Genomic DNA, 57,671 nt, shown 5'->3' with positions numbered 1-57,671 from the left:
CAAATAGAACATGCATAAGCGTGACTGACCGATACCTCCACCGATAGAGAGTGGAAGGGTATCATCCAATAATCTCTTATGGAAATAGAGTTCCAGTCTTTGTTCTTGATTTTCTTGTTTTACTTGGCGCAAAAGAGCTTCTTTATCCACACGGATACCCATGGAAGACAATTCAATGGAACGTTGTAGTACATCGTCCCATAATAACAGGTCACCGTTCAGGCCGGGTAAGTCGTTCAGCCCTTTGCTGGTATAGTCGTCATAGTCCGGAGCACGTCCGTCATGTTTTTTACCATCACTCAGTTTGCAACCGATACCAATGATAAATACGGCTCCATACTTTTTACAGATGGCATGTTCACGGCATTTAGGTTCCATATCCGGATATAACTGGCGTAATTCTTCAGAGTGGATGAAGTGTAACTTTTGTGGCAGGCAAGGTTTGATCTGCGGATACATTTCGTATACCATATATTCCGTACGGATCATGGCGGCATAGATACGGTTGACAATCTCCTTAAGGAAGTCTGCATTGCGGTCCTCGGCAGTAATTACCCGTTCCCAGTCCCACTGGTCTACATAAAGTGAATGTAGGTTACCCAGTTCTTCGTCCGAACGAATTGCGTTCATATCCGTATAGATACCATAACCCGGTTCAATGTGATAATCTGCCAAAGTAAGTCGTTTCCATTTAGCAAGTGAGTGGACTACTTCAGCTTGTGCATCGCCCAAGTCTTTGATAGGAAATGAGACAGGACGCTCGATGCCGTTCAAGTCATCATTGATACCCATTCCTTTGAGCACGAAGAGTGGGGCTGTGACACGTCGCAGACGCAGTTCTGAAGAAAGATTCAACTGGAAGAACTCTTTAATTTGTTTGATACCCAGTTCTGTCTGTTTCAGGTCAAGCAAGGGTTTATAATTCTGAGGTTTTATTAGGTAACTCATAGGTTTATTGATTGTTATTTGTCGGCAAAGATATGAATAATATCTATATCTGTACGAATAATAGGCTGAAATGTTATCAAATTGATCGTTTTATATAGCATAAGAGTTGCAAAATAATATTTGCGGATATGACGTTCGGTAGATAGATACTACAAAAAATGGTGAATCATTAGGAAAATGCGAAGTTTTTTTATACTTTTGTCGTCGCATAAAACAATGCTCCTGTAGTTCAACGAATAGAATGTAGGTTTCCGGTACCTAAGATAAGGGTTTGATTCCCTTCGGGAGTACAAAGATATAGCTGATAATTATTTAATTATCAGCTATTGTTGTTTTAAGGGGCGGTTAATGTAAGAACCGGACTAACGCTTCCCATGACTCACATAGAGCTTGCATGGAAGGAAAGAGTAAATCGGCTCCGGAGTTTAACAGTACCTGCCCATCCAACGGACCGGTATTAACAGCAATGGTGAATATTCCGGCTTTGTGTCCGGCCTCTACTCCCAAAGGGGCATTTTCAATAACAATGGCTTCATAAGGCTTTAATCCTCCCTTTTCCAGTGCTATCAGATAGGGTTCCGGATTCGGTTTTCCGTATTTGACGTCGAAAGCAGTTACCATCAGTTCTTGTCGGAACATTCCCGGAAAATTGTGTTCAAGTCTGTCTAATAATGAAGCTTGTCCGGATCCGGTGACTACAGTCGGAATGATACCTTCAGATTTAATTTTTTGTAGTAATTCCCAGGCACCCGGCATACGTTCGGCTTGGGGATGCTTGTTGAACTCAATGCTCTTTTCATGATAAATACTCTCTATCTCTTCCGGCGTGGCGTCGCGTCCCAGTTGACGCTGACATACGATGTTGATGGTTCCCGCTCCGGTGCGGCCTTCGTGCAAATAAGCTTCTTCTTTACTCAAATGAAGTCCGTGAGCTTCCATCGTTTTGTGCCATGCTTCGGCGTGATAAGGCATGGAGTTGAAAAGTACGCCGTCCATATCGAAAAGTGCGGATTTCAACTGAATGGATTGATAATGATTTTGTTGGAGATATTGCGTAATTGCTTCCTGAAACATGATATATACCTATTGATTTGGAGTGCAAAGATACGATTATTTTGGTGAATCGAACAGAATATGTATTTTGCAAAATCTATAAAGTGATATGATTGCATGAGAAAACTATTTTTTCCTTTACTGTCGTTATGCTTGCTGACTACTGCTTGCAAAGATTCTGTTTCCAGTCCTACAATCGAAATGGAAGGGCTTTATATCAATGACGGAGAGATGGATTATGCCCGGCAAATGGAGGCATTACCCCCTCTAAAAGTAGATGATGAACTTGAAATTTCGCTGAAACTGGATGGAAACGGAGAAGAACTAAATACGTTTCTGGTGAAGGAAGAGACTTTGGGCAGTGAGGTAAACGCTGTGGCGATTGATTTTAATGAATTGCCGGAAGAAGCTCTCAGTGATGATAAGGAGTTTACGGATAAGGATAATGGTAAATTAGGTTTTAAAGATGGAGTCTCTCAGACTAAAGTGGGGCTGCGGGCAAAGGTGCAGCAAGTCACCGAGGATGGAGTGAAGCTTAAGTTTTACCTTTTTTCCAAGCCCGTCAATTGCGAGGGAGCTAAGTATGAACTGGAAATTAAAACTTCCGAGAATCAAACAGATTAATTGGATGACCCGATATATAAAAAGAGCGATGCTGTTGGAAGCATCGCTCTTTTTATATATCGGTAATCTTATAGCTTTTTACAGTTTCGCCCGGATTGCTTTTGATTCTTCTTCATATCCCGGCTTGTTCAGCAAAGCAAACATATTCTTTTTGTATGCTTCCACACCCGGCTGATTGAATGGGTTTACGCCCAGCAGATAACCACTGATACCACATGCTTTTTCGAAGAAATAGAGTAACTGTCCGATGCTGTATTCACTCAGTTCAGGAATGACGATACGCATGTTAGGAACACCACCGTCTACATGAGCCAATTGAGTTCCCAGTTCGGCCATCTTATTCACTTCGTCTACACGTTTGCCTGCCAGGAAGTTTAAACCGTCCAGGTTAGCTTCGTCCGAAGGAACTTCTAACTTATGGTTCACTTTGTCTACCGAGATCACTGTTTCAAAGATGGTTCGTTCACCTTCCTGAATCCACTGACCCATCGAGTGCAGGTCTGTAGAGAAGTCTACTGCTGCCGGGAAGATACCTTTGTTGTCTTTTCCTTCAGATTCTCCGTAAAGCTGCTTCCACCATTCACTCACGTAGTGCAGTTTCGGACAGAAGTTTACAAGAATTTCTATCTTCTTTCCACTTTTATACAGTTCATTGCGGGTAGCGGCATAGATTGCTGCGGGATTTTCCGCAAAAGGAACCTCGGCTCCACAAGTTTTTTCCATATCGGCGGCACCTGCTACCAGTTTTTCAATGTCGAATCCGGCTACTGCAATAGGCAGCAAACCTACCGGAGTCAGTACAGAAAAACGTCCTCCGACATTGTCAGGGATAATGAATGATTTGTATCCTTCTTTATCTGCGGTGACGCGGGCTGCGCCTTTCTTTGCATCTGTAACGGCAACGATTACTTTTTTGGCCATCTCTTTGCCGCGTTGGTCTTCGCATTGCTTCTTCAGCAAGCGGAACGCCAAAGCTGTCTCTGTAGTCGTACCGGATTTGGAGATATTGATCACACCGAATTTCTTGTCTTTCAGGAATTCTGTCAGTTCATACAGATAATCTTCACCGATATTATGGCCGGCATAGATGATGACCGGAGCTGTTTTCTTTTCCTGCAACCAGGTGAAGCTGTTTGACAATGCCTCGATCACCGCACGGGCGCCCAGGTAACTTCCGCCGATACCGGCTACGATCACTACTTCACAGTTGTCTCTCAATACTTGTGCAGTAGCCTTCAGGTCAGCCAGATGCTCTTTGCTGATAGAAGAGGGTAAATGCAACCACCCCAGAAAGTCATTACCTTTACCTGTGCCGTTTTCCAGCGCTTCCTGTGCGGCTTTAACCTGAGCTTCATAGGCAGAAACCGATTCTTTGGAGATGAATCCAAAAGTCTTTTCAATGTTCAAACTAATCATATCTTTTTTATTTTTACGTTATTAACTATCTAAACGAGTCAGTCAACAGTTTAATTTCAATCATCGGAGATATGCGTTCGTATAAGATGTTGTATACAGCATCGAGTATCGGCATATTTACATGATGATGTTTATTGATTTCCTTAATACATTTTGTTCCGTAATATCCTTCCGCTATCATTTCCATTTCTATCTGGGCACTCTTTACGGAGTATCCCTTCCCGATCATGGTACCGAACGTGCGGTTACGGCTGAAGTTAGAATAGCCTGTTACCAATAAATCACCCAAATAAACAGATTCGTCCACGTTTCTGTTTATGGGATGCACCGTATTTAAGAAACGGTTCATTTCTTGAATGGCATTTGATATCAATACAGCCTGGAAATTATCTCCGTATTTCAGACCGCTGCAAATACCTGCTGCGATGGCATATACGTTTTTCAGTACGGAACTGTATTCAATCCCTATCACATCGTCGCTGACAGACGTTTTGATGAAGCTGCTGCCCAGTCTACGGGCAAAAACACGTGCCTTATCCTTGTCCGGGCAAGCGATGGTGAGATAGGAGAGACGTTCCAGTGCCACTTCCTCAGCATGACAGGGACCAGCCAATACAGCGATGTTTTCGGGAGGAACACCATATTCTTTATTAAAGTATTCCGAAACAATCAGATTGTCATCGGGAACAATACCTTTGATAGCGGTAATAATGAACTTGTCTCTGATCCGTGTTTTCAGCTTTTTCAGGTGAGCTTTCAGATATGGAGAAGGAGTGACGAAAATAAGCGTATCAGATTCTTTCACTACATCGTTGATGTTAGAGCTGAAATTGATGCGCTTCATGTCGAACTTTACGCCTGTCAGATAGGCTGGATTATGTCCGAGTCGTTTAAAATCGGCAATGCGGTCGTCGCGCCTCATGTACCAATTGATAGACTCTTCTTGAGCCAGACACATCTTTGCGATGGCTGTAGCCCAGCTTCCTCCGCCCATTATCGCTATCTTACCGGGTAATTTCATTTCTATAAATTAAGAATTAAAAATGAAGAATGAAGAATGGTGCATGAAAGATAGGGAGACAAATGTTCCGGTTCTTCATCACCATTCTTCATTCTTGATTTATTTAATTTTCTGTATCCACTCGGCTACATCGTTTACTGACGGATTAGTCAGTTCCAATTTGTATTTCTTATTGATGCCACAAATATCCTGATGTAATTTCTGCGGATTTACATCTTTCATATCGGCTACCAGGTTGTATCCGGCTTTTTGAATTGCAGGCACCCAGTCTTCGGCAATGCCTAACTCCATGAATTTGGCGGCACTATCTTTCGGTACGACTTTTTCCGGACGCATCTGCGGGAAGAACAATACTTCCTGGATAGTTGATTGTCCGGTCATCAACATAGTAAGGCGGTCCATGCCGATACCCATACCCGAAGTAGGAGGCATGCCGTATTCCAATGCACGGACAAAGTCTTTGTCGATAATCATTGCTTCGTCATCTCCTTTTTCACTTAGCTTCATCTGATCTTCAAAGCGTTCCAACTGGTCGATCGGATCGTTTAACTCAGAATATGCATTACACAATTCTTTACCGTTTACCATCAATTCGAAACGTTCTGTCAGTTCAGGGTTGGTACGGTGCTTTTTGGTCAGCGGAGACATTTCGATCGGATAGTCAGTGATGAAAGTCGGCTGGATATAAGTTCCTTCACAGAACTCACCGAATATTTCATCGATCAGTTTACCTTTACCCATCGTTTCGTCGATTTCCATATTCAGTTTCTGGCATACTTCGCGGATTTGCGCTTCGTTCATACCTGTCAAGTCGTAACCGGTATGTTCCTTAATGGCATCCAGCATGGTGACGCGTCTGTACGGAGCCTTGAAGTTGATGATATTGTCTCCTACTTTTACTTCAGTAGTACCATTTACGTCCAGACAGATCTTTTCAATCATCTTTTCGGTAAATTCCATCATCCAGTTATAGTCTTTGTAGGCTACATATATCTCCATGCAAGTAAATTCTGGATTGTGCGTACGGTCCATACCCTCGTTACGGAAGTTTTTACCGATTTCATATACTCCCTCAAAGCCACCGACAATCAGACGTTTCAGATACAACTCGCTGGCAATACGCATATAGAGTGGGATGTCCAAAGCATTGTGATGGGTCATGAACGGGCGTGCGGCAGCTCCTCCGGCGATGGCCTGGAGAATAGGAGTTTCTACTTCCATGTAGCCTTTCGAATTGAAATATTCACGCATAGAACTGTACACCTTGCTGCGTTTCATGAATATATCTTTGATACCTTCGTTTACGGCCAGGTCGACATAACGCTGACGGTAACGGAGTTCAGGATCTTCGAAAGAGTCGTAAGCCACGCCGTCTTTGTATTTTACGATAGGCAGTGGTTTGATCGATTTGGCAAGTACAGTCAGTTTCTGTGCATGAATACTGATTTCGCCCATCTGTGTGCGGAATACGAAGCCTTCGATTCCGATGAAGTCGCCTAAGTCGAGCAGGCGTTTGAACACAGTGTTGTACATTTCCTTGTCTTCTCCCGGGCAGATGTCATCACGGGTGATATATACCTGGATGCGGCCTTTAGAGTCCTGCAATTCAATGAAAGAGGCTTTACCCATTATGCGGCGGCTCATCATGCGACCGGCTACGGATACCTGGCGGGGTGTCTCGTCATCTTTGAATTCGGCTTTAATATCAGTTGAGAAAGCATTGGTTACATACTCTGCTGCGGGATAGGGTTCGATGCCCATCGCGCGAAGTTCATTCAGACTGTTACGTCGGATGATTTCCTGTTCACTTAGTTCTAATATGTTCATTTCGTTAGATATTAACTCAATTTTGGAGGCAAAAATACGAAACTTTTCTTAGAAATACGGCATTGTAACTCTTATTCTTTATTCTTCACCTTTAATTCTAAATAGATTTGTATCTTTGCACCCTCAAAATAATAGGTATGACAGGACAAAAGACGCCCACTGCGCTGGGCACCGAAAAGATTGGAAAACTCTTGATGCAGTATGCCATTCCGGCTATTATCGCTATGACCGCATCTTCTCTTTACAACATGGTAGACAGCATTTTTATTGGTCACGGAGTGGGTCCGATGGCTATTTCCGGACTTGCTCTGACTTTTCCACTGATGAATCTTGCCGCTGCTTTCGGTTCCTTGGTCGGAGTGGGAGCCGCTACGCTGATTTCGGTCAAACTGGGACAAAAAGATTACGATACGGCGCAACGGGTATTGGGCAATGTGCTGGTACTGAATATCATTATCGGGCTTGCTTTCACCGTATTAACCCTTATTTTTCTTGATCCTATTCTTTACTTCTTTGGAGGCAGTGACGAAACGGTGGGCTATGCCCGTGACTATATGAAAGTGATTCTTTATGGGAATGTCATCACCCATATTTATCTGGGGCTGAATGCGGTACTTCGTTCAGCAGGTCATCCGCAGAAGGCGATGGTTGCTACCATTGCGACAGTGGTTATCAATACCATTCTCGATCCTTTGTTTATTTATGGTTTTGGTTGGGGCATCCAGGGAGCGGCCATTGCTACGATTACGGCACAAGTGATTGCCCTTGCCTGGCAGTTCAGGCTCTTTGGCAATAAGGAGGAATTACTCCATTTCCACCGAGGAATTTTCCGGTTGAAGCGAAAAATTGTTCTCGATTCGCTGGCTATAGGTATGTCTCCTTTCCTGATGAATCTTGCATCGTGTTTCATTGTGATTCTGATAAATCAGGGTTTGAAACGGTATGGGGGGGATCTTGCCATCGGGGCATTTGGCATTGTCAACCGTCTGGTATTTCTATTCCTTATGATTGTGATGGGACTGAACCAGGGTATGCAGCCGATTGCCGGATACAATTATGGGGCAAAGTTATATCCCCGTGTCACTCGTGTGCTGAAACTGACCATCTATGGTGCGACCATTGTCACCACTACCGGTTTTCTGATGGGAATGTTTATTCCCGACCTGGCAGTGTCCGTCTTCACATCGCACGAAGAGCTGATTCGCCAATCTGCCGAAGGCCTCCGCATTGTGGTACTCTTTTTCCCGATTGTCGGCTTTCAGATGGTCACTTCCAATTTCTTCCAGAGTATCGGGATGGCAAGTAAAGCTATTTTCCTTTCCATTACCCGCCAGGTACTCATCCTGATTCCCTGTCTGTTGATTCTTCCGCGTTTTTGGGGGCAGACGGGTGTCTGGATCAGTATGCCGGTTTCCGACCTGATAGCCAGCCTGATATCCGCTACCATGTTGTGGTGGCAGTTCCGCCAGTTCCGTAAAGCTGCTGCCCGGGTATAGGATTCTTCGGTCTGCGCTAAACAAATCATTGCCTGCATTTGTCTTTTATCTGTAACGATCTGAAAGCAATGTAGCAGCCATGAAAAAGTATGTAAGTTTCTTGTTGGTTTTATTTGTCAGTCTGTTTCTTTTCCTGCCCGTGCATGCGCAGCAGCGCAAATCAGTAGCTGTGGTGCTAAGTGGGGGAGGAGCGAAGGGAGTAGCCCATATCGGTGCCCTCAAAGTGATCGAGGAAGCAGGTATTCCTATCGATTATATCGTAGGTACCAGCATGGGGTCTATCATTGGCGGGCTTTATTCCATCGGATATACCCCCTGTCAGCTTGATAGTATGGTCAATCACCAGAATTGGTCTTTTCTGTTGAGTGACCGTATCAGTTGGGAAGATCAAACGATGACTGAACGGAAGAATTCTGAAACTTATATTCTTTCTGTCCCTTTGAAAAAGGATTTGAAGGCGAATGTGTTCGGAGGGGTCATTAAGGGGCAGAACCTGGGTAATCTTTTCTCCGAACTGACTGTAGGCTATCACGATTCCATTAACTTCAATAAGCTGCCTATTCCGTTTGCTTGTGTCTCCGAGAACATTGTGAACGGTGAAGAAGTAGTGTTTCACAATGGTGTATTGGCTACCGCTATGCGTGCCAGTATGGCTATTCCCGGCGTATTCACACCCGTTCGTATGGGCGACGAGATACTGGTTGACGGAGGGATGAAAAACAACTTTCCCACGAACATAGCCCGGGCTATGGGAGCCGATGTGATTATTGGTGTCGATGTACAGAATGATCTCCGGACTGCAGATGAACTGAATAATCTTGGTGAGATATTCAACCAGATCATCAATCTGACCGGCCAAACCCGATATGAAGAGAATATTAAATTGGCAACGGTGTATATTAAAGTGGACGTAAAAGGTTATTCTGCCGCAAGTTTCAACATTCCCGCACTCGACACATTGATGCACCGTGGCGAAGAGGCAGCCCGCGCGCAGTGGACTGCTTTGCGCAGACTGAAGAAAGAGATCGGTCTACCCGAAGATTACGTTGCTCCCCGACACGGTCCGTTTACTTCTTTATGGTCCGAGAAAGATATATTTGTGAAAGAGATCACCTTTGACGGTATCGAAGACAGTGACAAGAAATGGATTATGCACCGCTGTCACCTGAAGGAGAACAGCCGGATGCGCATGGAGCAACTTTATGAAGCACTTGCTACGTTGCGCGGAAGCCAGGCTTATTCCAATGTCAGTTACAAACTGACTGATACCGACCAGGGATATCTGCTACACTTTATTTTGGAAGAGAAGTACGAGCGTAATCTCAATCTGGGGATCCGTTTCGACTCGGAAGAGATCGCTTCATTGCTGTTGAATGTGAGCACCCGTCTTAATACGCGTATTCCATCGTGGCTTTCACTGACCGGACGTCTTGGAAAACGCTATCTGGCCCGGGTTGACTATACATTGGCACCGATGCAGATGCGAAATTTCAATCTCGCTTATCAGTTTGAGTATAACGATATTAATATCTACGATCACGGGAAACGTGCTTATAACACTACTTATAAATACCATTCCGGTGAGTTGGGGTTTTCGGATGTGTGGTATCGTAACCTTCGTTTTGGAGCCGGACTGCGTTTTGAGTTCTTCAAGTATAAGGACTTTCTATATAATGCGGGCGGGCAACAGTTGAAGGTGAAACCCCAACACTTCTTCAGCTATTATGCCCAACTGCATTATAATACATACAATAAGGGATATTTTCCCTCGAAAGGGACCGATCTTCAGGGGAATTATTCACTTTATACCGATAACCTGACACAGTATAAAGATCATGCTCCCTTTTCTGCTTTGACCGCCTCGTGGGCCAGTGTCTTTTCGGTTACCGACCGTTTTGCTTTGATTCCTTCTTTGTATGGACGTATTCTTATAGGCAAAGATATCCCTTATCCCTATCTGAATGCCATCGGTGGAGATAATTTCGGTCATTACTTGCCCCAGCAACTTCCTTTTGCCGGGATCACCAATCTGGAGATAGTCGATAATTCTGTTATCGTAGCCGGTTTGAAGGTGCGCCAGCGTATCGGGGGGAAGAATTATGTCACTCTTACCGGGAATGTGGCGTTGCGGGAAGATAACTTTTTTGATATCCTGAGTGGTAAGCCGGTTTGGGGAGGCAGCTTGGGATATGGCTACGATAGCTTGTTCGGTCCGTTAGAGGCCTCTTTCGGCTATTCAAGCAGGGCACACGATGTAGGATTCTATGTGAATCTGGGATATGTCTTTTAGATTTCGACACCTGTACTTCGTGAGGCAGTACATCCTCCGGGTGTTCAAAGCCATTGCTTGTGATGGAACTCCGGAAAATAAATCAATGCAAAGCCTTCTCATGCGAAAAATGGTTCTTCTTCAAATTTGGTGGTAAATTCTTTATTTCTTTATTTTCAAGTTGATAATTGTCCTTTTTGCTTGCTTTAATAGGAATAAATAGACACCGGCTGAATAAGATAACTCAAGTTTCGGAAGTGAATTTGCGCCGTCTGAACCGGTATCTTCATCCTTATCTCTTTTTTCAATTAACATTGTTAACGCCTTTTGCAGTTTGTCAGGTTCTTATGCGCAAATAATAAGTCTTTTGCATTTAAAGAACTTGTTATTCACATCCAAAGAACAAGCTTTAACTCTGTGTTAAAACAAAGTTTTTGAGGACAGAAATCTTACTTTTTAAAGATATTGATTTTCAGATGGTTTATTCTAAAACTCGCTTCTTCACCTCATGGATGAACTCTTCGGTGGAAAGCCGGGATACTTGCTTTTTTGTCAACTATAAACGAGGGCTTACACTTCCGAAAACGGAATTAGATTCCATTCTTGTTCAACCGGAAATGGTGCAATCTACATCCGGTCCCGTGTACACGTGCCCATGAGCACGCGTACACGGTACTGGGTAAAGATACCTATACGAATGATTAAATGCTGATAATTAAGGAATTAAATATGCAATAGAATAAAGAAACGATTCATGTGAACTGGTTAAATGAAAGAAAAAGAACCGCTGTCCTCCGGGGGGTAGAGTGGCAGCGGTTCGGCGAGTCAACTGGTTTTGGTGGGTCGGATTTAGATTCAAAGTCAATTATAAAAGAGAATTTATTATGAAAAATTAAAGTTCTATAGTCCGTCTTCAATTTTAGGCGTTTTGTAATAACGACTAAGTTTGCACATCTGATCGATTCGGGATATATATCTGGAAGCGATGTATGCCTGGCTTGGTGTACGTTTCAGGGATAAATATTTCACTTTGTGGATTTCCAAAAGAATCTCGGCCAGAAACTCAATCATGTCTGCACGTTCGATATGTGAAGGTGAAGTGAAACACCCTAAATATTCCTGATCCCGGGTAGAAAGGGTATAATGCAGGGTCTTTTTGCCTCGTTGGAAAATATAGTCCACCCGATACCAACCGTTGGCGTTGGTTCGGCGCCAGTGAAAATACAAGATTCTGATATTTAAATGTTTGCCCATAGTACAAACGTGTTAATCGGGCAGGGGAAGAATGAACGGCCCTGCTGACCCGTTTGAACTATTTGACATTCGATGCCGAAACAAGGAAAGAAATATGCTAACCCATTACGAAGTTAGACACGGGGGCAGAGCCGTCTTTATCCAGAAACTGTAGGTATATAAAATTATACACCTACAGTTAGTGTAAAAACAAAGGTTATTTATTTCCTTTGTTTCTGCCTTATAAATATCAAATAGTTCACCACAAAGATGGTGATTATTTCTGAAATAGCATAGCAAACGGACGAAAAATGTTCAATGAAACACTTTTATCAGGAGGATTGTTTACTGAACGCCGTTAGTATAGGGAGATTTAACGAAAAGAGAGCGGATCTGTGTTTACCCGCTTGCGTTATGTAAATTCAATGCAGAACAAGGAAAAAATATATGCCGACCCATTTTAAACATTCATCAGGACATGGACAGGCAGCCGGCCACCTTCGTGCGAATAAAGAACCTACTATATTATAATAGATTAGTGAAATGCCATTGCGTCATATATTTCAATTCCCACCGGCTGGCTTGCATATATACTTTCTGTAAATAGGAGTTGATCCTGTATCAGGTTTGACATTTCTTTCTCAAAAGACGATTACATTTTTTGGGGGGAGGCCGATCACATCTTTATTTCTCCCCGGATTCTGCTCAGTGACTGTGGCGTTATCCACAGATAGGAAGCTATGTGTTTCAAAGGTACGTTTTGTAGCAGTTCGGGATGTTCTTTGATAAGTGTCAGGTAACGTTCTTTGGCTTTTGGACTTCCGGCACTGATCAACCAGTTTTCAGTGCTGAGTAATTGTTGCTCCATCAGGCGGCGTCCCAGATTGGCAAGACCGAGTGATGAGGTATAAAGACCGTTCAATGTTTGTCCGGATATACAATAAGCTATGCTGTCGCACATCACCTCGATGGTGATGTGCGATGCTGTATTTTCCACGTATCCCCATACCGAAAAAGCGGCTTCGCCCTCCCCGGCAAACCAGATGGTGGTATCAACCCCGTCTTTCAGATAATGAGCGCGCCAGATGCCTTGCTTTATCAGATATAAATTTCCGTTTCTGGAACCTTCATGAACAATGACTTCTTTCTTTTTGAAACGCACCTCCTCCATATAATTGAGAAGAGTCTGCGTATCGGTTTCCGAAAGACGATAGCTATTCCTGAATTTTTCAATAAATGTTTCCATAAGGCTCTTTTACATCTGTTTGAACGATGCAAAGATACGCATCATCGGCGAGTGGAGAAAGAGTCTTTCAGGTAAATTCCAATAATCAGCAGCAAAGTCAGCAGTTCGGCAAGAGGGACGGCAAGCCAAATACCTTTTATTCCCAGTATCGGAGGCAGGAGCAGGAAGCCTGTCAACATAAACAATGTTCCCCGGAAAAGGGTGATGACAGTGGCTCGCCGGGCACGTTCGATACTTTGATAATAACCGATACCAACTATGTTGAGTGCAAAGAACAGATAACCGACTGCAAAATACGGAATTCCATCTACTGCAATGTCATACGCTTTGTAACTTTTGTCGATGAATAGTCCTACTATTTCGTGATTGAATACAAGAGTTGCGGTAAAGAATAAAATACCACATCCCAAAGCTGTTTTCAATGCCAGTCGGATGGTACGTGCCACTCTGCCCGGATTCTGTTGCCCGAAATTGTAACTGATGATGGGCTGTGCCGATTGGGCGATGGCGTTGTATACCATAAAGATAATAGGAAAGAAGTAACACACGATGCTGAATGCTGCTACACCACTTTCTCCCAAATGGCTGATAAATACGTAATTCCCCAAAAACATCATACTGGCTATAGATGCTTCGCTGATGAATGCCGAAGAGCCGAGCCTCACCATATAGCCGATATTGCGGAAGGTAAGCTGCATACTTTTCCGGCTAAGTTTGATACGATAAATGCCCACGTTGCGGGAAAAACGGAGTAGATAAATAAGAGTCATCAATCCGCCGACCATAGTTCCCAAACTGGTGGCAAAGGCAGCTCCCATCATTCCCCAACCTAATTGGAAGATGAAAATATAATCGAGTACGATATTGATAATGGCTGATACGGCATTGCACATCATAGCATAGTTGGGCGATCCGTCCAGACGGATATAAAACATGCCGGCACTCAAAAGCAGATAGAAAACGAGAAAAGGAACATACCAGTTCATGTATTCCACTACCAACGGCAGCAATCGTTCCGAACTGCCGAGTAATCGTCCTATCGGTTCTGCAAAGTAGCAGCAAAGTGCTGATAATATCAGGATCAGGAGGGATGAAAAGGCAAGTGCCTGTGTGATATTGATACTTGCCACTTTTCGTTTGCCTTGTGATAAATGGATGGACGCCACGACAGATGCACCCACTCCGAACATCAATCCGATGCCGGTGGTGATCATAAATAGCGGGGCCGTGATATTGACTGCCGCCAAGGCGTCGCTACCAATTCCTTTACCGACAAAGATACCATCGGTAATTACAAAAATGGCGGAAAAAACCATTCCGAGTACTGTTGGAATCAACAACTTCCTGAACAGTCTCGGGATTTCCATGTTTCCGAAATCAATACTGTCTTTCATAAAATCTATGTTTTTTTTAGCGGATGCAAAGATACGTCTATGGAAAAGAAGAAAAGTTACCAATTGATAAGAAATGCGATGTGCCGGATATTGGTACATTATTTATTTCCTTCTTTCGGAAATAATGTGTATGTTTGCTATTGAACCAATATACAAATGTACTATGAACGGTAATTATGTCATCAATATCGGCCGTCAATTGGGCAGTGGCGGAAAAGAGATCGGGGAAAAACTGGCAGCCAGGTTAGGCATTGATTTTTATGATAAAGAGCTGATTAATCTGGCTTCAGAGGAGAGTGGACTTTGTCGGGAATTTTTTGAGAAGGCGGATGAAAAAGCTTCCCAAGGTATTATAGGTGGATTGTTTGGGATGCGTTTTCCTTTTATCAGTGATGGTGCTATGCCCTGTACCAATTGTCTGAGTAATGATGCTCTCTTTAAAATTCAGAGTGATGTCATCCGGCATCTTGCAGCAGAGAAATCTTGTGTATTCGTGGGGCGCTGTGCCGATTACATTTTGCGCAAACATCCCCGTTGCGCCAATATTTTCATTTCTGCTTCGCACGAAGACCGCGTGGCGCGTTTGTGCCGTATTCATGGCATTTCTGAGGAAGCTGCTGAGGAAAAAATGAATAAGGCAGATAAGAAACGCTCCGAATATTATAATTATTACAGTTATAAAACTTGGGGAGCGGCTGCAACCTATCATCTTTGTATTGACTCTTCGGTATTGGGAATCGATGAAACGGTAAGGTTTATAGAAGAGTTTATAGTTAAAAAACTAAATTTATAAATCAGAATCGGGCATGCTATAATATGTTAATGGCCAACTACGGTGTAAATGAAAACACAGTAATTGGCCATTGCTATTTTTGATTTGTTACATCATTAACAACAAAATCATTTGTCCCGCAAGGATACGGAGGAACATAGACAGCGGATATACTGTAGAATAGCCTACTGCCGGAGCATCGCTACCGGTTGCCTGGTTGGAATATGCCAATGCGGGAGGGTCTGTATTACTACCCGCAATCAATCCCATCAACATGAAATAATTAATTTTATAGTATGATCGTGCTATAATTCCGATAATCAGCAAAGGGATAATCGTAATCAGGAAACCACAACCTACATAAAGCAGACCGTCTCCATGGATCACAGTATCCACAAAATTAGCTCCGGCTTCGATGCCCACACTGGCAAGGAAAAGAACAATGCCGATTTCACGTATCATCAGGTTGGCACTTTGAGTTGTGTAGGTCACCAGATGTAATTTGTGTCCGAAACGTCCTATCAGGATAGCCACCACCAATGGTCCGCCGGCAAGACCGAGTTTTACCGGAGTCGGCATGCCTGGGAATGCAATGGGAAGGCTGCCGCAAAGGATACCCAGGAAAATACCTACGAACAATGTGACAATGTTCGGTTCGTTAAGGCGCTTCAGTGAATTACCCAGTACACTCGCTACTCGCTCTACAGCATCTTCGGAGCCTACCACCATGACACGGTCACCTACCTGAAGTACCAGATTCGGGTTGGCAAAAAGATCGACACCCGAACGGTTCACACGCGTGATGTTGACATTGTACATGCTGCGGAAGTTCAACATACCAAGTTTCTTTCCATTAATTTCCGGTTTGGTTACCAGAATACGACGGGATACCATCGGCATATCTTGCTTTTCCCAGTCTACTTGCACTTCACGTCCGATAAAGGCTACAATAGCATCTGAGTCTTCTTCTGAACAGACCACAAATAATTGGTCGTTCTGTTCCAGAATAGTACTGTGATTCGGAATGCTGACGTGTCCGTCTTTACGGATACGTGAACAAACAAACGGACGTCCGAGGAAGCTGCTGATTGTGCCCAGAGTTTTTCCGTAGATGGCTTCATTATGCACTTCCAGGCTCATCAGGTGTGGTTTGTGGTGTGTACCGTCAGTTTCTTGATTCCAGTTTTCTTCTTCTTTGGCGAAATTGATACGGAAGATGTAGCGGACAGCAATGATGGAGCCTATAATACCCACTACTCCTAACGGATAAGCACAGGCATAGCCTAATGCGATCTGTGGCCCGGAGTAGCTCAATTGATTCAGTGCTTCTTGTGCGGCACCGAGCCCCGGGGTGTTTGTGACTGCGCCGTATAGGATACCCACCATCATAGGGAGCTCGATTCTGCCTCCCAGAATGAAATAAAGTGCCATTGCTACGGCGATGTTTAAGACCACAATTCCTACGGCCAGCATGTTCAGGGTCATTCCGCCTTTCTTGAATGAAGAAAAGAAAGAAGGCCCCACTTGGAGACCGATACAGAATACGAACAATATCAATCCGAATTCACGGATGAAATGTAGGATATGGGTATCGCCTGTGAAGCCAAAATGTCCCATCAGGATGCCGGCAAACAAAACAAAAGTAACCCCTAACGAAACTCCGAAGATTTTGATTTTTCCCAAATAGACACCTGCTGCCACTACGAAGGCGTAGAGGAAAACAATGTGGGCTACGGAGTTGGGGTTCCATAATAAATCTTGTAACCAATCCATAATATAGTAGTTTATAATTTTTTGTAAACGGGTGCAAAATTAGCTATAACCTCGGAGGTAATCAAATATTTGCCTGCCTTTTATTTTAAGGGAAGCACGGGGGGACGGCTCTTTCATTTTACAACCGTCTTCCTCCCTTGTCTTTCCTCCCCCCTCAAAAAAAGCCTTCCATTCGCACACGAGGCTGTGTCGAAACTTTTTTCACCACGGAGTAGCACAGAGCCTTTTTGCTAATAATCAACAATTTAAAATCGCCTCTGTGTCACTCTGTGTCCTCTGTGGTGAGTTTTGACAGCCTCTCGTTATTTCTTTTTTAAGAAAGAATTCGGGCGGCTATTACCGGAGAAGTGTAGTAGATTAACCATTGTCATAAAACTCTTTAGTCCATCCTGCATACCCGGGCCGGTGAGCCCGCATACCCGGGCCGATGGGCCCGCATACCCGGGCTGATGAGCCCGCATGCCCGGGCTGAGATAAAGATCCGGCCATTTGTACTAAAGATAGTAAGGAAAATGAAATGCTTTTAGAGAGATAAACGGATAAGAAATTGGATATATCCATTTGCTTTACAGTCTGTTATCACTGAAATATCCCCTAAAACAGTGGGTGGAAGATGGAAGATAGGGGTGGAAGATAAATGGCATAAAAATCGCATCTTCCACCAAGTTATGTGTCTCACAATCAGTAATATGTGTTCTGAAAGGTGGAAGATGGAAGATCGAAACGTGTTTTTTGTATGAGAGCAAGGCAGGTTAAATGAAAGAGCCGTGGTACGGAGGCGGTGGGTAGTGCGAATTTTCCCTAAAAAAAGCGTAGGGTTTAGACTATTTCAGTATATTTGCAAGTCGCAATCTTACATTTTGATAAAGGATTCAGAGAAATAAATTGAGATAACAATCTTATTTTAATTTTAAATAAATAAACTATGGCAGACAGTAAAGAAAAACTCTTCTCAGATTTTTCTCCTGTTTCCACCGAGAAGTGGATGGAGAAGGTCACAGCCGACCTGAAAGGAGCTGATTTTGAGAAGAAACTCGTTTGGAAGACAAACGAAGGATTCAAGGTAAAACCTTTCTACCGGATGGAAGACCTGGAAGGACTGAAAACAACCGATGCGCTTCCCGGAGAATTTCCTTATTTAAGAGGTACAAAGAAGAACAGTAATGAGTGGTTGGTTCGCCAGGAGATTAAGGTGGAATGTCCGAAGGAAGCCAACGCCAAGGCTCTGGATATTCTGAATAAAGGTATCGATTCTCTTTCTTTCCATGTGAAGGCTAAAGAACTCAATGCGGAATACATTGAGACTTTGTTGAACGATATTTGTGCAGAATGTGTTGAGTTGAATTTTTCTACTTGTCAGGGGCACGTGGTAGAACTGGCTGATTTGCTGGTAGCTTATTTTCAAAAGAAAGACTATGATTTGACAAAGCTGCAAGGCTCTATCAATTACGATTTCTTCAATAAAATGCTGACAAAAGGCAAAGAGAAAGGGGATATGGTACAAACAGCCAAAGCGCTGATCGAAGCTACTGCCCAATTGCCTAAATACCGTGTACTGAATGTGAATGCCCTGACACTGAACAATGCAGGTGCTTATATTTCTCAGGAATTGGGATATGCATTGGCATGGGGTAATGAATATATGAGTCAGTTGACCGAAGCTGAACTTCCTGCTGCCATCGTAGCAAAAAAGATTAAGTTTAATTTCGGTATCAGTTCTAATTACTTCCTTGAAATTGCAAAGTTCCGTGCTGCCCGTATGTTATGGGCTAACATAGTGGCTTCTTACAACCCGGAATGTCTGCGTGATTGCGAAAATAAAGGACCTAACGGAGAATGCCGTTGCGCTGCTAAAATGAAGGTACATGCTGAAACATCTACTTTTAATCTGACTCTGTTTGATGCTCATGTAAACTTGCTTCGTACACAAACTGAGGCAATGTCGGCTGCTCTGGGTGGTGTAGATTCAATGACGGTGGTTCCTTTTGACAAGACCTATGAAACTCCGGATGAGTTTTCCGAACGTCTGGCCCGTAACCAGCAACTGCTGTTGAAAGAAGAATCACATTTTGATAAAGTAATTGACCCGGCTGCCGGTTCTTACTACATTGAAAATCTGACAGTCTCTATTGCTAAGCAGGCATGGGAAATCTTCCTTGCCATTGAAGAAGAAGGAGGCTTCTATGCAGCATTGAAAGCCGGTACTGTTCAGGCTGCTGTGAATGAAAGCAATAAAGCACGCCATAAAGCTGTGGCTCAGCGTCGCGAGATTCTGCTGGGTACTAACCAGTTCCCAAATTTCAATGAAAAAGCGGGTGATAAGAAGCCGGTAGAAGCCACATGCTGTTGTGGTGGACACGATACTTGTGAAAAAGATGTTACTACATTGAACTTCGATCGTGCGGCAAGTCAATTTGAGGCGTTGCGTCTTGAAACCGAAGCCAGTGGGAAACGTCCGAAAGCATTTATGCTGACGATCGGTAATCTGGCTATGCGGCAGGCACGCGCACAATACTCTTGTAATTTCCTGGCTTGTGTCGGATATGAGGTGGTTGATAATCTTGGTTTTGAAACGGTTGAAGCAGGCGTAGAAGCTGCGATGGCTGCAAAAGCCGATATTGTGGTGCTCTGTTCAAGCGATGAAGAGTATGCACAATATGCTGTTCCGGCTTTCCAGGCTTTGAATGGCCGCGCCATGTTCATCGTTGCCGGAAATCCGGAATGCGCCGAAGAACTGAAAGCAGCCGGTATTGAGAACTTCATCCATGTACGTGTAAATGTACTGGAGACACTTAAAGAGTTCAACGCTAAATTATTGAAGTAAGATGAGAAAAGATTTTAAAAACTTAGATATCTACGCAGCATTCCAGCCCGCTAATGGTGCAGAATGGCAAAAGGCTAACGGAATCGAGGCCAACTGGAAGACTCCGGAACACATCTGCGTAAAGCCTGTTTACACAAAAGAAGACCTTGAAGGAATGGAACATCTGGACTATGCTGCCGGTCTTCCTCCTTATTTGCGTGGTCCGTATTCGGTGATGTATACCCTTCGTCCATGGACTATCCGCCAGTATGCAGGGTTCTCTACAGCTGAAGAGTCGAATGCTTTCTATCGTCGTAACTTAGCTTCCGGACAGAAAGGCCTGTCGGTTGCTTTTGACTTGGCTACACACCGCGGTTATGACCCTGACCATGAACGTGTGGTAGGTGACGTTGGTAAGGCCGGCGTGTCTATCTGTTCGCTTGAAAATATGAAAGTCTTGTTTGATGGCATTCCTTTGAACAAGATGTCTGTATCTATGACAATGAATGGTGCCGTACTTCCGATTATGGCATTTTATATCAATGCCGGATTAGAACAGGGAGCCAAACTTGAAGAGATGGCCGGAACGATCCAGAATGATATTCTGAAAGAATTTATGGTGCGTAATACCTATATTTATCCGCCTGCATTCTCTATGAAGATCATCTCTGATATTTTTGAATATACTTCACAGAAGATGCCGAAGTTCAACTCTATCTCCATTTCTGGTTATCACATGCAGGAAGCAGGTGCCACAGCTGATATTGAGTTGGCTTATACGTTGGCTGATGGTCTGGAGTATCTTCGTGCCGGTGTTGCTGCAGGTATCGATATCGATGCTTTTGCTCCGCGCCTCTCTTTCTTCTGGGCTATCGGAACAAACCATTTTATGGAAATTGCCAAAATGCGTGCTGCACGTATGTTATGGGCAAAGATCGTGAAACAGTTTAATCCGAAGAATCCGAAGTCGCTTGCATTGCGTACTCACTCGCAGACTTCCGGTTGGTCATTGACTGAGCAAGATCCGTTTAACAATGTAGGACGTACTTGTATCGAGGCTATGGCTGCTGCGCTGGGACATACTCAGTCGTTGCACACCAATGCGCTTGATGAAGCTATTGCTTTGCCGACAGACTTTTCTGCCCGTATTGCCCGTAATACTCAGATTTATATTCAGGAAGAAACTTATATTTGCAAGAACGTAGATCCGTGGGGTGGTTCTTACTATGTAGAGTCATTAACTAATGAACTGGCTCACAGTGCTTGGGAACATATTCAGGAAATTGAGAAGTTGGGCGGTATGGCGAAAGCTATCGAAACCGGTATTCCGAAGATGCGTATTGAAGAGGCTGCTGCCCGGGCACAAGCTCGTATCGACAGTGGTTCACAGACTATCGTCGGTGTAAATAAGTATCGTCTTGAGAAAGAAGACCCGATTGATATTCTTGAAGTTGACAATACCGCTGTTCGTAAAGAGCAGATCGAGAACCTGAAGCGTTTGAAAGAAGGCCGTAACCAAGCTGAGGTGGACAAAGCATTGGCTGCCATTACCGAATGTGTCAAAACCGGTAAGGGCAATTTACTTGAGTTAGCTGTAGAAGCTGCTCATGTTCGTGCAACATTGGGTGAAATCTCGTATGCTTGCGAACAAGTAGTAGGACGTTATAAAGCAATAATTAGAACTATATCAGGCGTGTATTCATCAGAAAGCAAAGGCGACGCTGACTTTAAGCGTGCTTGCGAACTCACTGAGAAGTTTGCAAAGAAAGAGGGACGTCAACCTCGTATTATGGTTGCAAAGATGGGCCAGGACGGTCACGATCGTGGTGCCAAGGTAGTAGCTACCGGTTATGCCGACTGTGGTTTCGACGTGGATATGGGACCGTTGTTCCAGACTCCTGCGGAAGCAGCTCGTGAAGCGGTAGAGAATGATGTTCACGTAGTCGGAGTTTCTTCGTTGGCTGCAGGGCACAAGACATTGGTTCCGCAGATTATTGAAGAATTGAAGAAGTTGGGACGTGAAGATATCGTAGTAATAGCCGGTGGTGTAATTCCTGCCCAGGATTATGACTTCTTGTATAAGGCCGGTGTAGCTGCGATCTTTGGTCCGGGTACTCCGGTGGCTAAGGCTGCTTGTCAGATTCTGGAAATCCTGATGGATGAAGAATAAAAAAACAGTCTTTGAGAAATGATAAACGAAGAGGCGGAGTATTGCAATACTCCGCCTCTTTATGATTTTAGTTCTATTCCGGTCAATATCATCTACGTATTATTTATGGAATAAATGGTTGCATGACTATTATTGGGGGGTGAAGGAGAATGCAAGCGCGTTCACCTCTGTTTTCAGATTCTGAGGTAAATAGACACGTACCCGATTGTTCTTTATTTCCCATCTTACTTTTTTACCGTTTTGAAGGCAGTAAACAGCACTTCCTTTAGCAGGAATATTATTTTCCCATTCTATGTAGTTAGGAAGAGTCCGGGCTTTCGGATCACTGTATAATGCATACATTGTTTTTTTGTTTTTGTTCATGGTAAACCAGATGCCTTCACTATGATAGTCAGGAGTCGTAACGGTATTGTAGATAGCCGGGCCGTTTTTCGTCATCCATTCTCCTATAGTGTCCAACCGGCTGACAATTTCTTCTTGTAATATTCCTTCAGGGGTAGGGCCGACACCGAGTAGTAAACTTCCGCCTTTAGCTACGATTTCCATTAACTTTGCTATCACTGTAGTGGGTGATTTGAATACCGCATGTGGAGTGTATCCCCAGTCTACTCCCAGTGTCATGCAAGTCTCCCATGGGTAGGGAAGTTGTTTGTCCGGGATTTGTTGTTCCGGGGTCTGATAATTTTCGTATTTACCATGGATGGTGCGGTCTACGAATAAAATACCCGGTTGTGCTTTTCGTGCCATTTGCGATATACGGTCCATGTCCAATACCGATTGGGTTCCGGGGTTATTTACCCATCCTCCGTCTAACCATAAAATGTCGATAGAACCGTAGTTGTGCATCAACTCGCTGATTTGGTTGTAAGTGAACTCTTTGAATTGATTCCAGCGCCAGGGGTTCTTTTCTATATTGTAATTCTGTGTACGGCGGGGAGTAGCGTAGCGGGGCCACCAATAATATTCCGAGTGCCAGTCCGGTTTAGAAAAATAGGCTCCTACCATTAAGTCGTTGTTGCGAAAAGCTTCAAACACATATTTGGCTACATCTGCCCGGGGATTTGTTTTGAAAGGACCCTTTGAAATTGAAAAATCGGAGTAAGCCGTGTTGAACATATTGAATCCATCGTGATGTTTGGTGGTGAAGATGGCATAACGCATACCTGCCGCTTTGGCAGCCTGTGCCCACTGTTCCGGGTTGAAACGGGTAGGATTGAATGAATCTTTCAATCCCCAGTACCATTTTTTATAATCTTCATAGGCAATGGTACTATCACGCGGTATCCAATCCGCTTCTTCCGAACAGATGGACCATGATTCTACAATTCCGGCAACGGAATATAATCCCCAGTGAATCAGCATTCCGAACTTCTGGTCCTGCCAGTGATGGAGTTTCCTGACCACCAGAGAATCTTCAGGAGGTGTATATTGGTCAGAGCGTTCATGGACATATTGTGCTTTCGCATTGAAAGCAAATACAAAGAGTAAGGTAAGTGCAAATAATAATTTGTAGCTTTTCATGTCTTTTTAAATTTTAAAGATTGTACAGAGCAAAGCTACAAAATAAATGGCGATGGATTACTACTTCCCCCTTTCTATTTTTTTGTATCTTTGTCTGCTCAATTCTCATTATAATAAAAAACAAATGATAGTTTGCATTGCCGAAAAGCCCTCTGTGGCACGTGATATTGCTGATATATTAGGAGCCCGCGAACGGAAAGAGGGGTATATTGAGGGGAACGGATACCAGGTAACCTGGACGTTCGGCCATCTTTGTACCCTGAAAGAACCCCATGAATATACTCCCGGATGGAAATCATGGAGTTTGGGCAGTCTGCCTATGATTCCTCCTCGTTTTGGCATTAAACTGATAGAGAACCCTACTTACGAAAAGCAATTCCGTATTATTGAAAGGTTGATGCAACAGGCCGATGAGATTATCAATTGTGGTGATGCCGGCCAAGAAGGAGAGCTGATTCAGCGGTGGGTGATGCAGAAAGCCGGAGCGCGGTGTCCGGTAAAACGTTTGTGGATTTCTTCGCTGACCGAAGAGGCTATTAAAGAGGGTTTTGCAAAGTTAAAAGATCAGGATGATTTTCAACCGCTTTACGAGGCAGGTATGTCCAGAGCCATTGGCGACTGGCTGCTTGGGATGAATGCTACGCGGCTTTATACCGTAAAATATGGACAGAACCGACAAGTGCTTTCTATCGGACGTGTTCAGACACCTACTCTTGCTCTTATTGTCAATCGGCAGCTTGATATTGAAAATTTTCAGCCAAAACAATATTGGGAACTGAAAACAATGTACCGTGATACGACTTTTTCTGCCCTTATTCGTAAGAGTGATGAAGAGTTGGCTGCTGAAGAAGAAAAAGCCGGTGGCAAGACTAAGAGAACAGAGAACCGGGGCATTGACCCGATAGCTAACCGTGACGAGGGGATGGCATTGGTGGAACGTATTAAAAACCTGCCTTTCGTGGTAACTTCTGTGGTTAAGAAAGATGGGAAAGAGTATGCTCCCCGTCTGTTCGACTTGACCTCTCTTCAGGTGGAGTGCAATAAGAAATTTGCTTATTCTGCTGACGAGACCCTGAAACTGATTCAGTCGCTTTATGAAAAGAAAGTGACTACTTATCCGCGTGTAGATACTACTTTCCTCAGTGATGATATTTATCCCAAATGTCCGAATATCTTAAAAGGGCTGAAAGATTACGAAGTACTGACTGCACCGTTGTCCGGAACTTCATTGCCTAAGTCAAAAAAAGTTTTTGATAGTTCGAAAGTAACCGATCACCATGCCATTATTCCCACAGGGGTTCATCCGCAAAATCTGACGGATATGGAACGTAAGGTTTTCGATCTGATAGCCCGTCGGTTTATAGCCGTTTTTTATCCTGATTGTAAAGTCTCTACCACGACTGTAATGGGGGAGGTAGATGGCATTGAATTCAAGGTGACTGGCAAGCAGATTCTGGAACCGGGATGGCGTGTGGTCTTTTCCAAAGATGTGAAAGATCCGAATGAAGAAAAAGAAGGTGAAGAGGAGAATGTACTTCCTGTTTTCGTGAAAGGAGAAAGTGGCCCGCATCTACCCGACTTGAATGAGAAATGGACTCAGCCACCTAAACCTTATACCGAAGCCACTCTGCTTCGTGCGATGGAAACTGCCGGTAAATTGGTTGACAACGATGAACTTCGAGATGCGTTAAAAGAAAATGGTATTGGTCGGCCGTCTACCCGTGCAGCTATTATCGAGACCCTTTTTAAGCGTAATTATATCCGTAAGGAGAAAAAGAACCTGATAGCTACCCCTACAGGAGTGGAATTGATCCAGTTGATTCATGAAGAGTTGTTGAAATCAGCTGAGTTGACGGGTATTTGGGAGAAAAAGTTACGTGAGATAGAGAAGAAGACTTATGATGCACGGCAGTTTCTTGAAGAGTTAAAGTTGATGGTAGCCGAAATAGTCAACAGTGTTCTGTCTGATAATACGAACCGCCGTATCACTATTCAGGAAGCGGCGACGGCGGAAGAAGAAAAGAAGAAGAAAGAACCGAAGAAACGAGAACGTAAACCCACTACTCCGAAAGAGAAAAAGATGAAAGTCATTTCTGCAACTGAGAATGCGTCTCCTGCCACCGGATCGGCTCAACCGGATGTGCTGACAGGGGCAGACTCTTTGGTGGGACAACTTTGTCCGCTTTGCGGAAAAGGAACGATTATTAAAGGTAAAACTGCTTATGGTTGTTCCGAATGGAGAAATGGATGCACTTATCGGAAAGCCTTCGAGTAGTCTTGTTGTTTTGTTAATACATAATTTTAACTGAACTATTTTGCAAAAGGCTCGTTATTAATACCACTTATCAATTAATAATGAGCCTTATGAATACAATGTTCTTCAATGCAGTATCTTGCTTTTTCGTATGTGCCGGTCTTATCATAGCCCTTATTCTGGCAATTAATGTAATATTTCACAAACAATCCATGAAGATAATGAATATAGTCTGGGTGCTTACCGGGCTGTGGGGACATTATTTTGCGTTGTTTGCCTATTATACTTTTGGTATCCGGAAAGATAGCATGGTAGAAGTGGCTCCCGTAGAAAGTATGAAGATGGATATGAAAATGCCGATGGAGATGGATATGCCTGATATGCGTCCCAAATGGCAGTCCATCACTTTGTCTGCTTTTCATTGCGGGGCTGGTTGTACGCTGGCAGATCTTATTGGAGAATGGTTTACTTACTGGGTACCTTTACGGATAGGGGGGAGCTTGATAGCAGGCAGCTGGGTACTTGATTTTGTTTTAGCATTGGTTATAGGCGTTTTCTTTCAATTTGCCGCAATCCGTGAAATGGAGAAAATCTCTTTTAGTAAAGCTGTTTCGCGTGCCTTTAAGGCCGATTTCTTTTCATTGTTAGCCTGGCAGGTGGGTATGTATGGTTGGATGGCTGTTGTTACTTTTGTACTTTTTACAGATGCACCTCTTGAGAAAACATCCTGGACATTTTGGTTTATGATGCAGATTGCCATGCTTTTTGGTTTTATCTTATCCTATCCGGTGAACGCATTGTTAATCAAAGCGGGTATCAAAAAAGGAATGTAATTTTCTGATTCAGGAAAAATAGCCCAAAGAGCATTGATTCTTAGAAAATATCTATATATTTGCAGATACACACCTCCTTAAATTATACTATTATGGACCGATATCTGCTTTTTGACCGGTTTTCACAGCAAGCGTTGCAGACTTTGCATCGCTATCGTGCCGTTATGTTCAGCCCTACCATGTTTCTGTAATTGTAAGTTGAGATTATTTTCTGATTCAATACATTACTTTAACATTGATTTCTTATGGACAGACCAACTATTGCTGAAGTAAACGAATGGGTACTGAAACTCTACAATACCTGTGAAGCAACCATTACAAGTGAAGAGCGTCGTGAGCAACATAAATATGCCGTAATGGTGCAGCGTCCTCAAGATAAAAAATTCCTGGTGAAAATGCTGGACGAATCTTCCCAGATACGTGACCGGAAGAAACTTGCCAAACGAATCAAAACACTGATAGATGAATATGGAGTTCCTGAATTTCTAAATAAAAGGGATACTTTTCTTTTTAAAATGTATCAGGCTTTCGGACATCATTTTGATTTTATCGCTATCCCTATTATCAAGAAGCGATTGCGTACGGATACCTCTAAAGTGATTATTGACGAATCGCGTCCGAACCTGACAGAACATTTAGCGACTCGTTTTAAAGAGAAGATCGGACAAAACGTCAATTTGTTGGGGGAAGTGGTTTTGGGTAATGGAGAGGCTGATCATCGGTATCATCATTATCTGGAAGCTTTGGAATCTCCGGATATAAATTATATATCGGTTAAAATCTCCGGCATCTATGCTCAGACACATGCATTGAATTATCGGGAGAGTTTTCCTGAATTGGTCAGACGCATGTCTGCTCTTTATCAAAAGGCGATCGATAATCCATATGTAGACGAAGACGGGCTGAAACGTGCTAAGTTTATCAACCTTGATATGGAGGAGTATAAAGATGCACATTTCACTATGCGCCTGTTTAAAGAGGTGCTGAGCAAACCCGAGTTTAAAAATTATTCGGCCGGTATTGTCGTTCAGGCATACTTGCCCGACGCTTATGATTTTCAGACTGAGTTGCTTGAGTTTGCCAAAGCACGGGTAGAATCCGGGGGGGCACCTATCAAGATGCGTCTGGTGAAAGGCTGTAATCTGGAAATGGAAACCGTTATTTCTTCACTTCGTGGATGGCCTAATCCGGTACGCCCGTCAAAGACGGAAGTAGATGCCAATTATTTGCATTTGTTGGAGCGTGGCTTACAACCCGAAAATGCTGAAGTGCTTCATTTGGGAGTTGCTTCGCATAATCTGTTCTCTATAGCATATGCCTATTTGTTGAGCCGGAAATTGGGTACATCAGACTATATGACGTTTGAGATGCTTGAAGGAATGGCCAATCATTTGTGGCGTGCACAGTCTATGTTAGGTAACCGGGTGATTCTCTATACTCCGGTTGTGAAAGACGAACATTTCCTCAATGCAGTGTCTTATCTGGTGCGGCGTATGGATGAAAATACGGCTCCTGATAATTTTCTGACCCATTCGTTCAATTTGAAGCCGAATACCGATACCTGGAACTTTCTGGCTCAACAGTTTGAAGATGCTTATGCGATGAAAGATCATCTGACTCATACTTCGCCACGAGTACAGGATCGGAATAAACCTTATACGTCGGCTATGCCTTCAGACCGAATGGAAAATGAGCCGGATACAGATTTCGACCTGAAGCAAAACCAGGAGTGGGTGGAGAAGATATTTGCCAAATGGAAAAAGTCGAAAGAGGATGTGCCCGAAATTATTCCATTGCAAATTGGAACTGAAAATATAATTACGGAGAAACGTTATAAATATCTGGATCGTTGCCAGGAAGAGGATGTTTGTATATGTGAGATGTCACAGGCCAATGCGGAGCAGGTGGAACGGATACTTTCTATAGCCGAAGCCGATCCTGCCGGATGGAGAAAAACCAAATTGGAAGACCGGCATAAGATGATGTATGCTGCTGCCAATAATCTGGCGGAGATGAGGGGAGATTTGATAGGCTGTATGTGTGCAGTAACCGGAAAAACAGTTGTTGAAGGAGATGTAGAAGTATCTGAAGGAATCGACTATGCACGTTTTTATACTACAACGATGAGAACTTTTTCGGAGTTGGGTGATGTTAGTTTAACAGCAAAGGGGACTGTACTGGTTATTTCTCCATGGAATTTTCCTTGTGCCATTCCCATAGGTGGCATTGTTGCCGGCCTGGCCGGGGGAAATACTGTTATACTGAAACCTGCTACGGTGGCAGCTCCGGTGGCTTGGTTGTTTGCCAAAGCTTTTTGGGATGCGGGAGTACCCAAAGAAGCATTGCAAGTGATCATAACTGATCGGGAGGCTTTGAAGCTGCTTACCACTTCTCCGATAGTGAAACATATTATTTTGACCGGTGGTACAGATACAGCCCGTAGTATAGCAAAATCAGCTCCGGTTACTCCACTTTCGGCAGAGACCGGAGGAAAGAATGCCATTATACTTACCGCTTCCGGTGATCGTGACCATGCTATTATGAATATTGTTTCTTCTGCTTTTGGCAATGCAGGACAGAAATGTTCTGCCTGTTCGTTGCTGTTAGTGGAACGTTCGGTCTATGAAGATAAGAGTTTCCGTGAGAAACTGATTGATGCGGCTACCAGTCTGAAAGTAGGGAGTGTCTGGGATCCGGGCAATGTAGTGGGGCCTATGATAACAAATAAAAATGAAAAATTACTGCAAGCATTAGTGCTGGAACCCGGGGAGACTTGGTTAGTGCCGCCAAGATTCATTGATAAGAAGCAATATATACTGGCTCCTACTGTAAAGTGGGGAGTGAAGCCGGGTAGTTACTCTTTTCGCACCGAGTTGTTCGGTCCGTTGTTGAGTGTGGCTTGTATTGAAGATTTACAGGAAGGAATTGAGTTGGTGAATGGATTGGATTATGGCTTGACATCCGGCCTCCAGAGTCTGGATGAAACCGAACAAAAGATCTGGAAAAATTCGTTAATGGCCGGAAATCTGTATATCAATCGGGGTATAACAGGGGCTATTGTCAACCGGCAGCCATTTGGCGGGATGAAACTTTCGGCTTTCGGTGGAGGAGTGAAAGCTGGTGGCCCGAACTATTGCAGTTGCTTTGTAAAAATAGCCGATAAACCTGATAGTAAAACCGACTATCGTCAAAGCTATACTAAAGCCTTTCAGGAGGAATTTTCAAAGCCGAGGGATATAAATGATCTTTATGGTGAACAGAATTTGTTCCGTTATTTGCCACTGAAGAGTATGGTATTGAGGCTTTTCCCGGATGACAGGAATGAAACAGCAGAGATGATAGTATATGCTGCCCGGTTGTGTGGAACTCCACTTACCATTAGTTATGACCCATCGGACGATCGTACCGAAGCTTTGGCAGACACAGGTTGTCGGTTGAGGAAGGAGACAATGGATTCATTTATCAGTAGTATTTCCGAATACGAACGTATCCGTACCTGCTCACCGGAAATACCCGTGAAAATATACGAAGCAGCTGTACAGACTGACAAGTATATTGCTACAGCACCTCCGGTGAAAGACGGAAGGGTAGAGTTGATACATTATATTAAAGAGCAAAGCATTGCTTTTGAGTACCATCGGTACGGAAGTATTTCGGAAGTACCTGCCTGTGAATAAAACTAATACTCTATGGTTTTGTTATCTAAATGCAGATAACAAAACCATTTTAATTAATAAAAAGAGTATGAGAAAGAAAATTATGATGGCAGCTTTGGTTACTATAGCTGTCAATTTGATCTGGGGTGGACAGCCTGCGAAAGCATGTACACGTGCAGTTTACATTGGACCGGATAATATGGTGATTACCGGACGTACGATGGATTGGAAAGAGGATATTCAGTCTAATTTATATCTTTTTCCCCGTGGTATCAAACGTGCAGGGTACGATAAAGGAAATACGGTAGAATGGACTTCGAAGTATGGCAGCATTGTGGCTACCGGGTATGATATCGGTACTTGCGACGGCATGAATGAAAAAGGGTTGGTTGCCAGTCTCCTGTTTCTACCGGAGTCTGTCTATACCCGTCCCAATGACACCCGCCCTGTAATGGGGATCAGTATTTGGACACAGTATGTGCTTGATAACTTTGCAACAGTACGTGAAGCTGTTGAAGAGCTAAGTAAACAAACCTTCCGCATTGATGCTCCGAACATGCCTAATGGCTCTGCATCTACATTGCATATGGCTATCACTGATGAAACGGGTAATTCCGCTATTCTGGAGTATATCAATGGAGACCTGATCATCCATGAAGGTAAAGAATATCAAGTAATGACAAACTCTCCCCGTTACGATCTTCAATTGGCTGTGAATGATTATTGGAAAGAGGTAGGCGGTTTGAATATGTTGCCGGGAACCAACCGTTCAAGTGACCGTTTTGTGCGTGCTTCTTTCTATATTCATGCTATTCCGCAGACATCGGATGCGAATATTGCTGTACCGAGTGTATTGAGCGTGATGCGGAATGTATCTGTTCCTTTCGGAATCACAACTCCGGACAAGCCGTATATTTCTTCCACACGTTGGCGTTCGGTTTCTGATCAGAAAAATCGGGTATACTACTTTGAGTCGACTTTGACTCCCAATCTGTTCTGGGTAGATTTGAATAGGGTTGATTTTAGTCCGAGTGCAAATATCAGGAAATTATCTTTGACACACGGGGAAATTTATACAGGAGACGCAGTGAAAGATTTCAAAGACAGTAAATCGTTCACATTTATGTTTGAGTTGCCATGATAAGTCTTACCACAAATAACACGGATTAAAACAGCATTCAATTTTAGGTCGCAACGGAACCTGATTGATATCTGTTTTAATCCGTGTTATTATTTGTGATAAGAAGCTTACTTTTTACTGTATGTCAGATGAAATTCTACAACTGCCTCGATCCCTTTTCTGAATATATCCAGAGAGAAGTTTTCATTAGGCGAATGGATAGCATCCGATTCCAGTCCGAATCCCATAAGTACGGTTTTTATTCCTAACACCTGTTCGAAGGTTGATATAATAGGGATACTCCCTCCGCGACGTACGGCCAATGGTTTTTTACCGAAGGCTATTTCAAATCCTTTTTCTGCTGCCTGATAGGCCGGTAGTGATATAGGGCATACATATCCTTGTCCTCCATGCATCGGTGTCACTTTTACATCCACTGTAGCCGGAGCGATTCGGCGGAAGTAGTCTGCAAAAAGATCTGAGATTACATGATGGTCTTGGTGCGGAACCAGCCGACACGATACCTTGGCATAGGCTTTTGACGGGAGTACGGTTTTAGAGCCTTCACCGGTATAGCCACCCCAAATGCCACAAATATCGAATGAGGGGCGGCAACTGTTTCTTTCCAGGGTACTGTATCCCTTTTCACCAAAAAGCTCTTTTACACCGATGGCTGCCTTGTATTTTTCCTCATTAAAAGGAATATGGGCGATCATTTCCCGTTCTGCTTGTGGAACTTCTTCCACGGCATCATAAAATCCGGGGATCGTGATGCGTCCGTCAGCGTCAATTACTTTACTCAACATGCCGCAAAGCACATTAATCGGATTAGCTACAGCCCCACCGAAGTGGCCTGAATGCAAGTCGCGATTTGGACCTGTTATTTCGATTTCCCAATAGGCCAAACCACGCAGCCCGGTAGTTAATGAAGGAAGATCGGCACCCAACATACTGGTATCTGATACCAGTATGATATCGGCCTTTAGTAGTTCCTTATGCTCTTCACAGAAGGCCTCCAGACTTGGTGAACCGATTTCTTCTTCTCCTTCGAAAATAAATTTCACATTGTTTTTCAGCAGATTGTATTTTACGAGATACTCAAAAGCTTTTACTTGAATAAATGCTTGTCCTTTGTCGTCATCGGCACCTCGCGCCCAAATATGTCCGTCACGTATTTCCGGTTCAAAAGGTTGGCTTTTCCACAAATCGAGAGGTTCGGCAGGCATCACGTCATAATGCGCATATATCAATACCGTTTTAGCGTTAGGGTCTACTATCTTTTGTCCGAATACGATAGGATTTCCTTTTGAAGGCATAACGATGGCTTCATCTGCTCCGGCTTCGAGTAATAATTGTGTCCAGCGTTGTGCACATGCCAGCATATCGTCATGATGTTCCGGTAATGCGCTGATACTGGGAATACGGATGAGGCTGAATAAATCCTCCATCATCATCGGTTCGTTCTCTGCAATATATTTCTGAATTTCGTTCACGTTGAATAATTTTAAAGTTGCGTCATTCTGTCCAATAAATAATAGTCGAGTATGGTCATTGCTGCCATGGCTTCTACAATAGGTACTGCACGTGGCAATACACATGGGTCGTGACGTCCCCTGGCTTTCAATGTGGTATCGATGCCGTCGATATTAACAGTTTCCTGTTCCATCAGTACCGTGGCTACCGGTTTGAATGCTACCCGGAAGAAGATATCTTGCCCGTTACTGATCCCCCCTTGGATTCCTCCGGAGTGGTTGGTTCGTGTTTCTATCCGCCCATTATTGTTGTAGAACACATCGTTTTGCTCTGATCCTTTTTGTTTGAGTCCTTTGAAACCGTCTCCATACTCAAAAGCCTTTGCAGCATTGATACTCAGCATGGCATTTCCCAATGCGGCATGTAGCTTACCGTATACAGGCTGTCCAAGTCCGATAGGACATCCTTTGATGACACAAGTCAATACGCCTCCAATGGTATCTCCTTCACCCTTGATTTTATAAATCAAATCCTGCATTTCTTTTGCTTTTTCGGGGTCCGGACAACGCACCGGATTGCTTTCAATCAGGTCAAGGTCGTAATCTGTATAATTGCCCTCCAATTTAATTGGACCTACCTGTGAAGTATAAGCTGTGATGTGAATTCCCAATTGACGCAATGCGAGTTTTGCCAAAGCACCACCCACTACCCTTGAAATGGTTTCACGTGCAGAAGAACGTCCTCCACCACGGTGATCACGGATTCCATACTTTACAGTGTATGTATAATCGGCATGTGACGGACGATATACTTTTTCCAGGTTATTATAGTCGTTTGAATGTTGGTTCTCGTTCCATACGATAAACCCGATGGGGCATCCTGTAGATTTTCCTTCGAAAATGCCCGAAAGAAATTCTACCTTATCAGCTTCTTTGCGTGCAGTGGTAATGACCGACTGCCCCGGGCGACGGCGGTTCAGTTCTTGCTGAACGAACTCCTCGTCGATAGTGATACCTGCTGGAAATCCATCAATCACTCCTCCGATTCCTTTACCATGAGATTCGCCAAAGCTGGTTAGTCTGAAAATATTGCCAAATGAATTGAACATATTGAATAAGGCTTTAAAGTTTAGTATATGCAAATATAACAATAAATTTCAGGAAAGAGTTGTTCTCTTCGGTTTTCCTTCATAAGGGGAGATTGAATTTCGCTGTAATAGATGCCGGCTTTTGTTTGTCCTCTAATTAATACAAGAAAGAAGATTAGCAATTATAAAGGAATTTTATAGTTAAAAAGAGAGGTTTCTTGACTACCTTTAATGAATTTTTGCTTATTTTGCGCAACTGATGTTGTCAGAAGTCATGCGATATGTATAATAATGATCCCGTTGAGAGTAGTAATGCGAAGTGGCAGTCATTTCTGGAAGGAGATGACAATGCTTATGCATGGCTGTATTCTCAATATGTTCAGCAACTCTATCAATATGGGTGTCGCTTTACTACAGATACAGAGATGGTGAAAGACTGTGTCCAGGATGTTTTTGTGAATATCTACAGACAGAAAGGTAAATACTCTTCTCCTCCTGCCAATATTAAAATCTACTTAATGTCTTCGTTAAGGAATTCTATCTTTAATGTCTTTAATAAAGGGAGTTTACATGACACTTATATCTCTAATATAAATTATGAGTTCGATTTGTCGGTAGAAGAAAAAATTATTGAGACCGAAGATGAAACATCTCAGAAACATACTGTTGCCCATTTGTTGAATACGCTTTCTCCCCGACAGCGTGAAATCATCTATTATCGTTTTTTTGAAGGGCTGGATTACAGTTCTATTTGTGAGCTGATGGGGCTTAATTATCAGTCAGCCTATAATTTACTTCAGCGATCTCTTACCCGCTTGCGTGAAATGTATGGTATATTGCCATTTTTCTTTCTATTCTAATTCCTTGTTTTTCAGCTGGTAATAGAAATTCAATAAAAAAATCCGCTTTTCACTGAGTAGATTTCAGAGCTCTGTCTGTCTTTTTATAAAAAGAAGAAAATGGAGCGAACTCACTATATACACTATACCGCAGCTGATTTGTTGAACGACGGACCTTTTCTGGACTCAATGCAGCATCCTACGGAACAAAGTGAAGATTTTTGGGCAAGATTGGAAAAAGAAGACAGCGATTTTGCCAAAGAGTTACATATGGCTCGAAGTTTTTTAAAGATTGTAGCCGTAAGTCCTCAAAAGCAGATGACAGACGATGAAGTGGGAATACTTTGGGAACGAATCAGCTATCAGGTAGCGGTTGAGAAAAAAGCGAGAAGAGGAAAAAAACGATTAATTTTCCTGCGTGTAGCGAGTATTGCTGCCTGTATATCAATGTTGGTCTTGAGCAGTTATTTTGTTTTTTCCCTTATTGCTTTTTATGAAGAAAGTTCATTTTACAGTTTGGCCAGTATCTCCCAACCGGATCATAGCGATGACATACAGTTAGTCTTGTCGAAAGGGCAGAAGGTGGTTATGGATGGGAAAGAAAGTAAATTACACTATAAGAAGGGTGGTAAAATAGCCATCAATTCCGGAACGGCTCAGGCAGATGAAGAAGGGGGCGCAGGTTATAATCAGTTAATAGTTCCTTCCGGAAAACGTTCTTTTATAACATTTTCCGACGGGACACGAATAGCCGTGAATGCTAATACCCGTGTGGTATATCCGACAGAGTTTGCGGCACATAGGCGGGAGATTTATGTGAATGGAGAAGTCTACCTTCAGGTATCTCCTGATAAAACCCGGCCTTTCATCGTAAAGACCAATCGGATGGAAGTAGAGGTGCTGGGCACGAAATTTAATGTGAGTGCTTATGATTCTGCAGAGGAACAATCGGTGGTTTTGGTATCCGGTAAAGTGAAAGTGGATACACATAAGCATCCCGAGAAAGTTCTTAACCCCAATGATATGTTAACTTATGATGACCAAGGGAACGAGTTGCGGATAAATACAGTGGATGTGTCTGAATATATCAGTTGGGTAGAAGGCTATTATTGCTTTGAGCGTGAAAAGATTGAAGTAATCATCGAAAAGTTATCTCAATATTATGGAAAACACATCACAGCTGATTCGGGGCTGATCGGGTTAACCTGTAGTGGTAAGCTTGATTTACGGGAAGATTTATGGGATGTTTTGGAAATGTTAAGTAAAACCATACCTGCGAAAGTAGAGATCAGAGAGAACCATTTTTTATTAACCAAGTAATTTCTAATAGTATGAAACAAGGACCTTAAATTTTTTAAGAAAGGGTTGGATAATACCCTCATATCATCCAACCCCTGATTAGATTAAACTACGTAAAAACAAATTTGTTAATCAAATCGTACAAATGTATGAATAATCATGGAATATTTAGTCCCAATAGGACTAAAGTAGGAACTTTATTATCAATAAAAAGTATTTTTTTATTTTTGTTATTCACTTTTGCATTCGAAATAGCTTATGCTTCAAGTGTTTACTCGCAAACCAAAGTCTTTACTATGCAATCTGCCGGAAAAACCGTACTACAGGTTTTTAAGGAGATAGAGAAGAATAGTGAGTTTATCATCTTTTACAGGGATGGTGTTATTGACTTGAACCGGAAAGTTAGTGTAAATGTGGTTAATCAGTCGGTCGAAAAAATATTAGAGCAATTATTGGCACATACCGATAATGGATTTACCATTAAAGACCGTCAGATCATTATTTATAAAAAAGAAACTTCCGAGTCCGCCTCTGCCCCTCAGCAGAAGGCTAAAATCAAAGTTACCGGAGTCGTTACCGATGCAAAAGGAGAGTCAGTCATCGGTGCAAACGTAGTGGTAAAAGGAAATCCTGCTATCGGTGCCATAACCAATATGGAAGGACGTTATGAAGTCATGCTTCCGTCGGATGATGTGATTTTGCTGGTCTCATACCTGGGATATAATACCGAAGAAATCAAGGTGAAAGGACGTCGTAACATCAATGTCGTATTGCACGAAGACTCAAAAGCGCTTGATGAGGTAGTGATAGTCGGTTACGGTAAACAGAAAAAAGAGAGTGTGGTGGTATCCATGAGTTCGATAAAACCCAAAGACATTGTCGTTCCTTCCCGAAGCCTGAATAACAGCCTTGCCGGTCAGGTGGCAGGTCTGATTGCGGTCCAGCGTTCCGGAGAGCCCGGTTATGATAATGCCGAATTCTGGATTCGCGGAGTCAGTACTTTTGCCGGAGGAACTTCTCCGCTTGTACTTGTCGACGGAGTTCCCAGAAATATGAGTGATATTGAACCGGATGAAATAGAAACATTTTCTGTACTGAAAGATGCGGCCGCTACTGCCATTTATGGTGCGGAAGGAGCTAACGGTGTAGTACTGGTGACTACTAAGCGCGGACGGGTTGAGAAGGCTAAAATATCTTTTAAGACAGAACATACGATTTCGTCACCTACTCGTCTTCCGGAATTTGTTGGTTCTGCCGATTATCTGAGCCTGTATAACGAAGCATTGCGCAATGATGGAGAGGGACCTCAATTTTCTGATGAACTGATAGCCCATTACCGTAACAACGATGATCCGGATCTGTACCCTAATACCAATTGGATTGACGAACTTCTTCGTAAGAATACCTTCAGCCACCGTTATACACTCAATGTACGCGGTGGTACGGAAAAGGCCAAGTATTTCGTATCAGGTGCCTATTTTAATGAAAGCGGATTGTTCAAGAACAGACCGAATGGGATTTATGATACCAATATCGGTATTGACCGGTTTAATCTGCGTTCTAATATTGATATGGCTGTATCTTCTACTACTACAGTAGGAGTAGATCTTGCCATGCAATATCTCATTAATAATTATCCGGGAACAGGTACTTCCACCATTTTCCGTTCCATGTTGATCACTCCTCCCTATGCTTTCCCGGCTGTGTACAGTGACGGAACAGTAGCTACTTATGCTCAGGAAAGAGATGCCAATATGCGTAACCCTTATAACTTATTGATGAACTCCGGTTATGCAAAAGAATACAGAACCGGTATCCAGTCAAAAGTAAATGTCAATCAAAAACTCGATTTCATTACCAAAGGTTTGTCTGCCAACCTGAATATAAGTTATGACTATGACAGCGAGATGATTATCCGTCGTGAATATAATCCGACACGATATCATGCTACTGGTCGTGATGAATTGGGACAACTGATTTTCTCTACGGTTGTATCGGGTAACCCGGATATTCAGGATCCCAAAAACAGTGCGACATCTGCCACCAAGAAAATTTATATCGATGCGTCTGTCAACTACAAACGTACGTTTGGAAAACATGACGTGGGGGCCATGTTGCTGTATATGCAGAAAGAGACACAACAGCACAATGTTCCTCTTCCTTTCCGTAAGCAGGGGTTTGTGGGCCGTGCCACTTATGGCTATGACGGACGCTATTTTGTCGAAGGCAACTTTGGTTATACCGGTTCCGAAGCATTTGCCGAAGGTAATCGTTTCGGCTTTTTCCCGGCAGTCGGTGCCGCTTACTATCTTTCTAACGAATCATTCTATCCGGAAGCGGTAAAAAAGATAGTTAATAAACTAAAGCTGAGAGCATCTGTCGGACGTACGGGTAATGATAAAACGGGACAGGAACGCTTTTTGTATCGTCCTACTTTCACGACCAATGCCGGTGGATTTACACAGGGTATCGGAGATACTGGCGGAACCAACGGAATAGGTAACGGTATTGTTGAAGGACGTTTTGCAGCCCCCTATCTGGCTTGGGAAATTGAAGATAAGCAGAATTATGGTTTTGATCTTGGATTGTTCGATAACCGTATTGATATTATTTTCGATTATTTCCGTTCCGAACGTAGAGATATCTTGCTGCAACGCCGTACTGTTCCCCAGTTGGGCGGACTTCGTCAAGACCCATGGCAGAATTTTGGTAAGGTACGTAATCAGGGTGTGGATATGTCAATGAACCTCAATCAGCAGATAGGTAAACTGAAACTCAGCGCCCGTGGGACATTTACCTTTACGCGCAACAAAATTCTTGAATACGATGAGCTACCTCAGAAGTACGATTATCAAGCAGTTACCGGTACCCGGGTCAGCGAAAATACTCTTTATATTGCCGACCGGCTTTATACCGAGGACGATTTTATAGTCAGTACCAATGCCAACGGATTGAAAACCTATAAACTTCGTTCGGAACTTCCGCGTCCTACTTTGGGAGGATTGGTTGGTCCGGGTGATATCAAATACGTCGATGTAAATGGTGATGGTGTGATTGACTCTTACGACCAGGTAAGAGGAGTAGGGAACCCGAGTACCCCTGAAATTATTTATGGATTTGGCCTTAATGCCGAGTACAAGGGTTTCTATGCAAGTATCTTTTTTCAAGGGGCAGGCAATACATCTGTTCTTCTGGGAGGGGCTACTTCAGAAGGATGGTACCCGTTCTCCTGGGGTGTCGACCAGTCCAATTACCGTACGTTTGCTTTAGACCGTTGGACCGAGAGCAATCCCAGCCAGGATGTCATTATTCCGCGTTTGCATAAAAACAATGCCAATAATGCCAACAACCGGGTGGCAAGCACCTGGTGGCTGCGTGATGGTTCATTCTTACGACTGAAAAACATAGAGTTCGGTTATCAGCTTCCTAAGAAATTTATGGATAAGATTGGTTTTGAGGCTGCCCGTATTTATATTATGGGATATAATCTTGCTGTGTGGGACAAGATTAAGTATTTCGATCCGGAAGCCGGTAATGCCAACGCAGGTTTGAATTATCCTCTGCCACGTACTTTCACACTCGGTTTAGACTTTACATTCTAAAAAGAAAAAACAGATTAATAAATAGAAAGATGAAAAAGCAAAATTCTATATATACTTTGCTGATAGCGCTATTGTGCTTTGTTAGTTCTTGCGACTATCTGGGAGTTTCCGAACAACTTGCGGGAGGTTTGCAGAATACCGAACAGGTATTTGATAACGTATCGTATACAAAAAGATGGTATGCCAATGTTTTTGCCGGTATCCCCGACTATTCGGGAATAAACAGCGTGAATGTGGGAGCTTTCAAGAATCCTTGGACGGGTATGTGTGATGAACTGGTCGTAGGATATGGAAACTCTTCCAAATACAATAATTCGGATAGAAATGCTTCCAACATGGGATTTCATCGTTATGGCGACTGCTACAAATACATCCGTCAGGCCAATATCTTTTTGCAGAAGGCCCATCCGATAATGACTACAGGTACTCAGGGTGACCAGTTGCTGGAAGACGAGCTGACGCAGATGAAAGCCAACGTACGTTTTATGCGGGCATTTTATCATTATTTGTTGTTTGAACAGTACGGTCCGATCATTTTGGTGAAGGACAAGATATACGATGCAACTGAAGATCAGGACGTACCCCGGAACACGGTGGACGAAGTGGTAGCGTACATTGATTCCGAACTGACAGCAGTTGCTTCAGAATTGACTCAGGAGCCCATTTTTGAAGATAAGGATTATCGTGCCTGGCCGACCAAAGGAGTTGCTCTGGCCGTTCGTGCCAAGTTGTGGCTGTATGCTGCAAGTCCTCTTTTAAACGGAGGATACAGAGAAGCTTTGGCGGTGACGAATCCGGATGGTACCCGCCTGTTTCCCGATTATGATGCCGGTAAGTGGGAGAAAGCTCTTGCTGCTTGCAAAGACTTTATCGATTATGCCGAGGCCGGAAGATATGAATTGTATAAAGAATATAAAGACGACAACGGTGCTGTCATTGATCCGGACAAGTCTGTATATAATCTGTTTCAGAAGTATACACACGAAATTATCTGGGCCACGGCAAATAATGATTGGGGAGGGATGAATGGCGATGCTTTTGATCGTCGTATCGCTCCGCGCTGTGAAAAAAATGGTTTGGGTTCCACCGGAGTTACGCAGGAATTGGTAGATGCTTTTTATATGAAAGACGGGCTTCCCATTTCGGCTACGGCTTATTTGCCGCAATCCACACTTTATCAGGAAGAGGGATACGGGACTTACAAAGATCAGAATGATAACTTCTCCAAGAAGTATACCAACGTGTCTGTCAGCAACCGTTACCTCAATCGTGAACCTCGTTTTTATAACACCGTTTTCTTCAATGGACGTCAATGGCCTGTGAGCTGTAATCAAGTGTTGTTTTACAATGGTGGAAACTCCGGTGTGCAAGAAGGACAGGCCACGCTGACCGGTTATATGCTTTTCAAACGTTTCAACCGTTCAGTCAGTTTGACCAATCCGGGGGTAGCCTCTCAGTTCCGTCCTTCTATTATATTCCGTTTGGCAGATTTTTATTTGATGTATGCCGAGGCAGCCAATGAAGTCAATCCTAACGATGTGAGAGTTTTGAAATACCTCAATCTCGTGCGTGAGCGTGCAGGATTGCCCGGTGTAGAGACCTTGAATCCTGCCATTCGTGGTAATCAGGAATTGCAGCGGGCTGCTATTCAGCGCGAACGTCAGGTGGAACTGGCCACAGAAGGGCAACGTTATTTTGATGTAAGAAGATGGATGATTGCCGATAAAAACGGAGAAGGTCGTCAGAACGGTTATGCACATGGAATGAATGTGCGTGGCGAACCGAATGATATTGACGATTTCAATCGTGTAGTGGAAGCAAGTCAGATTGTATTTAACCGGAAAATGTATTTATATCCGATGCCTGACTCGGAAATGCGGAAGACTAAGAATCTGGTACAGAATCCGGGATGGTGATTTTGAACGAATAAAAAGACTAACTTATGAATAGATTTAATTATATAGCACTGTCAGCTTGCGTTGCACTGTCGGTAAGCAGTTGCGATGACAGTTTTGATGTAAGTTCCAAAGCCGATGGAGTTTTGGCTGTATCTCAGGAAGGATTCAACACACTGCAATCCTATAATGTAGGTGAAAAGTATACGGCAGATTTATGGATACAACAGGGAGGATTGAAATCAACCGCCAGTGTGGTGAGTTTCTCGGTGGACAAAGCTCTGCTCGATTCGATGAATGCAGCTGATGGAACGTCGTACGAACTTCTACCGGCCGATTGTTATCAACTGACAAAAGGGACAGTCGATATTCCGGCAGACGAAAGACTGCTGAAAGGTGAACTTACTTACGATCCGGCTAAGATACAACAGCTTTCCGGATACGATCACTTGAAATATGTGTTGCCTTTGCGTGCCACATCCAACGGGATGTCTTTGGTTCCGGGACGTTCTGCTTTGTTGTTGGGATTTAAGGTCTCAGAACCGATTGTAACCATTATGAATGCCGGAGTCGAAGAAATCAATCTGGTAGACGTAAAAGAGTTGCCTGTACAGATTGGCGTTCCGTTTACCAATAAATGGGAAATAACCTGCCGTTTGGAAAACCGCCAGTCGGTGATAGATGCTTATAACACAGCCAACGGCACTTATTTCAGTATGCTTCCGTCCGATGCTTATGTAGCACCCGAGACCCCGGTTCTTCAGAACGGAGTAAATCAGGTAACAGCAACTTATAAACTGAAGGATGACATTCTGCCGGGAAATTATATGTTGCCCGTACAGATAGCAGAGGTAACTTCTGACGCCACTATACGGGCGGATAAGGATACTTATGCTGCTTATAGCATCATAAAAGAAGGAGATAAACTTTCTAAAACGGACTGGAAAATCGTGTCGTTCACTACCGAGGAACCTTCGGGTGAAGGTAGCAATAACGGACATGCCAAACACCTGATCGACGGAAACGCCGAGACCTTCTGGCATTCTCGCTGGCAAGGAGGTTCCGATCCTCTCCCCTACGAGATAATCATTGATATGAATCACCGCGTTAAGATAGCTCAAGTGGAACTCTTGCCACGTGGGCGGGGAAGTAATAATCCGATTAAAGTGGTACGTTTTGAAGCCAGTGAGGATGGAAACAACTGGGAGTCGATTGGTCAGTTTGGCTTCACCAATCAGGATGCCGCATTGAAATATTATGTAAAATCATCAACGGCACGCTATATCAAACTTGTCATTCCTGATGGGGTAGGCAACGGTACGGTGGCTGCTATCCGTGAGTTGGACGTAAGAGGTACGGTAATCAACTGATATAAATAAGTAATCATGCGAATCAATAGTTGGGAGAATTCATCCAATTATTGATTCGCATTCAAGAGAATAATAGCCTGATAAAGATAAAAAGAATGGGTAAAGATCTTGATGTGATGATATTAATATGCTGTCGGGTTGTTTTTATGCTACCAAAGATGTACCGTTGACGTTCTTTGATTAAGTAATTATTTTACAATACTTTTCTATAAAAATGTTATTGATATGCGGTTCTGTTTGGAAATAAATAAATTCAAAAGTACTTGAGAAAAGTTCCTGTAGAACTTGGAAAGTTTTATGCGCAATACATACAGATGCTACCTTTTAGATTATCGAGTTAACAGTTTTAAAAATACGTAATAAATGGTCCATTTTCGTGGCAAATATAGCAATAACTTTAATAAAACGCTTATTTAAGCATGTCTTTTTTTAAAATATCGTAATTGCAACTCTGAAAATTCTTCTTTATAAGATGGTTTTCTATACTATTTAATATCAATGATTTGATCTTTTCTCTCTCCATTATGTGTTTTTTCTTGTGATATATATCGAAGTATACAGAGGTGGAAAATAGGTATATCTCTTTCTCGTTTTAGACTACATTTTACAAATACTCCTTTTCGTTTACATCATTTACCTTTAAGTTCAGTTGTCTTTCTTCTTTCTTAAGTTCTACAGGAACTCTGATAAAATCAGGCGTTTTGCGTAAATCAATATCAGCATGGTTCAGTATAGATGACGTGTTAACCATATTTATTACGCCTATGAAAACATAAGAAAGACCGGATTTCAAACAGAACTATGCATCGATAGATGGATAGTATCACTTTTTCCTGAAAATTAATTTAAAACCTACACAACAAAAAAGATTTAAGCTTATGAAAAAACCTTTTATGCTAATATCAGTTTTGCCGATGACTGCTCATATTAGTAATGATGCTGATACTGCCGGTGATCGTACCGGGAGGATGCCAGAAGAATATGCGTTTAAGAATAAAGTATTGAGATTGATCTGCTTTATCCTGTTTTTATTGTCTTTCGGGCTGAATTCAGTCTTCGCCCAGGTTCATAATGCCACCGGACTTGTGGTGGATGAGAACGGTCAGCCTTTGATCGGAGTACAGATTAAACTGGAAGGGACTACTACAGGAGTTATTACTGACGTAAATGGTAACTTCTCGATAAGTGCCAAGAAAGGAGATATACTTCTTTTCTCGTATGTGGGCTACGAATCACAACGGATCACCTACAAAGGTGAAAAGATTCTGGCCATAAAGATGCTTCCCAATACCGAATTGCTGGATGAAGTAGTGGTTATTGGTTACGGTAAACAGAAAAAAAACAGTGTCGTAAGTTCTATTAATGCTATCGGACCTAAGGAACTGGCTGTATCGTCCAATAGAAATCTGACTAATACCCTGGCCGGACAAGTGCCGGGTTTGATTGCCGTTCAGCGTTCGGGTGAACCGGGATATGATAATTCCGAGTTCTGGATCAGAGGTGTAAGTTCCTTCAAAGGAGGTACAAATCCGTTAGTTTTGGTCGATGGTGTGCCCCGTAATATGCAGGATATAGAACCCGATGAAATCGAATCGTTTACTCTGCTGAAAGATGCCGCGGCAACTGCTGTGTATGGTGCCGAGGGTGCTAACGGAGTGATCTTGATCACATCTAAACGTGGTAATTCGCAGAAACCCAAAATATCCCTTCGTGCCGAATCTACCTTGCTCACTCCGACTCGCCTGCCTGAATTTATGAATTCGGTAGAGACGCTGGAACTGTATAATGAAGCTTTGAACAATGAAGGAACAGCCAGTATACGTACAGCGGAAGAAATTGCCAAATACGGTCCGGGAGCCGATCGCGACCTTTATCCCGACACCGACTGGTTGAAGGAGATGCTGAGAGAGCATACCTATAATATGCGCTATACCCTCAATGTAAGAGGCGGATCCGAGCGTGCACGTTACTTTGTTTCCGGAGCCTTTTATCAGGAGAACGGTATTTTTAAAGAGGGCAAGAAAAACGAGTATGACAATAACATCGGGCTGAAACGTTATAATTTGCGTAGTAATATCGATTTCGACGCGACGAAAACAACATTGGTGAAAGTAGATATTAGCGGACAATACCTGCAAACCAATTATCCGGGTACAGGCACAAATACAATTTTCAATTCGATGTGTCGCACTCCCTCTTACCTGATGCCTGCTGAATACTCGGACGGAACGATTGCCGGACATCCGCGTCCTTCGGGTAACCGTGTGAATCCATATAACTTATTAGTAAATTCCGGATATGCCAAAGAGTGGAGAACGTCTATCCAGTCGAAACTGGAAGTAAACCAGAAGTTGGACTTTATCACCAAGGGGCTGAATTGGAAAGGTCTGATCAGTTTTGATGCTGATATGAAATATACGGCAAAACGAACCAAGACACCTACTCAGTATCTGGCAACCGGACGTGATGAAAACGGGGCACTGCAATTTAAGAAAGTTGTGGAGGGCAGCGACGTATTGACCGAGAAACTGGAAAACTCTTCGAATAAAAAAATCTATTTCGAAACTTCGTTTAACTACAATCGGACTTTTGCGCAGAAGCATGATGTGACCGCTATGGTTCTTTATATGCAAAAAGAGACCCAATACCACGACAATGCTTTGCCTTACAGAAAGCAGGGGCTTGTGGGACGTGCCACTTACGGTTATGACGGACGTTATTTCGTAGAGGGCAACTTCGGTTATACAGGTTCCGAGACCTTTGCAAAAGGATTTCGTTTCGGCTTTTTTCCGGCAATGGGATTGGCATGGTATGTCAGCAACGAACCTTATTATCCGGAGGCGTTGAAGAAGGTAGTCAACAAGTTGAAATTCAGGTTTTCTATCGGACGTACGGGAAATGATGACACCGGTGGTGACCGTTTCTTGTACCGTGGTACGATGAAACAGAATAATGGAGGGTATAATCTCGGCTTCAGTGATACGGGAGGCATGGGCGGTATCGGTAATGGAATTACCGAGGCCCGGTTTGAGGCTCCCTATCTTTCATGGGAAATTGAGGAAAAGACGAATTACGGTATTGATCTCGGCTTATTCGACAACCGCATCGATTTGCAGGTAGACTATTTCAACAATAAGCGTAAGAGCATTTTATTGCAACGCAACACGGTGTCCAACGTAACCGGTTTCCAACAGATGCCTTGGCAGAACTTTGGTATTGTGAAGAATCATGGAGTAGATGCCAGCCTCACCCTTAACCAAAAAATAGGGCAAGTCAACCTGAGTGCACGCGGAAACTTCACGTTTGCCCGTAATGAAATTATCGAATACGATCAGGTGCCGCAGGTGTATCCCTGGCTGGAAAAGAAAGGTACCCGTCTCAACTCGAACAAGCTCTATATCGCCGACGGTTTGTATACCTATGATGACTTTATCATCAACGGTGAAGGGCTCAACCGCACTTATGAATTAAAACCCGGAGTTGTTTCCGGTCTTTCGAGCGGCGTTCGTCCGGGTGATATCAAGTACAAAGACCTGAACGGTGACGGCAAAATTGACAGCAATGACCAAATGGAAGATGTAGGAAATCCCACTGTTCCCGAAATTGTCTATGGTTTCGGATTTAATGCCGAATGGAAAGGTTTTTATGCCGGTATCTTTTTTCAGGGAGCCGGTAATACGTCAACTGTATTGGGAACCGGAGCTGATGCGACCTTCTTTCCTTTCCAGTGGGGAATCGAAGAATCTGCGGTGCGTTCGGTGGTAGCCGATCGTTGGACAGAACAGAATCCAAGTCAGAATGTGATGTTTCCCCGTATGCATAGTAATAACTTCCAGAACAATACGGCAGCCAGTACGTGGTGGCTGCGTGACGCCGGTTTCCTGAGGCTGAAAAATATCGAATTAGGTTATAATTTCGATAAGAAGTTATTGAAGAAGTTGAATATAGAAGCATTGCGCTTTTATATACAGGGAAACAATCTGTATGTATGGGATCGTATCAAGATGTGGGATCCCGAGCAGGGAAACAACAATGGAGGTTTCCCTTATCCGCTGAACCGTACGTTTACTTTTGGTCTTGACTTTACATTCTAACTTAATTAATAATAGTATATATATGAAAGTTTTTAAGAATTTACCGACCTTTATACTGGCACTTGGATTGAGTGCGACTCTCCTTTCCGGCTGTAAAGATTATCTAAATGTATCAGATGATCTGGCTGCCGAAATGACTATGGAAGAAGTATTTAATAACACAAGTTACGCACGCAGGTTTCATCGCTACATCTATACCGGTATCCCCGATATGTCGAACATCATCATAACGGATGCCTATGCCAGCCTGACCGGTTTGGATAATCCCTGGCCGGCTGTTTCAGACGAATTGAAGTCAGCACAGAACAATGTGAAAACGATTCCAACGATAGGCTATCATGCCGGATCGGCCGATTTGTCACGTTGGAGCCTTTACAAGCAAATCCGGCAGGCAAACGAATTCATCGCATACGCCCATGTCATTCCTCAGAACGGAGATGTAGCCGACTTCATTGATGAAAAAGAACTGGCTCTTCTGAAGAACGAAGCACGTTTTTTACGTGCTTATTATCATTATCTGTTGTTCGAGTTATATGGTCCCATTCCTATTATGACCGAAATAGCCGATCCTTCGGCTGCTGACTTGGATTATTACAGAAATTCGGTAGATGAAGTAGTTGCCTTTATTGATAAAGAACTTAATGAATGCTACGACTTGCTACCGGAGAAAGAACTGAATCTGGACGGTACTATTAACAATGAACGTGCGGCGGCACCGACCAAGGGGGCAGCGTTGGCCATTTTGGCCAAATTGCATGTGTATGCGGCAAGTCCGTTGTTCAATGGTGGTTATCCCGAAGCTGTTGCTTTGAAGGATAATCAGGGCAAACAACTCTTTCCGGCAAAGGATGACACGAAATGGAAAACTGCTCTGGACGCTCTGCAACGCTTTATTGATTATTCAAAAGGGCGCTACTCTTTATACCAGGTGGTGAAGGACGGTGAGATCGATCCGGCAGAATCGCTTTATCAGTTGTTTCAGGTAAGCGTTAACAATTCGGAGGCGGTTTGGCAAAGCAGTAAGAACTCCTGGGGCGGAGTAAACGGTGAAGGCCGTGAACGCAGATGTACTCCGCGTGCTATTTTTAGTGGATTCAGTTGTGTCGGAGTTCTTCAGGAAGCTATTGATGACTTCTTGATGAGTGATGGTAAAAGCATTGATGAATCGGGTTTGTATAAAGAAGAGGGCATCGGTGAAGACGGTATACCCAATATGTATAAGAACCGTGAACCGCGTTTCTACCAGGACATTACTTATTCCGGCAAAATATGGCAAAAGACCGATAAGAAGATTTATTTTTATAAAGGAATGCCGGATGACAATTCGAAGGCAGATATGAGTTATTCGGGATATTTACTTTATAAAGGTATGAACCGTGATTTGCTGAATCAAGGCAACAATCCGAAATCCAAGTATCGTGCAAGTATGTTGTTTCGTCTGGCCGATTTTTATTTGTTGTATGCAGAGGCCCTGAATCATGTGAATCCGGGTGATGCGCGTATTATCCAGTATGTGGATAGCATTCGTTATAGAGCCGGTATTCCCTTACTGAAAGACATTAAACCGGAAATTATCGGCAACCGGGAGTTGCAGGAGAAAGCCATACGTCACGAGCGCCGCATTGAATTGTTTGCCGAAGGACAGCGTTATTTTGATGTACGTCGTTGGATGTGTGCCGAAGAAGAAGGGTATAAACAAGGCGGCCCTGTTCATGGTATGGATATGAATGCCACCGATCTTGAGGGATTTATGAAACGCACTGCTTTTGAGACCCGTATTTTTGAGAAGCGTATGTATTTGTACCCCATTCCGTTGGCAGAGATACAAAAGTCGAAGAAATTGGTACAAAACCCCGGCTGGTAAGGAAACACACGTACAATAGGTATCCGATATAAATAGAACCGGGTTGTAGACAGATAGACTTCACATCTGTTTACAGCCCGGTTTCTCGTAATGCGTAATCCCGGTATATCAATTATTCGGTAATTGCATCGTTGCCTGACGAACTTAAGAAGAGAACTTCCATAAGTACCCGTATAAAGTGGTTCCGGTGCCCGAAAGAAATGTTTTTATTCATATCATTTACTTCATCTTGCGCCGAAAGATGTGCATCTTGGCCGTCAAGATATAGATCTTAGCGCCCAAGATGTACATCTTAGCTGCTAAGATGAAGAAGATTTGCTGTTAAGGATAAGTTTATTCCCGTTACTTTACTATTTTATATAGAAGTAAATCACATAAAGTAATTTGTTTTGGGCATTAAAGGAATTATCGGCTTGCAGATTCATTCGCGGGTTAAAATTGGTACTGAAACGGATTCTTAAAATTTTGAGATTATTATTATTATTTGTTACTTTGCCAGTGTCTTTTTATTAACTAATACTTTAAATGAAGAAAAACGCAATGTATTCGAACCTTGAGTCGGTAGAGCAACTGTTTCGGCAATATTATAAAGTGTTGCGGGTGTATGCGTTTCGCTTTGTGAATGATTGGGATGTTGCAGAAGACATCGTTCAGGATGTTTTTGTTGCTTTATGGAATAAGCGTACAGATATTGAATTCGATGGAGCAGTAAAGGCCTATCTTTTTAAGGCCGTCTATAATAAATCTCTCAACTTTCTCACCAGCAAGAAATATACTGAAGAAGAGTCCATGGAATGTTTTTCAGATCAGATCGATGCGTTGCAGATTCAGGAAGATAATCAGGAGAACTCATTATTCATGAAGGAACTTCGGGGTGAAATCGAAGCTTTTGTCGAAACACTGCCTGTACAGGTAAAGAAGGTATTTATACTAAGCAGAAGCTACGGCCTGAAGGTAAAGGAGATTGCCGTTCAGCTCGATCTGTCACCCAAGACTGTAGAAAAGTATTTGACCCGTGCTCTGTTGGAGTTGCGTACTCATCTTAAAAATAAAGGTTTAATGAGCCTTTTATTCCTACTCTGTCTCTGCTCAAAATAATATTTTAAAAAAAAGTATGTTTTGGAGGAGGGGTTTTAAAATTTCACTTGTATTACTTATAGAGGAGCTAAAAATGAAGAATGAAATAGGAGACATAAACGAAGTGATTATACGTTTTCTGGATGGTACAGCTACCTGTGAAGAGAAAGTTTTTCTTTTGAACTGGCTGAAACAATCGGAAAAGAACCGGAACGAGTTTTCCGAAGTTCGTGATTTATGGCTTTTAGGCAATACGCTGGCTACTGATGATGTTGAAACGGAAGTGGCGCTCGACCGGTTTAGGTCACGGATACAAATACCGGAATCCGGTTCCCGTAAAAGCAGATTTGTTTTTCCGGAACATTTCAGTCTGTTCCTGCGGGTGGCAGCCGTCTTTCTGATACTGTTTGCTGTCGGTTCTGCTTCTTATTATTGGGGTAGCAGTTCGGTTCCGGGGCAGAAGGAAGTCATGAACCGTTTGCTGACTGCCAATGGAAGTAAAGGCCGTTTTGTATTACCGGATAGTACGGTTGTATGGCTCAATTCAAATAGTTTGTTGGAGTATCCGGAAACGTTCAGTGCATCAGCCCGTGAAGTCAGTTTGTCCGGTGAAGCTTATTTTGAAGTGCGGAGAAATGAGAAACTTCCATTCCGGGTGCAAGCCGGAGAAATGAAAGTGGAAGTGTTGGGCACCCGCTTTATTGTCGACAATTATCAGCGGAAATCCGGAGTCGAGGCAGTATTGGTAGAAGGTAGTGTGAAGATTGCCGGTTGCAAGATGAACCATTCGGTGGTACTGACTCCGGGGCAGTTGATAAATTATGATAAGAAGAGTGAGCGGACCAAGGTACAGATGGTCAATACGGATGATTATATCAGTTGGATTCAAAATGAACTGACTTTTGATAATGATAAGTTGGCCGATATTATCATTAATTTGAATAAGTGGTATGGGGTGGATATTGAATGTCCGTCAGAGTTTGCTGAAAAAGTATTTATGTCGTTCTCTGTCAGGAATGGAGAGAATCTGGATGAAATTCTGAAAGCGATGACTTTGGTTGCTCCAATAAGATATTACTGGGAGAATGGTATCTTACATATTCTTCCCAGAAAGCGATAGGCAACACAAGTATTAACCTTAAAAATTGAATGAAAATATGTAGAGACACACAACCAGACAAAAAAATAGGTAAATGTTGCAGCACTTACCTATCTCAGATTTCTTTTAATCACGTCTCTTGCAGGAGACGCAATTATTTACTTTAAATCTTTTACAAAGATATGAATAAATTTAAATGGAGGAGCTTTTTGAGCTTTTTCTTAACAGAAAGAAACATTCGTTTAGCAAGACTTATGTCTTTTATTATGTTCCTGTTTGTTTTTCAGGGAGTTTATGCTCAGCAGACACGTATTAATCTCCATGTGAAACAAGTTCCCCTGAAGCAGGTTCTTAAATCGATTGAATCGAAGAGTGAGTACACTTTCTTCTACAATGATGCGGAAATTGACATGAACCGTAAAGTAACGGTTCAGGCCGATAATGAACGTATTGATGTAATTTTATCCCAAATTCTGCCGGACTGCAAATGCGTAGTGGAGAATAGAAAGATTATTCTGATTCCCGGTGCGGAGAAACAAAATGTCCGGAATGACCACGTTGCAAAAATGAAAGAGATAACCGGTACCGTTACAGACGCAAGAGGCGAAACCTTGATCGGGGTAAATGTAACGATATTGGGAACAACTACCGGTGTCATAACCAATATCGACGGCAAATACTCATTGAAAGTTCCGGTAGGCAAGTCGCTTCAGTATTCGTATGTCGGCTATATCACCCAGACGGTGAAGGTAGGCGATAAAACAGTGATGGACATTGTAATGCAGGAAAACAGTAAAGCACTGGACGAAGTTGTGGTAGTGGGATATGCTGTCCAGAAGAAAGTCAACCTTTCGGGTTCGGTAGCGACCGTATCTACTAAAACAATCGAAGACCGTCCGGTACTGAACATGGGGCAGGCTTTGCAAGGTGCCGTTGCCAACCTTAATGTATCTGTCGGTGATGGTGAGGCAGATGACTCCCCTTCCTATAATATTCGTGGTACTACTTCTCTGAATGGAGGTTCTCCGTTGGTAGTCATTGACGGGGTTGTTTCCACCAGTGATCAGTTGAATCGCATGAATCCTGTTGATATAGCCAATATTTCTGTACTGAAAGATGCCGCATCCTCTGCTATATATGGGTCGCGTGCTGCGTTCGGTGTTATTTTGGTTACAACTAAAAATGGCAGCAATGAAAAACTTACTGTTAACTATAACAACAATTTTGTATTGCGTACCAACACTCGTATGCCGGAAATTATAACAGACCCTTATCTGGTGGCAACTACGAGAAATACAATGGCATATCCGTGGTATAACCTTTATAACGAGGAACAACTGGCCTATGCGAAAAAATGTTCCGAAGATCCTTCCACTTCTCCCTACTTCCTGAATCCGGATGGTTCTTATACTTATTTTGGACGTACAAACTGGGTGGACGAGGCTTACAATGATGTAGGTTTTTCTACGATCCATAATATTGATATTTCCGGGAAAACAGACCGTATCTCTTATTACTTTTCGGGAGGATACAATCGTCAGAACGGTATGTTAAGATATGGAAACGACATTTATAACCGGTATAACCTGCGTACCAAGTTACAGTTTAAACTGACGGATTGGTGGAGTCTGAGCAGTAATGTGAGCCTGACCACTTCCGATTATGACTATGCGAATGCTATGACCAACACCTATAAACAGATGTACCGTAAAAATCCGATGGATATGGTTAAGAATCCTGATGGAACCTGGACAGATGCCAGTGTAGGTACATTGGGGGCATTGGCCGAAGGCGGACGTGCTACAGACTGGAAAACAAATACAAATATCAATCTGTCTACTAAGATGGATATAGTCAAAGATGTCTTTTGGGTACAAGGAACTTTTGCTTTTGCAAATACCAAGACCAGAAGTAACTGGTATAACCTGCCTGTCACTTATCGCAATGGACCCGAATTGCCTGTCCTGACGTTTAATCCTATTTCTACCGTATCGGATGCTTCGAGCAGTAATTCCGATACAAAGCACATCTTGTTTGATGTTTATGGTACTTTCCAGAAAACATTTGCGAAGAAACACGCCATTACTGCAGTTGCAGGTTTCAATCAGGAAGAGTATAAATATGATTATGTGAAAGCGAATCGTAAAGAGCTGATTTCAAGTTCACTTCCCACCATTAACCTGGCCACGGGAGATATGAATATGTCTCAAAGCATAACGACTTGGGCTTTAAGAGGTGCATTCGCGCGTTTGGGCTATATCTACGACGATAAATATATCTTCGAATTTAACGGACGTTATGACGGTACTTCGCGTTTCCCGAAGAATGACCGTTTTGTATTTAATCCTTCCGTATCATTGGGCTGGGTCATCTCGCGTGAAAAGTTCTTTGAGCCTTTGAGTGATGTGGTTAGTTTCTTGAAGTTGAGAGGTTCTTATGGTAGTCTGGGAAATCAGGATGTGGATGCGTATGCATATCTTGCCACGATGGGATCGGGAAAAATCAGTCAGATCCTGGAGAAACAACAGCCGGTATATGTGGGAGCTCCCGGATTGGTAGCCGGTAACCTGACCTGGGAAAAGGTAACTACCACCAATATTGCTTTAGACGCTAATTTTTTCAATAACCGTTTAAGCATAACGGGTGAAGTATATGTGCGCCGAACAAAAGATATGTTGACGGCAGGAGTGACACTGCCAAGTGTTCTGGGAACGGATGTCCCCAAGCAAAATGCAGCCGACTTGAAGACGGAGGGCTGGGAATTGACCGTAGGTTGGAAAGATCAGTTCAAATTGGCCGGAAAACCATTTTATTATGATGTGAACTTTAATCTGGCAGATAGCCGTGCCTATATTACGAAGTACGAAAATCCGAAAGGATTGTTGGGTGATTACTATGTAGGAAAAGAGATTGGTGAGATATGGGGTGTAGAGACTTTAGGCTTTTTCACTTCCGAGGAAGATATAAAGAATCATGCAGACCAGTCATGGTGTACTTCCTATCCGGGTACCCGTCCGCTGGCTCCCGGTGATCTGAAATTTAAAGATGAAAATAAAGACGGTAAAATAACCGATGGAGCATGGACACTGGAAGACCATGGTGATTATAAAGTCATTGGTAACAGCCGTGCACGCTATACATTTGGTCTATCGGCCAATGCACAGTGGAATGGATTCGATCTTAGCCTGTTTGCCCAGGGGGTAGGTAAGAAAGATTATTATCCGGGCACAGGTGACCTTTATTTCTGGGGTATTTATGCACAGCCCTGGACTAATATTACCGTGGGTAATATGTACGACCATTGGACAGAGGAAAATCCGGACGCGTATTTCCCGCGTATGAAAGCTTATGTGGCGGAAAATACAGACAGGGAGTGTGGAGTTGTTCAGACCAGATACCTGCAAAATGCGGCTTATGTCCGTTTGAAAAACCTCACCGTAGGTTATACTCTTCCTAAAGTACTGTTGAATAAGATAGGAATTGAACGTTTGCGTATTTTCTTTTCCGGTGATAATCTGTGTGAGTTTTCAGGCTTATACAAACATTATAAGGTAGATCCGGAAAGTTTAGGTAATATTGTTTATCCTCTTCAGCGTTCTTATTCATTTGGTTTAAATCTCACATTCTAATTAAGATAAGTTATGTGTTCAAAAATAAAACATATATTACTGACTGCGTGCTATCTGACAGGCGCAGCTCTGATGACAAGTTGTAATGACGGATTCATGGATCGTTTTCCTGAGACCAGTATCACGGAGAAGGTATTTTTCTCTTCTCCCGCCGATTTGGAGACCTATACCAATGGCATGTATGGCTATATTGGTGCAAGTTACTCGGATACGCCTTCTGACAATATGCTGTATCCGGAAGATACTGATATTTATAAGATGATGCGTGGTGAATATAGACCCGATAACATAGGTAAATGGAGTTGGACGAATATCCGTACGGTCAATTTTATGTTGGCAAGGACAGACCGTGTGGAGGGCGACCGTGGTGAGATTAATCACTACATCGGGCTGGCGCGCATGTTTCGTGCATTAATCTATTATTCAAAGGTGAAAGACTATTCGGATGTGCCATGGTATAGCCATGACCTGCAAACGACGGACACCGAGTTACTATATAAGTCACAGGATCCTCGTTCCCTGGTCGTAGATTCCATAATGGCCGATCTTGATTTTGCCGTGACCCACATGAAAACAAACAATAGTACGACCCGTATTTACCGGAATGCTGCTTTGGCTATACAGGCGCGGATTGCTTTGCATGAAGGGACATTCCGTAAATATCATCCCGAGTTGAAACTGAATGATGGCGATCGGTTCCTGAAAATAGCGGTAGAGGCCTGCCGGAAGATTATGGACACAAAACATTACAGCCTGTCGACTTCCAAAGAGAGTGGACTGCCTGCCTATCAGTCACTTTTCTGTAGTGCGGATCTTACGCAAAACCCGGAAATGATTCTGGTGGCTGATTACGATAAGGCATTAGGACGCCTGCACAATGCTCAGGCTCAGTTTGACTATAATACGGGACTTTCCCGTAGTCTGATGGAAGATTATTTAGTCGTTGAGGACGGACAAACCAAATATTTTCATGAAGTGGAAGGTTACCGGACCAAGACGGTACTGGAGATCTTTGAGAATCGGGACCCTCGTCTGGAGCAGACTTTTATGAAACCGGGTGTCCTGAACGTGGGTACTACCGAGCCTCACCGGGCTAAACTGAATCTGGGTGGATATCCACAGATCAAATTCCGTCCGTTGACATTCGATCAGATGGATTGGGGAAAATCTTATACTGATTTACCTATTATCCGTTACGCTGAAATTTTGCTGATATATGCTGAGGCAAAGGCCGAATTGGGTACGCTTACACAAGATGACATCAATAATACAATCAATCTGATCAGGCAGCGTGTCGGTATGCCGGATGCTTCGTTGGACGACTGGCTGGCTAATATTGATCCGGTACAGGAAGAACGTTATTCCAATGTACAGTCTTCACAAAAAGGTGCTGTGCTGGAAGTACGCCGTGAACGCAGAATCGAATTGGCATGCGAAGGGTTCAGATATGGTGATTTAATGCGTTGGGGATGTGGAAAGTTGTTTGAGGCTGCTCCGGAAGGGGCGTATATTCCGGGAATGGGCTATTATGATGTAACAGGTGATGGTACACCGGACATTGCAGTAGTGGAAAAGAAAGCGGATGTAGATAAGATACCTGAGGAGGACAAGCAAAAGTATAAATTGACGGTTTATGCTTTGGAAGGTAATACGATTGGGCTCACCGAAGGGACAAAAGGCTATATCTACCTGATAGCGCAACATGGTAAGTATACTTTTGTATCTCCGAAATATTATTATTATCCGGTTGCTACCAAAGATATTACTGTTAACGAAAACCTCTATCAGAATCCATTCTGGGAATAGGTTTATCATATCGAAAACAGAAAGGCTGCTCCGGCAGTAGCGGGAGAAGTCTGCTGTTTTCGTTAAGAGACAAAACTGATTAATATAGTAAAACAATAAATATGTTGAAGTTATTTGCAGGTATAGCGGCTTTATTCCTGGGAGTTGGCAGTTCTGCTTTCGCACAGATAGAAGGCGGGGTTTATATCGACACAAACAGAAACGGCATTCGTGATGCCGGAGAGAAAGGGATCAAGGGGATCTGTGTGCAAGATGGGCTCCATGTGGTGCAAACGGCGGAAGATGGTAGCTTTATACTTCCGGGACATAAAGACACCCGGTTTATCACTTTGACCGTGCCCGATGGATTTCAGGCATCTGCTTCCCATTATTTACCTTTCGACGGGACCGGGAAAAAGTATGAACTGGGAATTTGCAAGAGTCCGGTAAGGACAGGAAATGGATATTCGTTTGTGCAAATCACAGATACAGAGACATCTCTGTATGGTGACTGGATAGACAATCTGAAAGAGTATGTGAAAACAAATCCGACTGCTTTCATCATCCATACAGGTGATGTTTGTTATGAAGCCCATCAGGATTTTCACGGACGTTATCTTCGTTCTGAGGATTTGGGGGTTCCGACTTATTATTGTGTGGGTAATCATGATTTGCGTGCCGGAAGGTATGGTGAAGAGCTATGGCAGAGTCATTTCGGTCCTTCATGGTATTCGTTCGACGTTGGTAATGTGCATTATGTGGTTACTCCGATGCTGGGTGGTGATCATGCACCCTCGTACAGGCGTGCTGATATCATCCGTTGGCTGAAGAATGACCTTGCACAAATAAATAGAGATAAAAGGGTAGTTTTATTTAATCACGACTTATGGTTTTGGGGAGACGATTTGCTCTTCAAGGATAAAAACGGCGAACGGATAGACTTTGCAGATTATAATCTGGACGCCATGATTTACGGACACTGGCACAATCATTATTATAAGCAGTTGAAGTCGGGACTTCATACCTACTGCTCATCCACTCCGGATAAAGGAGGAATCGATCACGGAACGTCCTGTTTCAGGATTTATCATGCTGATACCAAAGGTAAACTCAGTTCGGAAACCCGTTA

The 57,671-nt window shown here is 43.1% G+C and carries 36 protein-coding genes and 1 tRNA gene (2 of these 37 running past the window's edge); 24 read left to right on the top strand and 13 right to left on the bottom strand.

What is annotated here, in order from left to right:
• Positions 1-948, bottom strand: the 5' portion of a protein-coding gene (gene asnA / locus ISX59_RS14705; protein ID WP_005781403.1) for an aspartate--ammonia ligase. Its footprint begins 90 nt before the window's first position; 948 of the gene's 1,038 nt are visible here — the first part of the coding sequence; it begins with the start codon at positions 946-948; its stop codon lies off the left edge, out of view.
• Positions 949-1,166: 218 nt separating this feature from the next.
• On the opposite strand from asnA, the gene ISX59_RS14700 reads away from it, so the two are divergent.
• Positions 1,167-1,238 (top strand) — tRNA-Arg (locus ISX59_RS14700).
• A gap of 55 nt (positions 1,239-1,293) precedes the next feature.
• Here ISX59_RS14700 and ISX59_RS14695 read toward each other — a convergent pair.
• Positions 1,294-2,022, bottom strand: a complete 729-nt coding sequence (locus ISX59_RS14695; protein WP_220576015.1) for an HAD family hydrolase — start codon at positions 2,020-2,022, stop codon at positions 1,294-1,296.
• Positions 2,023-2,118: 96 nt separating this feature from the next.
• Here ISX59_RS14695 and ISX59_RS14690 point away from each other — a divergent pair, with 96 nt between their 5' ends.
• Positions 2,119-2,625 carry a DUF5035 family protein gene (locus ISX59_RS14690; RefSeq protein ID WP_220576014.1) on the top strand — a complete coding sequence of 169 codons (507 nt, stop codon included), beginning with the start codon at positions 2,119-2,121 and terminating at the stop codon, positions 2,623-2,625.
• A 78-nt stretch (positions 2,626-2,703) separates the two neighbouring features.
• Here the strand turns inward: ISX59_RS14690 and ISX59_RS14685 are convergent, their stop codons facing one another.
• The 3 genes from ISX59_RS14685 to lysS form a co-directional block, all read right to left on the bottom strand.
• Positions 2,704-4,041: a glucose-6-phosphate isomerase gene (locus ISX59_RS14685; protein ID WP_005781398.1), complete on the bottom strand. Its 1,338-nt coding sequence runs from the start codon at positions 4,039-4,041 to the stop codon at positions 2,704-2,706.
• Positions 4,042-4,066: 25 nt separating this feature from the next.
• Positions 4,067-5,062: an NAD(P)H-dependent glycerol-3-phosphate dehydrogenase gene (locus ISX59_RS14680; RefSeq protein WP_005781396.1), complete on the bottom strand. Its 996-nt coding sequence runs from the start codon at positions 5,060-5,062 to the stop codon at positions 4,067-4,069.
• A 99-nt stretch (positions 5,063-5,161) separates the two neighbouring features.
• Positions 5,162-6,889, bottom strand: a complete 1,728-nt coding sequence (gene lysS, locus ISX59_RS14675; RefSeq protein ID WP_220576013.1) for a lysine--tRNA ligase — start codon at positions 6,887-6,889, stop codon at positions 5,162-5,164.
• Between the two features lie 107 nt (positions 6,890-6,996).
• On the opposite strand from lysS, the gene ISX59_RS14670 reads away from it, so the two are divergent.
• Both ISX59_RS14670 and ISX59_RS14665 read left to right on the top strand, forming a co-directional pair.
• Positions 6,997-8,385, top strand: coding sequence for an MATE family efflux transporter (locus tag ISX59_RS14670; protein WP_220391337.1), 1,389 nt, complete (start codon positions 6,997-6,999; stop codon positions 8,383-8,385).
• Between the two features lie 79 nt (positions 8,386-8,464).
• Positions 8,465-10,675 (top strand): patatin-like phospholipase family protein, encoded by a 2,211-nt coding sequence (locus ISX59_RS14665; RefSeq protein ID WP_032536997.1) that lies wholly within the window; start codon positions 8,465-8,467, stop codon positions 10,673-10,675.
• Between the two features lie 141 nt (positions 10,676-10,816).
• Here ISX59_RS14665 and ISX59_RS14660 read toward each other — a convergent pair whose 3' ends face one another.
• Complete coding sequence (locus ISX59_RS14660) at positions 10,817-10,969, bottom strand: hypothetical protein (protein WP_080594325.1); 153 nt, start codon at positions 10,967-10,969, stop codon at positions 10,817-10,819.
• Between the two features lie 161 nt (positions 10,970-11,130).
• On the opposite strand from ISX59_RS14660, the gene ISX59_RS21450 reads away from it, so the two are divergent.
• Positions 11,131-11,313, top strand: a complete 183-nt coding sequence (locus tag ISX59_RS21450; protein ID WP_128900005.1) for a hypothetical protein — start codon at positions 11,131-11,133, stop codon at positions 11,311-11,313.
• 241 nt (positions 11,314-11,554) lie between these two features.
• Here ISX59_RS21450 and ISX59_RS14655 read toward each other — a convergent pair whose 3' ends face one another.
• From ISX59_RS14655 to ISX59_RS14645, 3 genes are all read right to left on the bottom strand, one after another.
• Complete coding sequence (locus ISX59_RS14655) at positions 11,555-11,908, bottom strand: hypothetical protein (RefSeq protein ID WP_032536998.1); 354 nt, start codon at positions 11,906-11,908, stop codon at positions 11,555-11,557.
• A gap of 655 nt (positions 11,909-12,563) precedes the next feature.
• Positions 12,564-13,133 carry a Crp/Fnr family transcriptional regulator gene (locus tag ISX59_RS14650; protein ID WP_005781385.1) on the bottom strand — a complete coding sequence of 190 codons (570 nt, stop codon included), beginning with the start codon at positions 13,131-13,133 and terminating at the stop codon, positions 12,564-12,566.
• Positions 13,134-13,174: 41 nt separating this feature from the next.
• Positions 13,175-14,527 (bottom strand): MATE family efflux transporter, encoded by a 1,353-nt coding sequence (locus tag ISX59_RS14645; protein ID WP_220576012.1) that lies wholly within the window; start codon positions 14,525-14,527, stop codon positions 13,175-13,177.
• A 163-nt stretch (positions 14,528-14,690) separates the two neighbouring features.
• Between ISX59_RS14645 and ISX59_RS14640 the strand changes: the two genes are divergently transcribed.
• A complete protein-coding gene (locus ISX59_RS14640; protein ID WP_220576011.1) occupies positions 14,691-15,320 on the top strand; it encodes an AAA family ATPase in 630 nt (209 codons plus the stop codon).
• Positions 15,321-15,407: 87 nt separating this feature from the next.
• Here ISX59_RS14640 and ISX59_RS14635 read toward each other — a convergent pair whose 3' ends face one another.
• The gene (locus tag ISX59_RS14635; protein ID WP_032536999.1) at positions 15,408-17,072 is read right to left on the bottom strand and encodes a putative transporter; all 1,665 of its coding nucleotides are present in this window, start codon (positions 17,070-17,072) and stop codon (positions 15,408-15,410) included.
• 925 nt (positions 17,073-17,997) lie between these two features.
• On the opposite strand from ISX59_RS14635, the gene mutA reads away from it, so the two are divergent.
• Both mutA and scpA read left to right on the top strand, forming a co-directional pair.
• Positions 17,998-19,896: a methylmalonyl-CoA mutase small subunit gene (mutA, locus tag ISX59_RS14630; protein ID WP_220576010.1), complete on the top strand. Its 1,899-nt coding sequence runs from the start codon at positions 17,998-18,000 to the stop codon at positions 19,894-19,896.
• Between the two features lies 1 nt (position 19,897).
• Positions 19,898-22,045, top strand: coding sequence for a methylmalonyl-CoA mutase (scpA, locus tag ISX59_RS14625; protein ID WP_005781369.1), 2,148 nt, complete (start codon positions 19,898-19,900; stop codon positions 22,043-22,045).
• A gap of 129 nt (positions 22,046-22,174) precedes the next feature.
• Here scpA and ISX59_RS14620 read toward each other — a convergent pair whose 3' ends face one another.
• A complete protein-coding gene (locus ISX59_RS14620) occupies positions 22,175-23,566 on the bottom strand; it encodes an alpha-L-fucosidase (RefSeq protein WP_005781367.1) in 1,392 nt (463 codons plus the stop codon).
• Positions 23,567-23,690: 124 nt separating this feature from the next.
• On the opposite strand from ISX59_RS14620, the gene ISX59_RS14615 reads away from it, so the two are divergent.
• From ISX59_RS14615 to ISX59_RS14600, 4 genes are all read left to right on the top strand, one after another.
• Positions 23,691-25,841 (top strand): DNA topoisomerase 3, encoded by a 2,151-nt coding sequence (locus ISX59_RS14615; protein ID WP_005781365.1) that lies wholly within the window; start codon positions 23,691-23,693, stop codon positions 25,839-25,841.
• An 89-nt stretch (positions 25,842-25,930) separates the two neighbouring features.
• Entirely contained in the window at positions 25,931-26,653 is a 723-nt protein-coding gene (locus tag ISX59_RS14610; RefSeq protein ID WP_005808413.1) for a DUF4396 domain-containing protein, read from the top strand.
• 245 nt (positions 26,654-26,898) lie between these two features.
• The gene (locus ISX59_RS14605; protein WP_181996066.1) at positions 26,899-30,330 is read left to right on the top strand and encodes a bifunctional proline dehydrogenase/L-glutamate gamma-semialdehyde dehydrogenase; all 3,432 of its coding nucleotides are present in this window, start codon (positions 26,899-26,901) and stop codon (positions 30,328-30,330) included.
• A 67-nt stretch (positions 30,331-30,397) separates the two neighbouring features.
• A complete protein-coding gene (locus ISX59_RS14600; protein ID WP_005821696.1) occupies positions 30,398-31,450 on the top strand; it encodes a linear amide C-N hydrolase in 1,053 nt (350 codons plus the stop codon).
• A gap of 107 nt (positions 31,451-31,557) precedes the next feature.
• Here ISX59_RS14600 and ISX59_RS14595 read toward each other — a convergent pair whose 3' ends face one another.
• Complete coding sequence (locus ISX59_RS14595) at positions 31,558-32,922, bottom strand: dipeptidase (protein WP_005821695.1); 1,365 nt, start codon at positions 32,920-32,922, stop codon at positions 31,558-31,560.
• 11 nt (positions 32,923-32,933) lie between these two features.
• Positions 32,934-34,010 carry a chorismate synthase gene (gene aroC, locus ISX59_RS14590; protein ID WP_005808404.1) on the bottom strand — a complete coding sequence of 359 codons (1,077 nt, stop codon included), beginning with the start codon at positions 34,008-34,010 and terminating at the stop codon, positions 32,934-32,936.
• Between the two features lie 260 nt (positions 34,011-34,270).
• On the opposite strand from aroC, the gene ISX59_RS14585 reads away from it, so the two are divergent.
• The 12 genes from ISX59_RS14585 to ISX59_RS14530 all read left to right on the top strand — a co-directional run.
• The gene (locus tag ISX59_RS14585; RefSeq protein ID WP_005781354.1) at positions 34,271-34,849 is read left to right on the top strand and encodes an RNA polymerase sigma factor; all 579 of its coding nucleotides are present in this window, start codon (positions 34,271-34,273) and stop codon (positions 34,847-34,849) included.
• Between the two features lie 99 nt (positions 34,850-34,948).
• Positions 34,949-36,148, top strand: coding sequence for a FecR family protein (locus ISX59_RS14580; protein WP_005821694.1), 1,200 nt, complete (start codon positions 34,949-34,951; stop codon positions 36,146-36,148).
• A gap of 128 nt (positions 36,149-36,276) precedes the next feature.
• Positions 36,277-39,729: a TonB-dependent receptor gene (locus tag ISX59_RS14575; protein ID WP_032531998.1), complete on the top strand. Its 3,453-nt coding sequence runs from the start codon at positions 36,277-36,279 to the stop codon at positions 39,727-39,729.
• Positions 39,730-39,758: 29 nt separating this feature from the next.
• Complete coding sequence (locus tag ISX59_RS14570) at positions 39,759-41,645, top strand: RagB/SusD family nutrient uptake outer membrane protein (RefSeq protein WP_032537006.1); 1,887 nt, start codon at positions 39,759-39,761, stop codon at positions 41,643-41,645.
• 26 nt (positions 41,646-41,671) lie between these two features.
• Entirely contained in the window at positions 41,672-42,994 is a 1,323-nt protein-coding gene (locus ISX59_RS14565) for a BT_3987 domain-containing protein (protein ID WP_032539733.1), read from the top strand.
• Between the two features lie 878 nt (positions 42,995-43,872).
• Positions 43,873-47,088, top strand: a complete 3,216-nt coding sequence (locus tag ISX59_RS14560; protein WP_220576009.1) for a TonB-dependent receptor — start codon at positions 43,873-43,875, stop codon at positions 47,086-47,088.
• Positions 47,089-47,110: 22 nt separating this feature from the next.
• The gene (locus ISX59_RS14555) at positions 47,111-48,952 is read left to right on the top strand and encodes a RagB/SusD family nutrient uptake outer membrane protein (protein ID WP_032539735.1); all 1,842 of its coding nucleotides are present in this window, start codon (positions 47,111-47,113) and stop codon (positions 48,950-48,952) included.
• Positions 48,953-49,477: 525 nt separating this feature from the next.
• Positions 49,478-50,050, top strand: coding sequence for an RNA polymerase sigma-70 factor (locus tag ISX59_RS14550; protein WP_022011710.1), 573 nt, complete (start codon positions 49,478-49,480; stop codon positions 50,048-50,050).
• 73 nt (positions 50,051-50,123) lie between these two features.
• Positions 50,124-51,149, top strand: a complete 1,026-nt coding sequence (locus ISX59_RS14545; protein WP_005821685.1) for a FecR family protein — start codon at positions 50,124-50,126, stop codon at positions 51,147-51,149.
• Positions 51,150-51,310: 161 nt separating this feature from the next.
• The gene (locus ISX59_RS14540) at positions 51,311-54,757 is read left to right on the top strand and encodes a TonB-dependent receptor (RefSeq protein WP_032531992.1); all 3,447 of its coding nucleotides are present in this window, start codon (positions 51,311-51,313) and stop codon (positions 54,755-54,757) included.
• A gap of 12 nt (positions 54,758-54,769) precedes the next feature.
• Positions 54,770-56,563 carry a RagB/SusD family nutrient uptake outer membrane protein gene (locus ISX59_RS14535; RefSeq protein WP_220576008.1) on the top strand — a complete coding sequence of 598 codons (1,794 nt, stop codon included), beginning with the start codon at positions 54,770-54,772 and terminating at the stop codon, positions 56,561-56,563.
• A gap of 101 nt (positions 56,564-56,664) precedes the next feature.
• Positions 56,665-57,671: the beginning of a PQQ-binding-like beta-propeller repeat protein gene (locus tag ISX59_RS14530; protein ID WP_044302071.1), read on the top strand. It continues 1,450 nt past the right edge of the window; only the first 1,007 of its 2,457 coding nucleotides appear in the window; its start codon is at positions 56,665-56,667; its stop codon lies off the right edge, out of view.

This window comes from Bacteroides sp. FSHCM14E1, from assembly GCF_019633785.1.
GTDB lineage: Bacteria > Bacteroidota > Bacteroidia > Bacteroidales > Bacteroidaceae > Bacteroides > Bacteroides hominis.
The sequence above is the reverse complement of the archived record's forward strand: the minus strand, read 5'-3'. Positions and strand labels throughout refer to the sequence as shown.

What these genes read in the sequence shown, in the direction of transcription:
- ISX59_RS14695 (WP_220576015.1), bottom strand. Translation starts at nt 2,022, where the DNA reads ATGTTTCAGGAAGCAATTACGCAATATCTCCAACAAAATCATTATCAA.
- ISX59_RS14555 (WP_032539735.1), top strand. Translation starts at nt 47,111, where the DNA reads ATGAAAGTTTTTAAGAATTTACCGACCTTTATACTGGCACTTGGATTG.
- ISX59_RS14605 (WP_181996066.1), top strand. Translation starts at nt 26,899, where the DNA reads ATGGACAGACCAACTATTGCTGAAGTAAACGAATGGGTACTGAAACTC.
- ISX59_RS14665 (WP_032536997.1), top strand. Translation starts at nt 8,465, where the DNA reads ATGAAAAAGTATGTAAGTTTCTTGTTGGTTTTATTTGTCAGTCTGTTT.
- ISX59_RS14660 (WP_080594325.1), bottom strand. Translation starts at nt 10,969, where the DNA reads ATGTTAATTGAAAAAAGAGATAAGGATGAAGATACCGGTTCAGACGGC.
- ISX59_RS14615 (WP_005781365.1), top strand. Translation starts at nt 23,691, where the DNA reads ATGATAGTTTGCATTGCCGAAAAGCCCTCTGTGGCACGTGATATTGCT.
- ISX59_RS14645 (WP_220576012.1), bottom strand. Translation starts at nt 14,527, where the DNA reads ATGAAAGACAGTATTGATTTCGGAAACATGGAAATCCCGAGACTGTTC.
- ISX59_RS14680 (WP_005781396.1), bottom strand. Translation starts at nt 5,062, where the DNA reads ATGAAATTACCCGGTAAGATAGCGATAATGGGCGGAGGAAGCTGGGCT.
- ISX59_RS14635 (WP_032536999.1), bottom strand. Translation starts at nt 17,072, where the DNA reads ATGGATTGGTTACAAGATTTATTATGGAACCCCAACTCCGTAGCCCAC.
- ISX59_RS14540 (WP_032531992.1), top strand. Translation starts at nt 51,311, where the DNA reads ATGAATAAATTTAAATGGAGGAGCTTTTTGAGCTTTTTCTTAACAGAA.
- ISX59_RS14655 (WP_032536998.1), bottom strand. Translation starts at nt 11,908, where the DNA reads ATGGGCAAACATTTAAATATCAGAATCTTGTATTTTCACTGGCGCCGA.
- mutA (WP_220576010.1), top strand. Translation starts at nt 17,998, where the DNA reads ATGGCAGACAGTAAAGAAAAACTCTTCTCAGATTTTTCTCCTGTTTCC.
- lysS (WP_220576013.1), bottom strand. Translation starts at nt 6,889, where the DNA reads ATGAACATATTAGAACTAAGTGAACAGGAAATCATCCGACGTAACAGT.
- aroC (WP_005808404.1), bottom strand. Translation starts at nt 34,010, where the DNA reads ATGTTCAATTCATTTGGCAATATTTTCAGACTAACCAGCTTTGGCGAA.
- ISX59_RS14575 (WP_032531998.1), top strand. Translation starts at nt 36,277, where the DNA reads ATGAATAATCATGGAATATTTAGTCCCAATAGGACTAAAGTAGGAACT.
- ISX59_RS14545 (WP_005821685.1), top strand. Translation starts at nt 50,124, where the DNA reads ATGAAGAATGAAATAGGAGACATAAACGAAGTGATTATACGTTTTCTG.
- ISX59_RS14585 (WP_005781354.1), top strand. Translation starts at nt 34,271, where the DNA reads ATGTATAATAATGATCCCGTTGAGAGTAGTAATGCGAAGTGGCAGTCA.
- ISX59_RS14560 (WP_220576009.1), top strand. Translation starts at nt 43,873, where the DNA reads ATGAAAAAACCTTTTATGCTAATATCAGTTTTGCCGATGACTGCTCAT.
- ISX59_RS14550 (WP_022011710.1), top strand. Translation starts at nt 49,478, where the DNA reads ATGAAGAAAAACGCAATGTATTCGAACCTTGAGTCGGTAGAGCAACTG.
- ISX59_RS21450 (WP_128900005.1), top strand. Translation starts at nt 11,131, where the DNA reads ATGGTTTATTCTAAAACTCGCTTCTTCACCTCATGGATGAACTCTTCG.
- ISX59_RS14650 (WP_005781385.1), bottom strand. Translation starts at nt 13,133, where the DNA reads ATGGAAACATTTATTGAAAAATTCAGGAATAGCTATCGTCTTTCGGAA.
- ISX59_RS14690 (WP_220576014.1), top strand. Translation starts at nt 2,119, where the DNA reads ATGAGAAAACTATTTTTTCCTTTACTGTCGTTATGCTTGCTGACTACT.
- ISX59_RS14685 (WP_005781398.1), bottom strand. Translation starts at nt 4,041, where the DNA reads ATGATTAGTTTGAACATTGAAAAGACTTTTGGATTCATCTCCAAAGAA.
- ISX59_RS14640 (WP_220576011.1), top strand. Translation starts at nt 14,691, where the DNA reads ATGAACGGTAATTATGTCATCAATATCGGCCGTCAATTGGGCAGTGGC.
- ISX59_RS14600 (WP_005821696.1), top strand. Translation starts at nt 30,398, where the DNA reads ATGAGAAAGAAAATTATGATGGCAGCTTTGGTTACTATAGCTGTCAAT.
- ISX59_RS14565 (WP_032539733.1), top strand. Translation starts at nt 41,672, where the DNA reads ATGAATAGATTTAATTATATAGCACTGTCAGCTTGCGTTGCACTGTCG.
- ISX59_RS14610 (WP_005808413.1), top strand. Translation starts at nt 25,931, where the DNA reads ATGAATACAATGTTCTTCAATGCAGTATCTTGCTTTTTCGTATGTGCC.
- ISX59_RS14620 (WP_005781367.1), bottom strand. Translation starts at nt 23,566, where the DNA reads ATGAAAAGCTACAAATTATTATTTGCACTTACCTTACTCTTTGTATTT.
- scpA (WP_005781369.1), top strand. Translation starts at nt 19,898, where the DNA reads ATGAGAAAAGATTTTAAAAACTTAGATATCTACGCAGCATTCCAGCCC.
- ISX59_RS14570 (WP_032537006.1), top strand. Translation starts at nt 39,759, where the DNA reads ATGAAAAAGCAAAATTCTATATATACTTTGCTGATAGCGCTATTGTGC.
- ISX59_RS14580 (WP_005821694.1), top strand. Translation starts at nt 34,949, where the DNA reads ATGGAGCGAACTCACTATATACACTATACCGCAGCTGATTTGTTGAAC.
- ISX59_RS14535 (WP_220576008.1), top strand. Translation starts at nt 54,770, where the DNA reads ATGTGTTCAAAAATAAAACATATATTACTGACTGCGTGCTATCTGACA.